Raw genomic sequence first — 41,047 nt, 5'->3', positions numbered from 1 at the left:
TGATCCCATCCCGAACTCAGTAGTGAAACGACGCATCGCCGATGGTAGTGTGGGGTCTCCCCATGTGAGAGTAGGTCATCGTCAAGCTTCTATCCCAAACCCCCGATCCGCTTGCGCGGTTCGGGGGTTTGTCTTTGTGCGGAAGAAATTACCTGCGATGCAGCACTAGGTTGACCAGGTGAACGTTGGAGGCGAACAGCTACCGAGTTGGCGCAGTCGTGGGCGGCCCTGCAAGTCCGTACGGATGGGACGTTTTGCGAGTAGTCCTAAAGATGCTTGGAATGCCAAGCAACCCACCACGGTACGCGGGGCGGCGATCCAGCTTGGCTAGCCGGCCGATAGCATTCGATTAGAATGACTTCTTTATCTGGATAGCGTGCATGTCGACCGCAGGCTGCGTAGAGTGACCACTCCATTGGCGAGTTTTCCCAGCAGATGCCGCGACGGCTCATGTTCCGTCGATATCAACACAGCTGTCGTCGAAACAGGCAGTTGGCGTATTGCCCTAATCGGATGAAACAGGATTTGGCGGCTTGCCTCGTCGCTCATGTGCCATATCCAAAAGTGTTGATAACCTTTTTCTGCATCCGACGGAAAGCGCCCAGGCGACCACTTGCTTGGATGCGATCTACTACCGCCGCCAGGTAAAGCCAGCAGCCCTGCGTCAAGATATAAGTAATTTGGCGAACCACACCTACTGGGACCTTTTAGCGTGAGCTCGCGGTTCAGTTGGTAGGAATTGCGTAGCCTGGCTGTAGGCCGAGCTTGCAGGATCCAGCTTCACGTATCAACCGACGCCCGCGGAAGCGGGCGATGCTTACGCCATCCGCCCATAGTCCGAACTACTCCGGCTGCCAGTGGGATGTTGGCCACGGCGGCATCGAATGCGATGCCCGTAGCAGCAAGAGCGCGCCGAAGGTCGAACAGACCACTTCCACCGGCTCTCGCTCACTCGATTGGGTTCCAGCACAAGGGACTCAGCTATGACCTACGAGAGGCGGATAACTGGCTTACTGAATAAAAAAGCCGCAGATCAACCAAGTTGATCTGCGGCTTTGGGGTTCAACCAGCCCTTACTTGGACAGGTTGTACTCGGCTGCAGCGCCGGTGCCAATCACGCTGGCCGAAGGTAGCAGCTGGCTGATGAAGCGGTTCCAGCGGGTGATATTCGCTGGGCCGACGAACACCACGTCCTGGGGCTGGAGCGGGAAGTGCTTCGCCAGGGCAAACGCGGTAGGCGACTTGGCATTCAGCTGAAATACCTTGGCTGGTTCTTTGGCCATGTCTTCTGCGCCGCGAATGACATACAGCGCCTCGCCGTCGGCGGTTTCCTGAGCGATGCCGCCTGCGGTGCCGATCGCATCCATCAGATTCATGCTGGTTGCCTTGAAGGAAAGAGCCTGTGGCTGCCTGACTTCGCCCAACACGTAGATTTTGCGCTGGTCGTTGTAGGGCAGGTGGAGCTGATCGCCATCCTTCAAGTAAACCTGATGCAGCCAGGAGTCCGGGCGATTGAGTGAGTCGACGTCCAGCATGTACTCGCGACCGTCACGCTTGAGCATCAGGCCGGTGAGGTCGGCGGTTTCGGTGTCGACGCCGGCCTGGCCGATTGCCTGAACGATCGTCATCGGCGCGGTGGTCACCGGAACTTCACCAGCGGTGTCGAATGCACCGGAAACGATTACGCGCTGGCTGCCAAAGCGCAGGATGGAGACGTCGACCTGCGGGCTGTCGATGTAGTTGGTCAGGCGCCGGGCGATGGTCGAGCGCAGCTCTTCGATGGTCTTGCCTGCCGCTTCGACGTTGCCGATATAGGGGTAGAACAGTGTGCCGTCCGGCCGGACGAGGCGGCCGTTGGCGTCGAGTTGCTGCTGCGGACCGGACGGGGCGGTCAGTTCAGGATGGTCCCAGACGGTGATATAGAGCAGATCGTTCGGGCCGATGCGATACGCCGATGGTTTGTAGCTCAGCAGTTCCTGCTTGCTCGACGTACCCGCGTCAGAGGCGAGGTCCCCCTTAAGCATCTCGGGAGTGATTCGGATCAGATGCACGGTGCCGTGTTCCGCTTCGGCGCCTTCGGTGAACTCATCCGGATCGAGATACTGGCCAGGCGCGAAGGCACAGCCCTGAAGCGCCAGGGCGGAAGTCAATGCAAGAGCGGTAAATGCTTTCATGGGTATGTTCATCCTTGACGGAGTGGTTTTTGTTCAAAGAGTGAGACGGCATGTTTCACTGGTCTGGGTAAGGCATCGCGTTCGTTCTGCCTGGCAAAGACGACAGCCAAAATTTCTCTCCTTCTGACCGTTCCTTCCTCGCCGGGTGCGCAGCGAAGAAAGGGTCTGTTTCTGAGTAGCCTCCGCGCTACCAGCGTCGGCGGTTGAAGGGCAGGAATCCCGGATATCTCGGGCGTTAGAAAGCGCTCAAACGACAATGTCGAAACGCCATTCCTGCCATTCGCTTCAGTACGGATAGACCGTCTCGCTTTAGTCTGGTTCAAATCACTTTCGTGTCGTTACGCCAGATTTTTCGATGTTTTCGCTACAGATCCTGATTTATCGGCGCGGCCCGTTGAGTACGATTGCTTTTCTCCCTGCGATAGGCCGGGACGATGAACAGCGCATCGTGAACGTAGCGCCGGACCAGCCGGCGAGGCTCGGAAAGCATGCGGTGCAGCCATTCCAACTTGCAGTTCTGCATCCAGCGCGGCGCCCGCTTGATACTGCCGGTGGCGAAGGAAATGGACGCGCCGATGCAGAAGCCCATGCCTGTACGCTCATGACTTTCGATGGAGCTGGCCAGAATCTCTTGGCGCGGCGCCCCGACGGCATAGAAGACCAGCTCGGAAGGATGTTGGCGGATAAACTCCAGGCAGCGCCTGACTTCATCGGGTCGGTCGATGAAGCCCATCGGCGGGTTGTGGTGATAAACCGTGATTCCCGGATAGAGGTTTCGCAGCTTGGTGCATTCCTCGTTCGACGCGCCGACCAGGACAATCCGCAGCCGCTCGCTATCGGCCCAGCGAAGCAGGTCGATGGTCAGATCGCTGCCCGGAATCACCTCTTCCACGGCCACGCCCAAGCGCTGCAGCAGTGGCATCAGCACTCGGCTATCGCACAGTCGCAGCCGGGCTTTCGAATAGGCTGCGCGCAGTGCCGCGTTGTGCTGCAGCTGAGCAAGGTGGTCCACGTTGGGCGTCACCACGAACGAGTAAGGCTGTTTCACCCCCTCGCGGACAGCGGCGAGCAGAGCCGCCTTGCTACCGGTGTAGAAGGACACGCCGAAGGCATGGTTCGTATCATTCGACACGCATCGTTACTCCCTTGAAAGCGCCCTTGATGCCCGACCATGCGAGGCCGGGATGGTTGAATTCCTTCATGACGGTTATCGCCGACAGGAAACACGCCGAGGCCAGCGCGAACGGCGCACCGTAGAAGCGTTTGTTGAAGCGCGTGGCCGCGCGATTGCGGTAGTAGTGGTAGAACGCCGAGCGCCCGCCCGAACTGAGCGAGCCGTAATGGAACAACCGGCTCTGCGGTACGACCTGGATGGAGACGCCGAACTTCTTGGCGTGGTATTGCCAGTCCACTTCCTCGGAGTACATGAAGTAGGCCTCGTCCATCATGCCGATGCGCGCGAGTAGGGCCGCGGAGAACGCCAGGCTGCACCCCATCAGGTAATCGGGCTTTTCCCGGGTTTGCTGCATGGCTTCCAGGGTCTGGTCCTTGCCGAGCAGCTTCGCCTTGCCCAGCAGTGGATAGAGCTTGCCGCCGCCGTAACACTCCAGACGGCCGCTATCGGCGCTGAGGATCACCGAGCCGACGAACTGGTTGTCGTTCTGCTTCAGCGCCTGCAGCAATGGCGCAAAGGCATCGGAGTCGACGTAGGTGTCATTGTTGACGATCCAGAAATACTCGGGCTGTAGGTTCTCCAGCGCCCAGCGCAGGCCGTAGTTGTTGCCGCCGGCGTAGCCGTTGTTCTGCGGGTTGGCGAGAACCGTGACGTTCTGCAGGCCCCGGTCTTCGCGCCACTGAGTGAAGGCCGCGAAGGAGCCGTCCTGCGAGTCATTGTCGATGACCACCACATGGTCGACCGCCGGGCAGTGCGCGAGCAGACTCTCTACGCAACTGATCGTTTCAGTAGCAGCTTTGTAGTTGAGAATAAGTGCGACGTTCATGGATTCGTTCCTGGCTGCGGAGGTGGCGAGCTTTCAAGGCGTGGATGACAAAGAGCATGGCGATGACGGGTTGCCCGTACTCCATCAGGCCATTGAGCGGCCAGATGACGAAGTACGCGAGCATGACGGGGTAGATGAAACTCATGTCCGGACTGATGTTCTTGGCGATCCGGCGATAGATCATCAGCGTCAGCGGAATCACCAGAAAAGTCAGGAAGCCGAAGCGGAATAGCGTGCCGATGATTCCGACGTCGGAAAGGAAGAAGTGTTCCCCGAAGTAGGGAATGAAACCGTCCTGCCACATCAGCGACAGCGAGCCGCTGGGCAGCCAGTTGACGATATCCAGATGGTTCATGATCGCCGCGATGGTGATCGAGCGCGCACCGTCCTCCACGCTTTCCAGCGAGCTGTCGTAGAACTCGACATTGAGGCCCAGGAGCTCGAGCAGGCTCGGGTAGAAGTAGAACGGCGACAACAGGATGGTCAGCGAAGCGGCCCAGATGATCGCCTTCGCGCGTAGGCAGAACAGCGTGAATGCCAGGCAGAGCACGATCAGCTGGCGAGTCTGGGTGGCGAATACCAGCGTGAGCAGCAGTAGGGCGGCCAGCACCAGATACAGCGTCTTGCTGCGCGCGGCACCGGAGATCGGCGAGGCGCCCTTGGACCAGATCTGGATGCAATAGAAGTAACCGAAGCAGATCAGGAAGGGGCCGATGGACGAGCGGTCCGGGCGGTCATCCGAGCGCACTTCCGGGCGCATATCTGGAATCACGCCGAACTTGAAGCACCATGAGAAGAACGCGGCGAACAAGGCGGCGTAGATGAAGGCGCGCTCGAACTGCAGCGTGCTGACCCGTTTGGAAAGAAACAGCACGGGCGCGAAGCCCAGGCAGAACAGCACGCGCCGCTCTTCGATCAGGCCGTAGACGATCGGTTGCCCATACGTGAAGTACGCGAAGACCGCCGGCAATACCCAGAACACCACCATGCTGTACAGGCAGTAGTACATCAGGACGCGGAATTCGCGCGGTGCCTCTTCTGCCGAAGCGAGCACCAGCAACAGCGCGAAGATGATGCAGATCGCCAGGTACAGCTCGTTCACCCCCTTGAGACCGTAGGGATTGTGCGGGCTGTCGCCGAACACGGAGAAATGCAGCACGATCACCAGGAACAGCAGCGGGAAATAGAAGAAGCGCGAAGTGAATGTGTTCATCAACCTGAATCCTTAGGTTTGAGGTCCCTGTCCGCAGGGCCGCTTCATGCGGACTCCAAGGTCCGCCGCTTGATCTTCTTGCGCCGTACCAGCAGGCCGGTGAACGCCTTGAAGCTCTGGTAGAGACCGATTTCTCTGATCCCCTTGCCCAGCTCGAACCCCTTGTAACTGGGCGTCTTGAGCATCAGCAGCTTCATGGCCCACAACCGCGGCAGGATCGTGGTGCGCCGGTAATACTGGAACGGCTGGATCGCGAAGATGCCGGCCGTATCGAAAGCTTCCGCTTGGACAACGCCATCGGTCTCGGCGTTGCGAAATAATTCGCGCCCCTTGTCGGTGCGGATCAGAATCAGCGAATTGCCGTCGCGCTCCTCGAACGACGGATAGCCTTTTTCGTCACCCTCCCAGCCGTCCGCGCAGACGATATCGGCGAACTCGCCGATGCCGTCCGGGCAGATCTTGCAGCGCGTCTGCAGGTGGCGGTTGAGCACCTTTCCCCAGGAGTCGTTGTAGGTCATGGTGCGCGCGTCACCGTTCTTCAGCGTCGCCTTGGTCAGCCCCGGCCAGCCGTCGCCGCGGTACCGGAAGCTGGTGACGTCCTCGCGCTCGACACCGAGCTGGTCCAGAACCTGCTCGGTACCGTGCAGGCTCGGCGTGCCGGCGCACATGAACGAGACCACGTAGGGGATGTTCTGCTTCAGGCGCGGGTCGTGCGCCTGCATCTGCCGTACCGCGGCCACATCGCAGGGTTTGCCGATGAACAGGTACTTCTCGGTGGACATCGCCACCCACTTCAACGCCTGAGCCGGCGAGGCCGGCGCGTAGCGCGAACCCGACGAGGCGATGATGTTCTGCCGCGAGCGACTGATGGTGGCGACGTTTTCCAGCGGATCGGTTTGCGACGCCTGGATCTGGATCACCCCATCGACCAGTTTCTGCTCCAGGCAGTACTGCGCCAGCGCCGAAATCACTCCGCCTGAAGAGCCGGCCTGGCGCACTTCGTTGTCCAGCGCGTGGCCCTTGAGCGTCTCGAGGATCTCGCCCCACACCGGGTGATAGTTGGCCGTTTTGTATGGACGGATATCAAGGTTGAGTGCCGGGCAGGACTTGGCGAAGGCGCTGCTGGCCTCCTCGCTGGCAATCGACTTGCCCGCATAGGCCTTGTTCAGCACCGGGCGGTGGTAGCCATCGGCGTTCAGCCGGATCTGTACGGCATCGTCCGAGGCAACCGAGCTGCACATGCCGCAGCCGCTGCACAGGTCGTTCTTCAGGACGCGATTCAACAAAGCTTTCATACCAGCCTTCCCTTGAGCTGCGGGACGCGCGCGAAGCGGTCCCGGTGTTTGACGATGCCGGTCATGCGTTGCGCTGCCTGCGGTAGATGTTCTGCACCGCATAACCGTAAATGAGGGTCAGCACCGCCATGCCCAGAGTGGACACCCAAGGTGCTGCTTGTATCCCGTGGCCGGGAATGAAAATCCAGTAACAGGCGACCGTGATCACCCCGGAGAAGATGATTCCGAAGGTGCGCAGGAAGCCGGTGCCCATCGCCATCAGCTGCACACCGAGGCCCGCGGCGACGAAACGGGCGAAGGTGAAGCAGGCGAAGGCCAGCCACAGCGTGTTGAGCTCGGCGTAGCTGGCGCCGAGGAAGTAATCGGTGAACAGCGGACCGATGAAATAGAAGGCGAGGGCGAATATCAGGCCCATCGCGACGTACTCGCCGAGGATGCGCGCGCCGTAGCGCACCAGTTCGCGGCTCTGGTTGTGCAGCCGGTAGGCGAAGCGCGGGATATGTACGCTGGCCAGCAGCACGCTGAACGGTACCGCGCCCTGCAGCAGGCGCGAGCCGGCAAAGTAGATACCTGCAGCCTCGCGTCCGGCCAGGTGGTTCACGAGGATGACGTCCAGTTGCGCGAAGATGTTGGTAGCGCCACTGTCCACGGCAAAGCTGGTCGAACTCTTGAAACGTTCGGCCAGCACCTGCCAGGAATTGCGCACGATGCCCGCCAGATGGACGATCTTCGCCAGCGCGCGCAACGCGCCGGCCGCATAGATCAGGCGCGAGACCAGGAACGCCAGGCCGATTGCGACCACATCGTTACGCAGCACGATGGCCAGCCCGATCAGCACGAAATGGATCAGTGCGGTGACGACCACAATGCGCGTCTCGCGCTGGAACTGACCGATGCTGCGAAACACCGTCAGCGCCAGATCGCCATACGACGAGGCCAGCGTGCCGAGCAGGAACAGCACCGAGGCCACGCGCTCGGCCATGCTCAGGTCCAGCACGAACAGAATCACCGGCAACAGGAGCACGCACGCCGGCAGCACCAGCAGCGTCTTCGCCGCCAGGCTGGCCGACATGATCGCTCCGGCACGCTCGCGCTCGGCGCCGATGTCGCGTAGCGCGCGCATGCCGAAGCCGTAGTCGGTCACCAGCGCGACGATGGTCGACCAGGTGATGACGATCGAGATGAACCCGAAGTCAGTGGGGCCGAGCGTCCGTGCCAGGATCAACAGCGTGCCCAGCTGCACGGCAGTTCGGGCCGCCGTGGTGACTCCCATCAGGGCGTGGTCGCGCATGCTTATCTCTGGTACGCGGGCTGGCCCTGGTTCAGCGAAACCAGGATCTGCTCGAGCCCGAGGCTGTAGGCATCGAGCTTGCGGCGGATGATCGCGCCGCTGGCGGCGACTTCCGCTTTCAGCTGCTCGCGGTTGTCCAGGTGCTCCAGCACCGCTTCCAGTGCGCTGGCGGTCGACTCGGTCTTGAGGTCCACCACGCGGTGGTAGTCGAGCGACTGGTAGAGCCCGGAGAATTTGCGGCTATAGGCCAGCGGCACCACCGGCACGCCGGCAGAGAAGGCTGCGATGGTTGCGTGCATGCGCGCGCCGACGAAGAAGTCCAGCCCGCTGATGTACGACTTTGCCTCGATCGGCCCCTTGAAGCGCGGCGCCAGTTTCAGCTCCGGATAACGCTGCTGCAGTTGCAGGGATACCGTGTAGTCGTCTTCGGCGGGAAAGCCGATGGGGATCACGTGCGGCACCAGATGCACCTCATGGCCGCGTGCCAGCAGCGCGCGGATCAGCTCATCGGTGAGCTGCTTGTAATCGGCACGCAGGCCGAACTGGTTGGCGCTGCCTTCGTAGCCGCCGTGATGCAGCAGCGCCGAAACGCTGATGCCGATGGCCAGCCGGTCCGGCTGACGCTCGCGTACCTGGCGCTCGAAGGGAAGGTGGAAGGCGACGTCGATCACCTCGTCACGGTTAACGATGCCGAGCTGCTTGAGCACATCGAACGACTGGTGATCGCGGGCGAACACCAGCGTGCTCTTCTTCATTACCCAGGCCGACGCCTTGGTGCCCCAGCCCGACTTGAACGGGCCGATGGTCTGCGGCGAGAGGATCAGCGGCACCCGTGCACCCAACGCCATGCCCTTGCTCACCAGCAGCTTGATCAGCCGCTTGGCACCGTAGATATCGGAGAAGCTGTCGCCCTCGCCGATATCGAAGATCGCGTCGCACGAGGCGATCGCCCGGTACAGGCCGTGCGGGTTCTTCAGCAGGTTCTGCTCGTTGAACTCGATGAATTCGTACTTGAAGCGCTCGGTCGACGGCGGGTAATCGCAGGGGCCCGACGAGCCGATGATGAGGAATTCAGGGGTGATGCCACATTTACGCGCCGCCTCGTCGATCAGCAGCATGTTGGAAATGCTCAGCGCGCCGACGCCGAGATTGCCGGAAGAGAACGAGTGCCAAAGCAGTCCGAATTTCATGTTGATCACTCCAGAAAAAGTCAGGGCCGGTTAGCGGGCGCGGGGCCGATGGCCGTGCAATCGTTAGCGAGGTGCTTGCGCATGAGCGCCATCTGCGGGCGGTCCTGGCCGTTGCGCGGCTCGACCGCCAGCTTGTAGCGGCCCCAGCCCGGGCCGCCGGCCCAGTAGGCACTGGGTATGCAGTGTTGGTTGAGGTAGGCGAGCAGGTTGTCCATGGCCACCGCCGCCTCGGGGTTGTCGTCGGGAATCCCGTATTCACCGAGAAAGCCCTTCTGGCCGTGCTTCTGCAGCCATTCGACGAATGGCCGGGCGCGCTCCACGCCGAGCATGGGGTCGATCTTGCGGCTCTTGCCCGGCAGGTACTTGCCGGAGAAGTCCTCGTCGAAATACAGGTGCGCTTCGTAGACGATGCGCCCGGCCGGATCGTCGATCAGCAGGTTGGCGTTCACCAGTGGCCAGTGGTAGGCGCTGGCCCAGCGCTCGCCCTCGATGAAGATCAGTGTCTGCCCGTCCACCTCGCGGATGGCATCGACCGCCGCCTGCGCCGCGCCGGGCCAGAGCCCGACGGTGCCATGCGGTTCGTTCATGATGTCGTAGCCGTACAGCGCCGGATGGTCCTTGAAGCGCTCGGCGAGCTTGCGCCAGACGTCGGCGTACGCGGCGTAGGGCACCGCTGCCGAACCGATCAGCTCGCCCTGATAGCGGCCGTAGTTGTGCATGTCGAGGATGACTTTCTGGTCATGCTGCATGGCCAGGTCGAGGGTCTTCTTCAGCAGGCGCACCTGGTCGAAGTTCAGCCCTTCGCCCTGGCGGTGCTGCACGCGCTCCCAGAGGAACGGGAAGCGAATCAGGCGGATGCCTTGCTGACGGTAGTAGGCGAAGTGCTTTTTCTCGGGATAGAAGTAGTGCGTGCCGTTCTTGCCTGGCACGACGTGCGGTGCGAAACCGGCGCCGGACAGGTTCACGCCGATCAGGTCGATACCGCGCTGCGCGTCCTCGGCCGCCTGCACGGGCAGGGCCACGAGCAGCAGCGCAGCGAGGGCGGCAGCCAGTCGTGTCGCCTGTTTCGGTCGCTGGCGGAAGTGGAGCGTCATTGCGTTGCACCTGTCGATCGGCAAAAGGAGGTCCGCCGAGGCACGCAGCCTCGCAGCGGGGAACGGGAAAATTGGGCCGGCTATGCGGCGCGGACAGGCACCGCAGCCCTCAGGCCGCGGTGCCGTTGCGTCATTTGCTGCTTACGTATTCGTACTGGTAGTAACCGTACTCGCCGTAGGTGGAGGCTTTGCGGATCACTGCGTTGAAGATCACGCCCTTGACCAGCAGGCCGTTCTGCTCGAGGCGGCGCTTGGCGGCCTCGATTTCCTTGATGCCGTTCATGCCGTAGCGGGTGACCATCAGCGTGGTACCGGCCTGGCTGCCGACCAGCGCGGCGTCGGTGACAGCGAGGATCGGCGGCGTGTCGAAAATCACCAGGTCGTACATGGTGCTGATTTCTTTGACGAACCGCGCGAAGTTCTCGTGCATCAGCAGTTCGGACGGGTTCGGCGGCAGCTGGCCGTGACTGATCACGTGCAGGTTGTTCAGCTGGGTCTTCTGGATCGCATCGAACAGGGTGATGCGGCCGGAGAGGATGTCGGACAGGCCCTTTTCGCCGTCGGCGCGCATGACCTTGTGCAGGTAACCCTTGCGCATGTCGGCGTCCACCAGCAGCACGCGCTTGCCGGACTGGGCGATGACCGCGGCCAGGTTGGTGGTGACGAACGACTTGCCGACCGCCGGGCTCGGACCGGTGATCATCAGCACGTTGTTCTTCGCCTCGATCATCGCGAAGTGCAGGCTGGTGCGCAGGCTGCGCATGGCTTCGGTGGCGAGATCGGCCGGGTCGTTGACCGTCAGGAGGTAGGAGGCCGTGCTCTTGTCGCGCTTGAAATTGGCCAGGCGCTTCTCCAGACCGGCCTGCTTCTCGCTGAACGGAATCGCCGCGTAAACCGGGGTGCCCGCGCGCTCGATGTCTTCCGGGTTCTCCACGCCACGCTTGAGTGCTTCACGCACGTAGACGAACGCCACGGCGAGCAGCCCGCCGAGCAAGGTGGCGACGATGACCACCAGCGGCTTGTTCGGCTTGACCGGGTTTTCCAGGTCGGCAGCGGCATGGTCGATGATGCGCACGTTGCCCACGGTGCCGGCGCGGATGATGTCCAGCTCCTGGGTCTTGTTCAGCAGCATCGAATAGGTTTCCGACGACACTTCGACGTCGCGGTTCAGGCGCAGCAGCTCCTGCTGGGTCGACGGCAGCGTGCCGATCTGCTTCTCCAGTTCAGCCTTCTGCGTCTGCAGCTGGTTGATCTGGTTGATCAGTGCCTGGAAGTTCGGGTGCTGCCGGGTGAAGCGGCGCTCCATCTCGGTACGCTTGAGATTCTGCTCGGAAATCTGCGCTTCCAGATCGACGATGCGGTCGAGTACCGACTGGGTTTCGGCGGTGATGTCGACGGTCTTGGAACCGGTCTGGTACTTGTTCAGGGCGGTCTGAGCAGCTTCCAGCTGCTTGCGCACAGCCGGCACCTGCTCGTTGAGGAACTCCAGGCTCTGCGTGGCTTCGGCCGCGTTGCGCGCGACGTTCTGCTCGACATAGCGCTGCGCGACTTCTTCGAGCACGCGGACCGCTTCTTCCGGGTCGGTGTCCTCCAGCGTCACGTTGACGATGCCGGACTGCTTGCCGTGCTCAGCCGCGGACAGACGCTGCTGGTAGCTTTCGGTGGTGTTGTAGGTGCGGTTCTTGATCACCGTGAAGGTGGTGCCGGGACGGGCGATCAGCTTTTCCACGTTGACGCGGAATTCCTCGGTTTCCACCGGCTCGCCGACCACGCCCTGGACCACGACTTCGTCGTCCGGGTCGCGCAGGATGAAGCCGTTGTTTTCCGCTGCCTCCAGAACCAGTTCCTCGCCGTGCAGCTGGTCCGGCACGTCCAGCTGAGTGATCTTCAGCTGTTCGCCACCCCAGGCGTACGACTCGAAGCCGTCCGGGTACCAGCCCAGCTCGCCTTCTTCCTTGGGCTCGAAGCGGCGAGCCATGAAGCCGCCGATGATCGGGAAGTGATGCGGCTCGATGATGATGTCCAGATTCAGGCTTTGTACCGCGCCACCAACCACCGAGCGCGATTTCAGCAGGGCGATTTCGGTCTGTGCCGGCGAAACCGGCGGATTGGTGTTGACCACGTCGGTCAGGCTGGGCAGGCCGTTCTTCGGTTCGATCTGGATCATCGCGCTGGCGAGATACACCGGGGTCGACAGCAGCGCGTAGGCGATGCCCAGCGCGGCGAAGAAACCGGTGATCCCCATGATCAGCGCACGGTTGTTGAGGAAGGTGTCAAAGAGGTGGGCCAGGTCGATGTCCTTGTCCTCTTTGGTTTCATAGATCGGGCGGGGCATGGTTGTCATCGAAGTTCCTTCTTCTTATTTCAGGTAAGGAAGCCAGCTTTCGACGGCTTGCGTCAGAAGCGTGTGTACGTGTTCAAAGGCGGGCCGGGACTGGCGATAGGGATCGGGGATCTCTAGCTCGTCCTGCCACTTGCCGATCAGGAATGTCTTGCCATGCACTTCCGGCGCGATCTGGCGGATATGCTGGATATGGCTGTGTTCCATCGCCAGGATGAGGTCGGCCTCGTGCAGCATGTGACTGTCGACCTGGCGGGCGCGGTGGGCGGTGAAGTCCAATCCGTGCTCCTGCAGTACGTCATGCGCGGTTTTGTCCATCGGGTTACCTACTAATGCACCGATACCTGCCGAACCGATCGTCAGGCCTTGTCCGCTGAGTCTGTGGGTCAGCAACGCCTGCGCTGTGGGGCTGCGGCAGATGTTTCCGACACAGACGATCAAGATGTTTTCAAACATGTGCGTTCCGCCTTTCCGGCTGGTTGCCGGCCACGGCGGAGCCCGCCGGTGCTGAACGCCAAAGTGAGATAGTGGTGGGATTCATTAGTTCCTTCCTGCCGCGCCCGCCGCGCCATGGGCATCGCTGCCCATGAAACGCGGCCCGGCGGGCGCATGCGGATCAGTAGACGTCTTTGTTGAAGAGCAGCGCCGGAACGGTGCGAAAGAGGATGTAAAGGTCGAACCAGACCGACCAGCGTTCGATGTAGTCCAAGTCGTACTCGACGCGTTTTTCGATCTTTTCGAGGGTGTCGGTTTCACCGCGATAGCCGTTGATCTGCGCCCAGCCGGTGATGCCCGGCTTGACCCGGTGGCGTGCCGAGTATTCGGCCACGGCATCTTCGAACAGCACGCCGGCGGCCTTGGTGGCGGTCGCGTGCGGACGCGGACCGACCATCGACATGCTGCCGAGGAACACATTGATCAGCTGCGGCAGCTCGTCGAGGCTGGTCTTGCGGATGAAGCGGCCGACGCGGGTGATGCGGTCGTCGTGGCGCGTGGTCTGGCGGTCGGCGTTGGCGTCGCTCTTCTCGTGGTACATCGAGCGGAACTTGAACACCTCGATCAGCCGGTTGTTGTAGCCGTAGCGCTTCTGCTTGAAGAACACCGGCCCGCGCGAATCGAGCTTGATCGCCAGCGCGATCAGCAGCATCACCGGCGCGGCGGCCAGCAAGGCGATGCTGGACAGCACGAGGTCTTCCAGACGCTTGAACAGCGGCGACCAGCCGCGCAGCGGCAGGTCCGAGGCGATCAGCGTGGGCAGACCAGCGACTTCGGTGATGCGCTTGTTGGCGTGGCGGAAGGCGACCATGTCCGGCACCAGCAGCACGTTGACCGGAAGCTTGCGCAGTTCATTGATGACCTGGCCGATGCGGCTGTCAGCGAACCAGGGCAGGGCAACCAATACCTGAGTGACCTTTTCCTCGCGGATCATGCGCTCCAGGTCCCGGGTGTTGCCCAGCAGCGGCAGGTTGCACAGCTCGTTCGGCAGGCGCTCCAGGCGGTCGTCGATGAAGCCGAGCACGCCGGTGCGGATGTCGCGGTTGTGCTGCAGGTATTCGGCGACGCGCTGGCCGTTCTCCGTGCCACCGAGGATCACCGCGTTCTGCAGATACATGCCGCGCGCCATCAGACGGCGGAACAGAGCGAGCATCGCCAGACGCTCGGCACCGAACAGCACCGCGCTGGTGACGAACCAGAACGCCAGATGCTCGGTGTCCAGGTAGCTGAACAGGCCCATGCCCTGGTGCATGAAAATCAGCAGGCTGAACGCAGCGGCCCAGGCCAGCAGCATGATGCGAAAGCGCAGCAGGGTGCTGAACACTTCTTCGCTGTAGATGCCGACCGATTGGAAGATAACGATGCTCAGCACCCCGAAGAACATCAGGAATGCACTGAACGCGCCGCCACCGGCCGGCAGGTCCTGTAGGAACATCAGCAGCAGCAAACCCGGCAGAATGGCCGTCAGGCCGTGGATCAGGCGGACGCTGGCGAGAAAGTAATCGACGAAACTGGGGTGAGCGTACTCAAGTGTTCCCACGGACTGTAAACGCATTACAAGGCTCCCTTCCTCAGCTACTACGGCTGGTCTTTGCTCGTTTCGAATCGCCGCGGCACGCACTGCCTGATGGCAGGCGGCTATCGCAACCTCATTTAGGACAATGGCTCCGACCGTCCTCGGTGAAATGAGTTCATTGGCTCGCGAGGCTCCGCCAGGAATCTGTAAAAAATCTGTTCTGTCCTGTAACTCGTTGATTTTCATGGGGTGTCGCTATTCCGGCGCACCCTCGAGGCTGCGCCGGAGCGGCGTGGGCTGCCGACCGGTGGCCGCACCTATCGAAGTTTTGGGTTAATCCCGAACGAGCCGCCGGCTACAACTTTCCACCGGCGCGACAGGTCTGATCTGCGTATCCGACAAGAAGGAAGCGCTTTCATGAGCCAGCCCAAAGCCTTGCTCATCCTGCATGGCAAGCAGTCGCTCAATGACGAGGTGCGCACCGCCGTGGACCGGCAGCGTGAACTCGGCTGGGACCTGGCCGTGCGCGTCACCTGGGAGGCCGGGGATGTCGAACGGCTGGTCTGCGAGGCGCTCGATGCCGGCCATCGCCTGCTGATTGCCGGCGGTGGCGACGGCACGCTGCACGAAGTGGCCGAAGCCATGCTGCGGCATCCAGCCGACGCCAGTCTGGCGTTGCTGCCGCTGGGCAGCGCCAACGATTTTGCCCGCGCCGCGGGAATTCCCTCGGAGCCCTTCGACGCGCTTGGGCTGCTGGACCAGCCGGCAGTGGCGATCGACCTCGGTGAAATGAACGGCAGTCCATTCGTCAACATGGCCACTGGCGGATTCGGCTCGAAGGTCACGGCCAACACCTCGGAAGATCTCAAGCGCGTGCTCGGCGGTGGTGCCTACCTGCTGACCGGGCTGACGCGCTTCGCCGAGATCCATTCCGCCTATGGCCGTTTTCGCGGGCCGGATTTCGAGTGGGAGGGCGACTTCCTCGCGCTCGGCATCGGCAATGGTCGTCAGGCTGGGGGCGGACAGCTGCTCTGTCCACAGGCGCTGATCGATGACGGCCTGCTGGATGTCTGCATCGTGCCGGCCCCGGAAGATGCCGTGGGCACGCTGGGTACGTTGCTCAGCGGCGGATTGCGTGGCGTCGAGGCGGTCTCGGTCAACGCGCGGCTGGCGTGGCTGGAAGTCGAGGCGCCGGAGCCGATCGACATCAATCTGGATGGCGAGCCGGTAGCCCAGGCCAACCTGCATTTCCGCGTGCGACCCGGCGCGTTACGCATGCACCTGCCGGCGGATTCGCCGCTGCTGCGGCAGGATTGAGCCGCTGCGCGGACGGGCGAGGACGGATCTGGCGGTCGATTTCACCAGCGGATCGACATCGTGCTTAAAGGGCGCGGCAATGTGGCCGATATCACGATATCCACTTCGTCCAAGGAGCCCGCAATGGCCGGCATTCTCGATTCAGTCGATCAGCGCACCCGCTTGGTGGGCCAGAACCGGCTGGAAATCCTCATGTTCCGCCTGTCCGGGCGGCAGCGGTTCGCCATCAACGTGTTCAAGGTGCAGGAAGTCGTCCAGCTGCCGAAGATGACGCTCATGCCGCATCGTCACAGCTCGGTATGCGGGGTGGTCAACCTGCGCGGCCAGACGCTGCCGGTGATCGATCTGTCGCGCGCCATCGGGCTGCGTCCGCTGGTGCCGGACGAGCGCAGCACCATCATCGTCACCGAGTACAACCGCACGGTGCAGGCCTTTCTGGTCGGCGGCGTCGACCGCATCCTCAACCTGAACTGGGAGGAAGTGCTGCCGCCGCCGGGAACCGCCGGACGCCAGCATTACCTCACGGCGATCACCAAGGTCGACGACGAACTGGTCGAGGTCATCGACGTGGAGAAGGTCCTGGCCGAGATCGTCCCTTACAGCACCAGCATTTCCGCCGATCGCCTGGCCGATCCGCTGCTCGAGCGCGCGCGCGGCCGCGAGGTGCTGTGCGTCGACGATTCCAGCGTCGCCCTGGCACAGCTGCGTGAAACACTGACCCAGCTCGGCCTGACGATCCATACCGCCAGCGATGGCCTCAAGGGCCTGAATCAGCTCAAGGCCTGGGCCGACGCCGGCGAGGTGCTGACCGACAAGCTGCTGATGGTCTTCACCGATGCCGAAATGCCGGAGATGGACGGCTACCGGCTGACCACCGAGATCCGCCAGGACCCGCGCATGCGCGATCTCTATGTGGTGCTGCACACCTCGTTGTCGGGCAGTTTCAACCAGGCGATGGTGCAGAAGGTCGGCTGCGACAACTTCCTCTCCAAGTTCCAGCCGGAGAAGCTGGTCGACGTGATCCGCGAGCGTCTGCTGCGCGACGAACCGGCCTGATCCGCTCTGCTATGCTGCTGCGCTTTCCGCTCGCTGGAGGCGCAGCATGCACCTGTCCTCGCTGTACCGTTTCCCCCTCAAATCCGCCGCCGGCGAATCCTTGCAGCGCTGCGCCAGCGACTCCCTCGGCCTGATCGGCGATCGACGCTGGATGGTGGTCGCGGCCGGTACCGGGCGCTTCCTCACCCAGCGCGCGGTGCCGCGCATGGCGTTGCTGCGTGCGCACTGGCAGGGCGATACGGCGTTGCAGCTGGCGGCGCCGGGCATGCCCGAGCTGCTGGTGAGCGTGCCGGGTGACCAGCTGATGCGCTGTGTGCAGGTCTGGAACAACCACCCGGTGGTGCCGGATGCCGGTGAAGCCGCAGCCGCCTGGCTGTCGGATTTTCTCGGCCAGGCCTGTCGTCTGGTGTACCTGCCGGAGGATTACGGCATCCAGGTCGACCTCGACTATGCGCGACTCGGCGAGAACACGGCCTTCAGCGACGGTTTCCCCTTTCTGCTGATCGGCCAGGCCTCGCTCGATGACCTCTGCGCACGCGTCGGACGGCCGCTGGAGATGCTGCGCTTTCGCCCGAATCTGGTGGTCGCCGGCGCCGCGCCCTATGCCGAGGATGACTGGAAGCGCATCCGCATTGGCGCGCTGACCTTCCGCGTGGTCAAGCCCTGTTCGCGCTGCGTGATTCCGACCATCGACCCGCACACCGCCGAGCGCAGCGCCGACAGTGAGCCGCTGGCGACACTGCTGGGCTATCGCAAGCGGGCGGGCGGGGTGTTCTTCGGCCAGAACCTGATCGCCGAAGGCCGCGGGCCGCTCGAAGTCGGCATGCCGGTGGAAGTCCTCGAATGATTCGGTCGGCGCGGCGCTTGCTGCCGCTCCGGCTTCGCCTTACTGATTCTCGAAATAGCGCTCGTGCCACTCCACCAGCGGCTGTGGCGCGTTGAGCTTCTGCCCGTAGATCACCGAATAGGTGAGCACGTTCTGCACGTACTGGCGGGTCTCGTCGAACGGGATGTTCTCCACCCAGACATCGAACGACAGGTGCCCGGCATCGCGCAGCCACTGCCGCACGCGGCCGGGGCCGGCATTGTAGGCGGCCGAGGCCAGTACGCGATTGCCGTTGAACTGCGCGTAGATCTGGCTCAGATACGCCGCGCCGAGCTGGATGTTGACGTTCGGGTTGAGCACCTGCTGCGGCGAGGACAGCGGAATGCCGAAGCGGCGCGCGGTTTCCTTGGCCGTGGCGGGCATCAGCTGCATCAGCCCGCTGGCACCAACGTGCGAACGCGCATCGGCCATGAAGGCGCTTTCCTGGCGAGTGATGGCGAACACCCAGCTCGGATGGATTTCCCGCGCCTTCGCTGCGTTGACCAGCGTGCTGCGGTGCGCCATCGGGAAGCGGATGTCGAGGTCATCCCAGTACTGTGCCTGGCTGATGCTGCGGATCGCCGGAAAATACCAGCCCATCTCGTAGGCCAGTCGCGCCTGAGCCACCAGTTCGTCACGGCTGAACAGTCGGCTGACGTGATACCACTCGCGCCGGCCATCGACGATCTGCCCACGTGCGTGGAATTCCAGCGCGCGGCGGATGCCGGCGGTGTTGCGGACCTTCTGTACCAGCTTGGGTGGCAAGGCCAGTGGCTGGTGGTTGAGCTTGTACGGCGCCTGTATGCGATCGGCCGAGAGGAAGCCGTAGAAGTCGCGTTCGGCGGCGACCGGCTGGTACAGCGAGATCGCCTGCGGGCTCTGCGGCTTGGCCAGTTCCAGGCTGCGCGCCTGCCAGTAGCGCCAGCGGTTGCTCTTGGCCAGCTCGTCGGGGAAACGCTGGGTCAGCGCATAGACATCTTCCCAGCGGCCCAGGCGCAGCAGCAGGCGCGCCCGCCATTCGCTGACGGTGTTGTCGCGCAGCTCCGGGTCGTACTCGGCCATCACCTGCAGCGCGCGGCTGTCGAAGCGCTTGGCCAGCGTCAGGCCGATCTGCCGGGCGATCGCCACCTTTTCTTCGGCGGAGAAGGCGTGGCGCCGGGCATAGCCGTCGAGCAAGGCCAGTGCCTTCTCCGGGTCCTGGCGGGCGAGGCGGCGCAGGCCGATGGCGACCACGTCGGCCATGGCCGGATGGCTGCCGGAAAAACGCGCGGTCTGGCTCAGCATCTGCGGCTTCTGCGCGACCTCGACGAGTAGCTCGCCGTGGCCGCGCAGGCTCGACAGGTTCTTGCTGAGGAAGCTGGCCAGCCCGTAGTTGCCGGCCTCCACCGCGAGCTTGGTGCGTTTCCAGCGGCGCTCCTCGGTGAGCCCGCCCTTGGCGGTCCATTGCGTGAACAGCACGTCGCAGGCTTCGGGCTGCGATTTGCCGACCAGCCAGAGGCGCTCGGTGGTGGCATCGCCTTCAGGCAGGCCGCGGCCGAGCTGATACTGGCCGAACAGGCAGTCCAGCTCGGTGAAGTTCAGCTTCGGATCGTAGTACTTGAGGAACGTGGGCCAGTCGCCGCGCGCTGCCAGAAGACGCAGCCAGCGCAGTTTCATCCAGCTGATCTGCGGCAGGTCGCCGTGTTCGGCGAGAAACTTCTCGATCTCCGCGGTGCTCGCGGTCTTGAGCCGAGCGGTCAGCTCGTCGTAGGCCAGGTACGGTTCCAGCGGATAGTCGCGCAGTGCGCTGGCGTGGCGCCGGTACGGTGCGCTGTCGCCCTTGGCCAGGGCGCGCTTGGCTTCATCGTAGAGTTGGCGCTGCTGAGTCAGGCTGGCGGCCGAGACATCCACGGCCAGCGTTGAAAAACACAGGCAGAGCAGCAGGTTGGAGAGTCGACTGCGCATGAGACTTCCGGGAAGAGGCGGGTGTATTACGGCGCTAGCTTAGCCTGCCGGGACGGCCAGTTAAATGCGCTTTGGACGAGTGCCGGGAACTATTGCGCGGCGTCTGGCCGAAGCTTGCGCGAGCTGCTCCGGATACGCCTTCGGGATGGGCGTATCCGCGGCCGGCAGGCGCGCATCTGCTAGACTGCGCGCCCTGTTTTCCGGAGGTAGTCATGACCCTGCTCAAGTTCACCGATGTATCCCTGGCCTATGGCACCACGCCGCTGCTCGACGGCGTGTCCTGGCAGATCGCGCGGGGTGAGCGGGTCTGCATCATCGGCCGCAACGGCACGGGCAAATCGAGCATGCTGCGCCTGGTCAAGGGCGATCGCAGTGCCGACGACGGCGAGATCTGGCGCGCGCCGGGGCTGAAGATCGGCGAGCTGCCGCAGGAGCTGCCGCGCGCCGATGACCGTACGGTGTTCGATGTCGTTGCCGAGGGCTTGGAAGGCGTCGGCGAACTATTGGCCGAGTACCACCACCTCAGCCTGAACATCCAGGACCAGGCCGATCTCGACAAGCTGATGCACGTGCAACAGGCGCTGGAAGCCAAGGATGGCTGGCGCCTGCAGCAGCTGGTCGAAAGCACCCTGAGCCGCCTGCAACTGCCGGCCGACCGAACCCTGGCCGAGCTTTCCGGCGGTTGGCGGCGGCGCGTGCTGCTGGCCCAGGCGCTGGTTTCCGAGCCCGACCTGCTGCTGCTCGACGAGCCGACCAACCACTTGGACATCGGCGCCATCGCCTGGCTGGAAGAGGCGCTGACCGGCTTCAACGGGGCGGTGCTGTTCATCACCCACGACCGGGCGTTCCTGCAGAATCTGGCCACGCGCATCCTCGAACTCGACCGTGGCCATCTGATCGACTGGAACGGCGACTACGCCAGTTTCCTGGTGCACAAGGAGCAGCAGCTGGCGGCAGAGGAAACCGCCAATGCGCTGTTCGACAAGAAGCTGGCCCAGGAAGAAGTCTGGATTCGCCAGGGCATCAAGGCGCGCCGTACCCGTAACGAGGGCCGCGTGCGCGAGCTGAAGGCGCTGCGCGTCGAGCGCAGTCAGCGCCGCGAGCGGCAAGGTAAGGCGACTTTCCAGCTGGAAAGCGCGGACAAATCCGGCAAGCAGGTGATCGCTGCCGAGCAGGTGAGCTTCGCCCATCCGGGTGGCGAGCCGCTGATTCGCGATTTCTCCATGGTCGTGCAGCGTGGCGACCGGATCGGTCTGCTCGGCGCCAACGGCACCGGCAAGACCACACTGCTCAAGCTGCTGCTCGGCGAGCTGCAGCCGACCGCGGGCAGCATCGAGATCGGCACCAAGCTCGAAGTGGCGTATTTCGACCAATTGCGTCACCAGCTGGAGCTGGAAAAGACGGTGATCGACAACCTCGCCGAGGGGCGCGAATTCATCACCATCGACGGACAGAACCGGCACGTGCTGAGCTACCTCGGCGACTTCCTGTTCAGCCCGCAACGTGCGCGCACGCCGGTCAAGGCGCTGTCGGGGGGCGAGCGGGCACGCCTCTTGCTCGCCAAGCTGTTCAGCAAGCCGGCCAACCTGCTGGTGCTGGACGAGCCGACCAACGACCTCGATGTCGAGACGCTCGAGCTGCTCGAAGAGGTGCTGCTGGGCTTCCCGGGTACGGTGCTGATGGTCAGCCACGACCGGGCCTTTCTCGACAACGTGGTGACCAGCACGCTGGTGTTCCAGGGCAACGGCGAGGTGCGCGAGTACGTCGGCGGTTATCAGGACTGGCTGCGTCAGGGTGGTTCGCCACGCCTGCTTGGGGTGGGTGAAGCCGCCGAAAGCAAGGCCAGCGCCCAGCCGCGGACGGAGCCTGCGCCTGTGGCACCGGCGGCTGCCGAATCGGCACCGGCGAAGAAGAAGCTCAGCTACAAGCTGCAGCGCGAGCTCGAGGCGTTGCCGGGGCAGATCGACGCAGCGGAGCAGGCTATCGCGGCGTTGCAGGCGCAGGTGTCCGATCCGGCGTTCTACCAGCAGCCAGCCGAGGTAACGGGCGCGGCACTGGCGCGCCTGGAAGCAGTGCAGCAGGAGCTCGATCGGCTGCTGGAGCGCTGGGCCGAGCTGGAGGACTGAAACGGCCTCCACGGGCGCCGGTCGTGCTTGAAGATGTCCGCAGCGCGCAGCGGGCTTCCTGAGGTGGATCAATACCTTACGGAAGCCTGCTGGTTAAGTTCGCTGCGGTTTGCAGTCATGACGATGGAGCATTGATGGCTATTGAATACCGCATCACCCTGGATGATGAGCACGATTTCAGTTACCGGATCGAACTGGATCGCGCCTACGACAAGGAAGCTGCCGCGCGGGCACCGAAGTGGACACGCCTGGAGCATCAGCGTTGCAGCAATTGTCCGTTGAGTCAGAACGAATTCAGCCATTGCCCGGCGGCGGTCGACCTGCACCGGGTCATCGAGGACTTCCAGGGCCTGCCCGCGATCCAGAAGGCGCTGGTCTGGGTACGCACACCGGAGCGCGAATACACCAAGCTGGTCGGTCTCGAAGAGGGCCTGCGGGCGTTGCTCGGGGTGATCATGGCCACCAGCGCCTGTCCGGTGCTCGGCCGGCTCAAGCCGATGGCCCAACAGCACCTGCCATTCGCCAGCAATCGCGAGTTCGTGCTGCGGGCGGTGTCGCTGTACCTGGCCCGTCAGTATTTCAACCTGCGTGAAGGGCGGCATGCCGACTGGGAACTGCGCGGGCTGGTGCGTTCGTTCCAGCAGCTGCAGCTGGTCAATCAGGCATTCTGGCAGCGGATCTTCGACACCTGCGAGGGTGACAGCAACCTCAAGGCGTTCCTCAGCTTCTTCTCGATGGCTTCGAGCCTGACCTACTCGCTGGAAACCCAGCTGCAGAAGATCCGCCCGCTGGTGATGAGCGCCGGCGAGGGAGCCGAAGCGCTCTGAGCGGGACTTGGCCCGCTCAGGCCGACTCGATCAGTCGACTTTCTTCAGGCGTACCGCGAGCACATCGCATGGCGCGCCATGCAGAATGTCGTTGGCCGTCGAGCCGAGCAGCAGCGCCAGCCCGTGGCGGCCGTGGCTGCCGACGACGATCAGGTCGCACTGCTGTTCCTTGGCCAGCCGATGTACTTCCTGACGCGGCTGACCGTAGGCCAGGTGGCGCTGCTCCGGCGTGAGGCTGGGGTAGATATCGGCGAAGCCGTCCATCCGTTCGCGGGCTTGGTCGAACTGCTGCTGTTGCAGCATCGACAGGTCCATCGGCACGTCGCCGCCGAAGGCCATCGCCATCGGTTCGATGATATGCACCAGCGTCAGCGTGGCGCCGGTAGTGGTGGCCAGGGCCTGGGCTCGCGCGACTACCGCGTGGCACTCGTCGGTCAGGTCGACGGCGACCAGAATGTGCTGGTAGGGCATGATGACTCCTCCTGAGCGGGTCGGCCTGGGCAGTGCGGTGGGCCGACGGGGTTGGCATTGAACCGATGTATTGAAGGGTTTATACGGCGTTGCCGATGGCTTCGCCAGTGCCCGTTGCGCCGCTCAGGGCGCGCCGGACTGTTATCATGCTGCGTCGCGCCAGCCGGTCGGTCCGGCAGGCTCACCGAGAGAATTCCGATGTCGATGCCATACACCGATTATTCCCTGGCCTGGGCCGTCTACGGCGTGGCCGCGCTGGGCTGTCTGCTGGTCTGGTTCCGCGCGACGCGCTGGATGTGGCGCTGGCTGCGCGAGCCATTGCGGTTGCTGGCGGCGATCCTGCTGCTGACGCCGACCATTGTCGATCCCGCCAAGGAACTCTTCGCCCCCGCCGTGGCCATTACCGCAATGGACGTGTTGCTCAAGGTCGGCAACAACGCCTGGCGCGCGGTAGCCGATCTGGCGCTGTACGGCCTGATCGCGTTCGCGCTGTACCTGTTGCTGGTGGCTATCCGCTGGCCGCTGGAGCGGCGCAAGCGCGCCGACAGGCCGACCGCCGCGCCCGATGACGATCCGCGTACCCTGCGCGAGCGCATGGCCGACGACGAGGATGACGACTATTTTCCGCAGCCGGGTCGCCGGGTGCGAACCGAACCGCGCCTGTAATACCTTCGCGTTTTCACGGGGAATCAACCTATGTGCGAATTGCTCGGCATGAGCGCCAATGTCCCCACCGATATCGTCTTCAGTTTTACCGGACTCATGCAGCGCGGCGGCCGGACCGGCCCGCACAAGGATGGTTGGGGCATCGCATTCTACGAAGGACGCGGCCTACGGCTCTTTCAGGACCCGGTGGCCAGTTGCGAGTCGGAAGTGGCGAAGATGGTCCAGCATTATCTGATCAAGAGCGAGGTGGTAATCGGCCACATCCGCCATGCCAATGTCGGCAGGGTCACGCTGGCCAACACCCATCCATTCATGCGCGAGCTGTGGGGGCAATACTGGTGCTTCGCGCATAACGGTCAACTGAGCGATTTCGTCCCCTCGGGCAGCTTCTACCGGGCGGTCGGCGAGACGGACAGCGAGGCGGCTTTCTGCGATCTGCTCAACCGCATCCGCTCCGACTTTCCCGAGCGCGTCGAGGCCGAGGCGTTGCTGCCGACGCTGCTGGCGGCCTGCCGGCATTACCGCAGCAGGGGCGTGTTCAACTGCCTGCTGAGCAACGGCGAATGGCTGTTCAGTTTTTGCAGCACCAAGCTCGCACAGATCACCCGGCGCGCGCCGTTCGGCCCGGCGCAGCTGAAGGATGCCGAGCTGACGGTGGACTTCCAGGCCGAGACCACGCCGCGCGACGTGGTGACCGTGCTCGCCACCGAGCCGTTGACCGACAACGAATGCTGGACCATCCACGAACCCGGCCAGTGGAGCCTGTGGCGGCGCGGTGAGTGCGTCGCGCAGGGGCGGGACGTCGCATGCTGAGGAGCTATCTGCGCCTGCTGCTGTTCGCCTTCGGCCTGCTGGTTGGCGTGCAGGTGCCGGGCTTCATCGACGCCTACGCGCAGCGCGTCGAGGCGCACCGGCAGGAAGCGCAGCGCGGCCTGCAAGGCTTTCGCGATACCGCGCAGCGCTTCTTCGACGGCGATCTGAATGCGCTGGTCGAGCACTACCGTGCCAGTGACGATGCGGTGATCCAGAGTGATGCGCGTAGCCTGGAGGCGCTGGTGCAACGCCTGCGCCTGCTGGATCGCGAATGGCAGGCCATGCAGCAGCCCTGGTTCGTGCGCAGCTGGCACGTGCTGCTCGGTGCCGATGCGGAACTGCGCCGGGAGACGCTCGCCGGCTACCGCTATCAGGTGCTGCTGGCGCCGGAGGCGATTGCCTGGGGGCTCGGATGCGCGCTGCTGCTGGCCTGGCTGGTGGAAAGCGTATTGTTGGCGCTGAGCTTTCCGCTGCGCCAGCGTCGGCGTCGCCATCGCCTGTATCGCTGAGCGGGCGCGTCATTTCGCGACCCGCCCGGCGTCAGCCCGGATTCACTTGGCGAGGAAGCGCATGCCGTCTTCCAGCCCGCTCAGGGTCAGCGGATACATACGGTCTTCCACCAATTCGCGGATGATGCTGGTGGACGCGGTATAGCCCCAGGTGTCCTTCGGGTAAGGGTTGATCCAGATGAGCTTCCGGTACTTCTCCATGAAGCGCTGCATCCACACGTAACCGGCTTCCTCGTTCCAGTGCTCGACGCTGCCGCCGGGCTGGGTGACCTCGTAGGGCGCCATCGCGGCGTCGCCGACGAACACCACCTTGTAGTCCGGGCCGTACTTGTGCAGCAGGTCGAGGGTGGAGGTGCGCTCCGAGGTGCGGCGGAAGTTGTTCTTCCACACCGACTCGTAGATGAAGTTGTGGAAGTAGAAGAACTCCAGGTTCTTGAACTCGGTGCGGCAGGCCGAGAACAGCTCCTCGCAGACCTTGACGTGGGCGTCCATCGAGCCGCCGATATCCATCAGCAACAGAAGCTTGACGGCATTGCGTCGCTCCGGACGCATCTGGATGTTGAGCAGGCCGGCGTCGCGCGCGGTGTGATCGATGGTGCCGTCGATGTCCAGTTCTTCCGCCGCGCCCTGGCGGGCGAACTTGCGCAGGCGGCGCAGGGCGATCTTGATGTTGCGTGTGCCCAGCTCGACCTGGTCGTCGAGGTTCTTGTACTCGCGCTGGTCCCATACCTTGACTGCCTTGCCCTGGCGCTTGCCGGCATCGCCGATGCGGATGCCTTCGGGGTTGTAGCCACCCGAGCCGAACGGGCTGGTGCCGCCGGTGCCGATCCACTTGTTGCCGCCGGCGTGCTTTTCCTTCTGCTCCTCCAGGCGCTTCTTGAACTCCTCGATCAGTTTGTCCAGCCCGCCGAGCGACTGGATCTGCGCGCGCTCCTCGTCGGTCAGGCTGCGCTCGAATTCCTTGCGCAGCCATTCCTCGGGGATTAGCGCTTCCAGATGCCGGTCGAGGCTCTGCAGGCCGTTGAAGTAGGCGCCGAAGGCCCGGTCGAACTTGTCGAAGTGGCGCTCGTCCTTGACCATCACGGTGCGCGCCAGGAAGTAGAACTCGTCCATGTCGGCGAACACCACGCGGTGTTTGAGGGCGTCGATCAGGTCGAGTAGTTCACGCACCGAGACGGGAACCTTGGCGGCACGCATTTCGTTGAACAGGCCAAGCAGCATGGCAGAACCTCAGGCGCGCACTTGGCGGTGCGCGATGGCGATGGGGTTAAAGATCACGGTCGTGCTGGGGCAGGCCGTCGCGAATCTCGTACCAGTCGGCCTTGGAACCGACGAAGATGTGCGATTGCGCAGGTACCGGCAGCGGCGAATCGAGCGTGCCGGCAGCGACGCCGACCTCGTGCTCGCGGTTGTCGACGAACAGCAGGTTGGCGCCGCAGCGGATGCAGAACGTACGCGTGACATGCTCGGAGGAGTGGTAGACGCCGAGCTGATCCTTGCCGGACATGAAGTGGAAGGCCTCCAGCGGCACGCTCGCGTAGGTGGCGAAGGCGGCGCCGTGGGCCTTGCGGCACATCTTGCAGTGGCAGTGGGTCAGCGCGTCGATGGGGGCGTCGATGCGATAGCGCACGACGCCACACAGGCAACTACCGGTATGCGTTTGCATGGTTTCTTCCTCCAGTGAGTGCGCGGCCGGCTCCACCGGAAACCGGCGTCGATCAGCGGCTGTTGGCGCGTCGGCTCATGAAGGCTAGACGCTCGAGCAGCATCACGTCCTGCTCGTTCTTGACCAGCGCGCCGGCCAGCGGCGGAATGGCTCGCGTCGGATCGCGCTCGCGCAGCACGGCTTCGCCGATGTTGTCGGCCATCAGCAGCTTCAGCCAGTCGACCAGCTCGGAGGTCGAGGGTTTCTTCTTCAGCCCCGGCACCTTGCGCACATCGAAGAACACGTCCAGCGCCTCGCTGACCAGCGACTGCTTGATGTTCGGGTAGTGCACGTCGACGATCCGCTGCAGCGTCTCGCGATCCGGAAAGGCGATGTAGTGGAAGAAGCAGCGACGCAGGAAGGCGTCCGGCAGCTCCTTCTCGTTGTTCGAGGTAATGATGATGATCGGCCGCTGGGTGGCCTTGATGGTTTCGTTGGTCTCGTAAACGTAGAACTCCATCTTGTCGAGTTCCTGCAACAGGTCGTTGGGGAACTCGATGTCGGCCTTGTCGATCTCGTCGATCAGCAGGATGACCCGCTCCTCGCTCTCGAAGGCCTCCCACAGCTTGCCCTTCTTGATGTAGTTCTTCACGTCGTGGACCTTGTCCACGCCCAGCTGCGAGTCGCGCAGGCGGCTCACCGCATCGTATTCGTAGAGGCCCTGGTGCGCCTTGGTGGTGGATTTGATGTGCCAGGTGATGAGCTTGGCACCGAAGGATTCGGCCAGCTGCTCGGCAAGCATGGTCTTGCCGGTGCCGGGCTCGCCCTTGACCAGCAGCGGACGCTGCAGGGTGATGGCGGCGTTGACGGCGAGCTTGAGGTCGTCGGTGGCGACGTACGACTGGGTACCTTCGAATTTCATCGCGGATTCCTTGGGCCGGCCTGGCACGCAGGCGCTTGGTGTGGAATGAAAGAGCCCGACTATAAGTGATGGGCCGTCGCCTGTGAACGCGAGGGGATTATTCAGTCACTGAATGATCGTTGCTGCGGATTTCGGCCAGATTCAGCGATCGTGGTTTGAGGAACGCTCGAAGCGGGCGGTGAACGCTTCGACGAAGGCGTTGCGCAGTATGGCAATGAACGCCTGGAATGGGCTGACGTCCGCATCGCGCGTGCTGCCGGACAGCTCGATACGCGTGGCGAACTGGTCCTCGCGCTGGTTCTGCAACGCTTCCTGGCCGCCGCCGACCACCGCTTCCCAGAGTCCGCGCAGCAGGCTCTTGTCTTCGTTTTCCACGTCCTGTTCGAGATCGAACACATCGACATTGCGGAACAGCGGCTTGATGTAGCCGTTCAGCCGGCCGTCGGTGGCTTGCACCTCGACGACCAGGTCGCCGCTGCCGCCGGCGAAATCGAACTTGCCGTAAGCGCGGCTGAAGTCGTTCAGCTGTTTGAGCGCGATATCGGTGGCGCGCAGGTTCAGCTCGAAATCCTCCCACTCGGTGAACGGGTCGAAACGTGCCGTGGCTTCTATGGGCGAGCGGTTGAACAGCCTGCCGGTGCCTTCGAACGTCGCCACCCGACGGCCTTGCGCGTCGGTGGTATTGGTCAGGTTGTAGAGCGTGGCGTTGATGCCGCTGGCATAGACGTGTACCGGCGGTTCGGCGGTGAAGTTGCGAAACGACAGCTGGCCCTCGATCACGCGGATTTCGTTCAACGTGATCGGCAGCAGGGCGTCCAGCTGGTCGCGCCAGTCGACGCCTTCGCCGGTCTGCGACTCGCCTTTGTCGCCACCGTCGACGAAGTTCAGTGTCGGCCGCTCGAATTCCACCTCGCCGACCACCGCATGCTCGTGCCACAGCGCGCGCCAGCTGATGGCGATATCGATGCCGGGCGCGGTGAACAGCGGTGCCTGCACCTGCTTGTCCTTCTTCTCGATCAGCAGCCCCTCGATGCGGTAGGCACCACGCCACCAGGCCAGGTCGACATCTTCCACCTGGCCGCGGTACTCGCCCATGTCGGCCAGGTTCTGGTTGAGGTAGTGGCGCACCAGCGGCGGCAGCGCCAGGTGCAGCAGCACCAGCAGCGTGGCGAGGACGAGCAGTAGCCACAGTGGCAAATAGCGTCGTTTCATGGCGATCCGGTAGCGCGGTCTGTTCAAGATGGACCGCCGGCCCGCGCGGCGAGTTCGGCTGGACGACGCGCAGGAGTGCGCATAGGCTTTCTGGCCTTGGTTTTCTTTCGCGCAGGGACAGACTGATGAGCCGCATCTACGCCGACAACGCACGCTCCATCGGCAACACGCCGCTGGTAATGATCAACCGCCTGGGTCCCAAGGGCGTGAGCATCCTGGCCAAGATCGAAGGCCGCAACCCCGGCTATTCGGTCAAGTGCCGCATCGGCGCTGGAATGATCTGGGACGCCGAGGAGACTGGCCGTCTCAAGCCGGGCATGACCATCGTCGAGCCGACCTCCGGCAACACCGGCATCGGCCTGGCCTTCGTCGCCGCCGCGCGCGGCTACAAGCTGATGCTGACCATGCCGGCATCCATGAGCCTGGAGCGGCGCAAGGTGCTCAAGGCGCTCGGCGCCGAGCTGGTGCTGACCGAGCCGGCGCTCGGTATGAAGGGCGCGATCGACAAGGCGACCGAGATTGCCGCGTCCGATCCCGAACGCTACTTCCTGCCGCAACAGTTCGAGAACCCGTCGAACCCGGGCATTCATGAGCGCACCACCGGTCCGGAAATCTGGAACGACACCGACGGCGGCGTCGATGTGCTGGTCGCCGGCGTGGGCACCGGCGGCACCATCACCGGCGTTTCACGCTACATCAAGAACACCAAGGGCAAGCAGATCGTCAGCGTGGCGGTCGAGCCGACCAGCTCGCCGGTGATTACCCAGGCCATGGCGGGTGAGGAGATCAAGCCGAGTCCGCACAAGATCCAGGGCATCGGCGCCGGTTTCGTGCCGAAGAACCTCGACCTGTCGCTGATCGACCGCGTCGAGCTGGTGGATGACGAGGAGGCCAAGAATATGGCCCTGCGTTTGATGCGCGAGGAAGGCATTCTCTGTGGCATTTCCTGCGGCGCGGCGATGGCGGCTGCCGTGCGTCTGGCCGAGCGCCCGGAAATGCAGGGCAAGAACATCGTGGTGATCCTGCCGGACTCGGGCGAGCGCTACCTGTCGACCATGCTGTTCGCCGACCTGTTCAGCGAGCAGGAGCTGGTGCAGTAACCCCTCCCCACGGCGGGCTTGGGACGCATGTGCCTGCGTCCACTGGCTCGCCCGGCGGCGTTCATGTCCGTCCATCCGTGGCGGGCACCGGTTGCGCCGGCGCCTGCTTCAGGACCAGCCACAACGCCAGCGCTATCAGCGCGCCACCATAGACGTAGGCCCAGGACAGCGGCTCGCCGAGCAGCAAAGCGCCCCAGAACACACCGAACGGCGGAATGATGAAGGTGACGGTCAGGGTCTTGACCGGGCCGATATCGGCGAGCAGGCGGAAGTACAGGATGTACGCAAACGCCGTGCAGACCACGCCGAGGCCGATCAGGCTCAGCCATACGGAACCGCCGCCCCAGCTTGCCGGCGGCGCCTGCAGGAGCGATACACCGAACAGCGGAAGCAGGCAGAGCGTGGCACCGGCCTGACTGCCGAACGCCACCAGCTCGCTACCGAGGCCGCCGTGATGGTTGATCCAGCGCCGCGTCAGAAAGCCACCGAGCCCGTAGCAGGCGGTCGCGCCGAGGCAGGCGAGGGCGCCGATCAAAAGATCGGCATCGAATGACACCGGCCCGGTGCGCGTCAGCACCATCACGCCGGCCAATCCGCAGAGCACCCCGACGACCTTGGCCAGCGTCAGCTCCTCGGCGAAGAACAGCGCGCCGATGAGCACGCCCATCAGCGGCGTCGTCGCATTGAAGATCGCCGAATAGCCGGCCGGCAGCAGCTGGGCGGCGAGCGCGTACAACGCGAAGGGAACGCCGGAATTGATCACGCCGAGCAATAGGCACAGGCCGAGCTTGCCGCGAAAATCCCAGCGAGTGCACCACGCCAGCAGGATCACCAGCAGCCCGAGGGTGGCCAGCACAACGCGGAAGAAGGCGGTGGGAAAGGTCCCGAGCACCGGGGCGATCACCCGCATGAACAGAAAGCTGGCACCCCAGATGGCGGCCAGGCTGATGAGGCGGAACAGGTCGATGGCTCGCATGTGGCGCTCCTGTTGCGGAGCGGCAAGTGTTGTCGGTGCCCGCGCAGCCGGCAAGCCGGAAGCGACTTTCAAAGCCAGTGCCTGACGGTCGGCCGACTTTCCTTGCGCGGGGGCACTGGCTAAGCTCGCCATTCCTTCCTTGCCGCAGAGACTCCCATGGAGCAGCAACCGGCTACCGAAATCGCCCGGCAGATACTGCTGGGCTTCGATGACTACCGCGAGCAGTTCCGCCTGATTACCGAGGGCGCGCGGGCGCGCTTCGAGCAGGCGCAGTGGCAGGAGGCGCAACAGGCCTCGGCGGCACGGATCGCGCTCTACGAGCAGAAGGTCAGCGAAACCCACCGCCGCCTGCTGGCGCGTTTCCCCAAGGAGCCGCTGCTGCAGGTCGAGTACTGGCCGCAGATCAAGAGCGCCTACATCGAGCAGATCAATCCGCGCTTCGACGATGAGCTGTCCGAAACCTGGTACAACTCGATCTTCTGTCGGCTGTTCAGCCACGATTGCGTCAGCGACGGCACCATGTTCATCCATACCACCCGCCCGTCGGCTCAGGCCCGCCAGCGGATGGCGCAGACGCGCAAATATTTGCCCAAGGGCGATCTGACCGGCGCGCTGGAGCAGATACTCGACGACTTCGCCTTCGCCGTGCCCTATGCCGACCGAGCGGGCGATCTGGCGCGGCTGCAGGGGCAGCTCTGCGATTCGCTGCCGGACTGGGTGTGCAAGGACCCCGAGCTAACCATCGAGCTGTTCGCTTCGGTGCTCTACCGCAACAAGGGCGCCTACCTGATCGGCCGCATCTTTACGCGTGACGAGCAATGGCCGCTGGCGATCCCGCTGCTGCACCGCGAGGGCAAAGGCATCGTCGCCGATGCGCTGATCACCGACGAGGCGGAAGTGTCGATCATCTTCTCCTTCACGCGCTCGTACTTCATGGTCGAGGTGCCGATTCCGCTGGAGTTCATCGGCTTCCTCAAACGCATCCTGCCCGGCAAGCACATCGCCGAGCTGTACACCTCGATCGGCTTCTACAAGCAGGGCAAGTCGGAGTTCTACCGCGCGCTGATCAACCACCTGGCCGGTACTGACGACCGATTCATCATGGCGCCCGGCGTGCGCGGAATGGTGATGAGCGTGTTCACCCTGCCGGGCTTCAACACAGTGTTCAAGGTCATCAAGGACCGCTTCTCGCCGATCAAGAGCGTCGACCGCGCCACCGTGATCGAGAAGTACCGCTTGGTGAAGAACGTCGACCGGGTAGGGCGCATGGCCGATACCCAGGAGTTTGCCGATTTCCGATTTTCCGTTTCCAAGTTCGACCCCGATTGCCTGGCCGAACTGCTGGAGGTTGCGCCGTCGACCGTGCAGGTACAGGGCGACACGGTACTGGTGCGCCACTGCTGGACCGAACGACGCATGACGCCGCTGAATCTCTACCTGGAAAACGCCAGCGAACAGCAGTGCATCGAGGTACTGGAGGACTACGGATTGGCGATCAAGCAGCTGGCGGCGGCGAATATCTTTCCCGGCGACATGCTGCTGAAGAACTTCGGCGTCACCCGCCACGGCCGCGTGGTGTTCTACGACTACGACGAAATCTGCTTTCTCACCGAGGTGAACTTCCGACACATCCCGCCACCACGCTACCCGGAGGACGAGATGGCCTCCGAGCCCTGGTACTCGGTCGGTCCCAACGACGTGTTTCCCGAAGAGTTTCCGCGCTTTCTCTTCACCGATCCGGCGTTGCGTCGGCTGTTCGCGCGGTTGCATGGCAACCTGTACGACGCCGATTACTGGAAGGGGCTGCAGGAGGCCATTCGCGCCGGCAAGGTGATCGACGTGTTCCCGTATCGTCGCAAGGGTGAGCGCTACTGAGGCGCGTGCCGGCGAGCGATCTTTGAACGCCTGCGCACGGGCGGCGGTCGCAACTAGCAGGAGGCGCGGATCATGCGTGGCCGAGGAGCACCGCGTGCGTTACGAGGCGGGCAATCGGCCCCGAGTTGGATTACGCTGTTGATGAAGCCGGCATGGCTCCGATGTGGCCCGTTATCAAGCAGGAGGGTTCGACCATGAAAGCAAGGCTCAGAGAAATGTGCTGGAAGCTGGCTGTTACGCTCGGGCTGGTCGAGCTGCCGCGCATGCAGCCCATCCCCATCCGCGCGGAACGCGACCCCGCCGCACGACGGCGCCGGTAAGCCGATAGCGCAATCGTCAGCCCTGCCGTTGCGGTTGCGCCGGTCCGCCTCGTTCGGTGGCACGCTGGTAAGCCGGGCGTTGGCGGATGCGCTGGAGAAAATCCATCAGACGTGGACGGCTTGCGTCCAGGCCGGCGCGGGCCTGCGCCGCCTCTAGCGGAAAACTCATCTGAATGTCGGCGGCGCTGAACGCATCGCCGGCAAACCACTTCGATTGTTCCAGCGCCGCTTCCATGTGATCCAGATGCGTTTTCAGCTGCGGCCCGATGAAGGCCGATTGCGCGCCTTTGGCGATGGCGCGCGCCACCGGCCGCACGAAGAACGGTAGCGGCCCCTCGGCGATCCGGTCGAAGACCAGCTTGAGCAGCAGCGGTGGCATCGCCGAGCCTTCGGCATAGTGCATCCAGTAGCGAAAGCGCAGGTGCTCGGCGCTGCCGCTGGGTGGCATCAGGCGGCCATTGCCGTAGCGCTCCAGCAGGTATTCGAGGATCGCCGCCGATTCGGCGAGCGTCAGCTCACCGTCCGTCACCACCGGCGATTTGCCGAGCGGATGAACGGCCTTCAGCTCCGGCGGAGCGAGCATGGTCTTCGGGTCGCGCGCGTAGCGTTCGACTTCGTAGAGCAGTTCCAGCTCTTCCAGTAGCCACAGAACGCGGTGCGAGCGGGAATGCTCCAGATGATGGACGGTGATCATGGCGTTTCCTCGTGACGGCCCGCGGCAAGCATAGACGGCCTGCGCCGATCGGCTCGCTATGGCAGACTGCGCCGCCGAGGTGAAGCCATGTCCCGACCCCGCTGCCCGCGCTGCCAGCGCCCCCTGATGCAGTGCCTGTGTGCGCTGATTCCGTCGCTCGAGAGCCGAACGCAAGTGCTGATCCTGCAGCACTCGAGCGAGGCCGGGCACGCGCTCAATACCGCGCGGCTGGCGGCGCTCGGCCTGTGTAATGCGCAGTTGCTCGTCGGCGAATACTTCGAAGAGCCGTGCGGCGATGGCCGTCCCACCTATCTGCTGTTTCCCGGCGAGGATGCGCTTGAGCTGGACAGCCTGGCCGGCCGCACGGAGCCGGTGCGCCTCGTCGTGCCGGACGGCACCTGGCGCAAGGCGCGCAAGTTGCTGCATGTGAATCCCTGGCTGGCGGCCCTGCCGCGAGTGGCGCTGCCGCCTGGACAGCCGTCGCGCTATCGCCTGCGCAAGGCGCCGGCGGCCGATGCGCTGTCGACCATCGAGGCGGTGACCTGTGCGCTGAACGGCCTGGAGGGCACGACGCGTTTCGAGGCGCTGCTGCGACCGTTCGAGGCGTTGATCGAAGGGCAGATAGCGGCGATGGGGGAGGAGGTCTATCGCCGCAATCACGAGCGCTGACAGCCTTGTGAGCACCGTTAGTGCATAGGCTGCCTCGCCCTTTCAACAACCGGTTAGCGCTCGCGTAGTGCCTCGTAACGGGCCTTGAGCACCGGCTTGAGCATGTAGTCGAGCACGCTCTTCTGCCCGGTGATGATGTCCACCGTGGCGACCATGCCGGGGATGATGACCAGCGGACGCTCGGGCGAACCCAGGAAGTTCTTCTCGGTGCGCACCTGGATCAGGTAGAAGCTGCGGCCTTCGCGGTCGGTGATGGTGTCGGCGCTGATCAGCTCCAGGTTCGCCTTCAGGCCGCCGTAGATGGTGTAGTCATAGGCGCTGAATTTCACCATCGCGCGCTGGCCCGGATGCAGGAAGGCGATGTCCTGCGGGCGTACGCGCGCTTCGATCAGCAGGTTGTCTTCCAGCGGCACGATCTCCAGCAAGTTGCTGCCCGGTTGCACCACGCCGCCGATGGTATTTACGTTCAGCTGCTTGATCACGCCGTGCACCGGCGAGACGACGGAGGTGCGGCTGACGCGATCCTGAATCGCCACGCTGGTGGCGGTGATCTTCTGCAGGTGCGTGCGGGTCTCGTTCAGTTCCTTGAAGGCGTCGGCGCGAAAGGCCAGTTCGGACTGCTCGATGCGGCTCTGGATTTCCTTCGCCGCCGCTTCGGCGCGCGGCAGGGCGAGGGTGGTTGCATCCAGCGCGCCGCGCACGTCCACCATGCTGCGGCGCAGGCGCAGGATCTCCACTTCCGATACCGCACCGGCCGAAACCAGCGGGCTGGACATGTTCAGTTCCTGCTGGATCAGTCCGAGACTGGCGCGGTATTGCTGCTGCTTGGAGCGGAACTCCGCGACTTCCTGCTGCTTCTGTGCCAGTTGCTCGCGCAGGATGCTCTGCTCGCTCTGCAGGCGCTGCTGGCGTGACTGATAGAGCGCCATCTGATCCTCGGCCAGCTGCGGCTGGGCGCGCGTGATCGCCTCCGAGAGCACCAGCGGCGTGCCTTCGGCCTCCGCGGTGAGCCGCTCGACGTGGGCTTGCAGGGCGAGGCGCTCGACTTCCGACTCCTCCTGATTGGAAAGAAAACGGGTGTCGTCCAGGCGCAGCAGCATGTCGCCCTTGTTCACCACCTGGCCCTCACGCACGAAGATTTCCGCGACGATGCCGCCTTCCAGGTTCTGGATCGTCTGCACCTTGCTCGACGGAATGGCCTTGCCTTCGCCAGTGGTGACTTCGTCGAGCACGGCGAAGTGCGCCCAGGTCAGCGCGGCGGCGATCAGCAATGCCACCAGCCATACCGTCAACCGGCTGATCCACGGCGAATCCTCGAGGATCGCGCCCTGTAGTGCCGGCATGAACTCGGCGTCCTGCCGCGTTCGCGCGGCGCCGGGGAAATAGACCCAGGGAAAGAATCTCATGCCAAAACTCCCGCAGACAGGGCACGGAGATACCGCATGGCACAGACCGTCATACCGACGCCTGACCGATATGGCCTTTGCGCAGCGCCTCGATCACCGCCGCCTTGGGGCCATCGGCGACCACGCGGCCGTGGTCCAGCACGACCAGCCGCTCGACCAGGCTCAGCATGGACATGCGGTGGGTGATCAGCAGCAGCGTCTTGCCGTTCGCCCAGGCCTGCAGGTGCTGGCGCAGGGTGTCTTCGGTGCTGTTATCCAGCGCACTGGTCGGCTCGTCGAACAGCAGGATCGGCGGATCGAGCAGCAGCGCGCGTGCCATCAGCACCATCTGCCGCTGGCCGCCGGAAAGCAGCTGTCCGCGCTCGCCCACCGGGCGGTCGAAACCCAGCGGATGCTGGCGCGCCAGTTCGTGTGCGCCGGTCAGCTGAGCGACCTCGAGCATGCGTTCGTCACTGACGTAATGCGCGCCGAGCGTGAGGTTGTCGCGCAGGCTGCCGGCCAGCAGCGGCATGTCGTGGGAGACATAACCGATCTGGCTGCGCAGGTCGGCGACGTCGATCTGCCGCAGGTCCAGCCCGTCGAGCAGGATCTGCCCCTCGGTGGGCGTGTGCAGGCCCATGATCAGGCGCGCCAGGGTGCTCTTGCCCGAACCGCTGCGCCCGATGATCGCGACCCGCTCGCCGGGGGCGATGCGCAGGTTGATGCCACGCAGCGACGGCGTATCCAGGCCGGGATAGGTGAAGTTGAGCTGCTGGATATCCAGCGCGCCCTTGAGGCGGGTGCGCTCCAGCGGTCGTTGATTCTCCCTTCGCTCCTGCGGCAGGGCCATCAGCGCATCGGTGCTCTTCATGGTCAGCCGCGCCTGCTGCAGACGGGTGATCAGGCTGGCGATCTGCCCGAGCGGCGACAGCACGCGGCTGCCGAGCATGTAGCAGGCGACCAGTGCACCGACGCTGAGCTGGCCGGCGATGATCAGGTAAACGCCGCCGACGATGGTCGCCATGCCGGCGAACTGCTGCAGAAACAGCGTGCCGTTGATGGCCACGGCCGACAGCAGGCGGGCATCGCTGTCCAGCCGGGTGAGCGCGCCGTGGGTGGTTTCCCAGCGGTGCTGGCGCTCGCTTTCGGCCCCGCAGGCTTTCAGCGTTTCCAGTCCGCCGAGGGTTTCCACCAGCAGCGCCTGGCGTTCGGCTGCCAGCGTCAGGCTGCGGCGCACGGCGTCGCGCAGGCGTGTCTGGATGATGAAGGCGAACAGCGCGGTGATTGGGAAGGCGAGCAGCGGGATCACCACCAGCCAGCCGCCGATCAGGCCGATCACCAGGATGATCAGCAGGGCGAAGGGCAGGTCGATCAGGCTCGTCAGCGTGACCGCGGTGAGGAAGTCCCGCAGCCCCTGGAAGTCATGGATGCTCTGTGCGAAGCCGCCGACGGTGGCCGGCCGGGCGCTCATGTTCATGCCGGTGATGCGCTCGAACAGCGTGGCCGAGAGCACCATGTCGGTCTTCTTGCCGGCGGTATCCAGCAGATGCGCGCGCAGCACGCGCAGCAGCAGCTCGAACGATGTGCCGATGAACAGGCCGATCGCCAGTACCCAGAGCGTGGCGGTGGCCTGGTTGGGCACTACGCGGTCGTAGGTCTGCATGACGAACAGCGGCACCATCAGGCCGAGCACGTTGATCAGCAGCGACGCCAGCATCGCATCGGCATACAGCCAGCGCGACAGCTTGAGCGTATCGCGAAACCACGCGTGCACCCGCGGTAGTAGCGGGCTGCGCGCCTCTTCGAGTTCATGTCGCGGGCGGGCGAAGAACGCGTAGCCGCCGTACTCGGCCTGCAGGGCGGCGACGTCGACCCATTCCTCGCCGCCGTCGGCCTCGCACGGCAGGATCAGCGCCTTGCCGTTGTCGCCCCACTTGCTGAGCACCGCGCTGGTGCCGTCACGCAGCAGCAACAGCACCGGCAGGTTGAGCGGATTGATTGCCGTCAGCTCGCGCTTGAGCACGCGCCCCTGCAACCCCGCGCGCGCCGCGGCGCGGGGTAGCAGGGCCGCTGACAGGCGCTGCTCGGGCATCGGCAAACCAGCGCTGAGGCTGGCGCGGCTGGCGACGCAACCGTGTTGCCGACACAGGATCAGCAGGCCGTCCAGCAACGGATCGTCATGACTGAGCCGCGGATCGGCCGAAGGTGCTACCCGCTCCATCGTGGTCAAGTTGCGTACTCCAGTCGAACAATCAGCGCAGATCGGGCAGTTGCGCCTCGCTTCTCACTTCCGTGAGCGCGGTGGCTTCGGTTGGAGCCACAACGTTCTTCATCCGCAACAGATCACCCATCGCGGCGACCACGCGGTACATCGAGTACTCCTCGGTGTAGCGCACGTCGGTGTAGCGACGGTTGGCGGTGAACAGTTCGTTTTCGCTGTCCAGCAGGTCGAGCAGCGTGCGCTGCCCGAGGCCGAATTGCTGCTGGTAGGCCTGGCGGACGTTGCTGGTGTAGTCGGCGTACTCGCGAGCCTTGGGCGTTTGCAGACGGGCGTTTTCCATCGCGTTCCATGCCAGCGAGAGGTTCTCGTTCAACTGGCGCAGGGCGTTGTTGCGAATGTCCATGGCCTGGTTGATCTGGTGTGAGGTGGCACGCAGGCGGGCCTTATCGCGATTGCCGTTGAACAGGTTGTAGTTCATCACCACGGCGGCCCGCCACTTGTTGTAGTGGCCTTCCTCGCCGCTGATATTGTCGTTGGCCATCGTCGCCAGCTCGATATCGAAGCGCGGATAGAACGGCGACTTGGCGATCTCGTACTGCTTCTCCGCGGCCTGGACGTCGGCCTGTGCGGATTTCAGGTAGGGGTTGTTCTCGACCACCCGCTGCCTGGCTTCCAGCACATTGCCCGGCATCTCGCCACGCAGCGATGGCGGTGCTTCCAGCTCATCGGGGATACGGCCGACCACGCTGATGAAATTGGCTTCGGCGTCGGCGAGATTCACCTGCTCGGTGTACAGGTTGTTCTCGGCCAGCGCGCGACGGGCCTCGGACTGGTCGGAGTCGGCGCTGCTGCCGACGCCGCGCTGGCGGCGCAGGCCGATCTGATCGTTGATTCGCTGGTGGGCTTTCAGGTTGTTCTCGGCCAGCGCAACCATCTCGCGACGCTTGAGCACATCCAGATAAACCTGAACGGTGCGCAGCGCCAGGCTTTCCGTCGTTCCCAGCACCTGGTAGGCGCGCGCGTTGACAACGGCCTCGGTGCGATCGACTTCGTTCGGCGTGTTGAAACCGTCGAACAGCATCTGCCGCAGACGCAGCTCCGCGTTACGCGCATTGAGCGTTTCGGAGTGATTCCCGCCGATGCGTGTGCTCGGGCTGTCGGTGTTCTCCCGGCCATATCCCAGCAGCATGTCGACGGTCGGCAGGTAGCCACCCTTGGCCATCTTCGCCTGTTCATCAGCCGTCAGCCGGCTGTTGATGTCCGCGCGTAGTTCGGGGTGATTGGTCAGCGTGCTCTGGATGGCTTCCGTGAGGTTCATGGCCTGCGACTCGGAACAGGCCATAGCAATCAGCATCGCGCTCCAGAGGGGGGTCAGTTTACGCATTTTTCGAGCCCTACCTGTTGAGTAAAAGAAGCAGATGGTCGATTAGTTGAGGCTATCGATCGTTGTTTCGTTTTGTGATTAATTCCACATTGTTGTTTTTAGTATATGTGGAGCTAAATAAGGTTTGGTTATGAAAAATTTTCCTATAAAAAAACTTTTGATAGCGATTTGATATGCATCGTAGGCCCCGTAAACACGGGGCTGCATTGATTCATATCATTGTCTGGATTTCTTTGGGAGATAGCGTGAAAGCATGGAAACCGATGCTACGGTATTAATTGAATTCGTTTAAAACGAGGTGGTCGTCAATCTGCGTAAATGTTTCTGAAATAGTGATTATTAATTGATTGGTTCAAATTAAAAGCAGAACGCCACTATTGCGCTATTACGGTATGGCGTTCATCGCAGAGGCGATTCGGAGGGCAACATGGCCAAGTTGATCGGTACCGTCAGGCAGGTTGTGGGTGAGGCTTTCGCGGTCGGTGAGGACGGCGTACGCCGGTTGCTTATCGAGGGCGATCGTCTGTATGCCGGCGAGCGGGTGATAACCAGCGCAGGCGGGGCGGTGGATATCGACCTGGTCGGAGCGGGCGAACTCATGCTGGGGCGCGAATCCGACCTGCTGCTCGACGAGCAACTGCTGGTCGCTGCCGAGGGCGGTACCCAGGCGGCACCACCGATCACATCGGCGACCGAGCTGGCCGACGTCGAGGCTCTGCAGCGCGCCATCGCGGCCGGTGAAGACCCGACCCTGGTCGCTCCAGCCACGGCCGCGGGTCCGGCAGCTGGTGGCGCGGGTGGCGCCGGTGGTGGTAATTCCTTCGTGCTGTTGAATGAAGTCGGTGGGGCTATCGATCCCACTATCGGTTTCCCGACCCGGGGCCTGGGCGGTATCCCGGAGTTTCCCGATCTGGAAGTGGCACCGCTCGAGGAAACGCCCGAGCCGGTGGATGGCGTTCCCCTGGCTGTCGATGACCTGACGCAGATCAGCGAGGACACACCGAGCATCGCAGGCAATGTGCTGAGCAACGACCAACCGGGCAGCGATGGCGGTATCCGCGTCGTTTCGGTCGGTACCGTCGCCGGCACCTTCGGTCAGCTGGTTCTCAATGCCGACGGTACCTACAGCTATGCGCTTAACAGCAGCCTGCCGGCCGTACAGGGCCTGGACGAGGGCGAAACCCTCACCGAAACCTTCACCTACACCATGCAGGACGCCGACGGTGATCCGTCCAGCGCGACGCTGACCATCACCATCACCGGCAGCAACGACGGCCCGACCCTGAGCCTCGTCGCCACCGACAGCCTCGTCGACGAAGCCGGCCTGAGCAGCGGCTCGGCGGCGGCCGGCGAAGGCGAGTTCGCCTCCGGCAGCTTCACCCTGGCCGACACCGATGGCCTGGACGACCTGCAGAGCGTGACCATCAACGGCAAGACCGTG

The 41,047-nt window shown here is 63.7% G+C and carries 35 protein-coding genes and 1 rRNA gene; 14 read left to right on the top strand and 22 right to left on the bottom strand.

Annotated elements, in window-relative coordinates; genetic code table 11:
- Positions 1-87, top strand: a 5S ribosomal RNA gene (gene rrf / locus U8L64_RS01040); the annotation flags it as partial.
- A 986-nt stretch (positions 88-1,073) separates the two neighbouring features.
- Here the strand turns inward: rrf and U8L64_RS01035 are convergent.
- The 11 genes from U8L64_RS01035 to U8L64_RS00985 all read right to left on the bottom strand — a co-directional run bounded on the left by U8L64_RS01035 (position 1,074) and on the right by U8L64_RS00985 (position 14,648).
- Positions 1,074-2,174 (bottom strand): polysaccharide biosynthesis/export family protein, encoded by a 1,101-nt coding sequence (locus U8L64_RS01035; RefSeq protein ID WP_008566939.1) that lies wholly within the window; start codon positions 2,172-2,174, stop codon positions 1,074-1,076.
- Between the two features lie 364 nt (positions 2,175-2,538).
- Positions 2,539-3,306 carry a WecB/TagA/CpsF family glycosyltransferase gene (locus tag U8L64_RS01030; RefSeq protein ID WP_043299536.1) on the bottom strand — a complete coding sequence of 256 codons (768 nt, stop codon included), beginning with the start codon at positions 3,304-3,306 and terminating at the stop codon, positions 2,539-2,541.
- On the bottom strand, positions 3,296-4,174 hold the full coding sequence (locus U8L64_RS01025; RefSeq protein ID WP_077682511.1) for a glycosyltransferase family 2 protein: 879 nt from the start codon (positions 4,172-4,174) through the stop codon (positions 3,296-3,298). The genes U8L64_RS01030 and U8L64_RS01025 overlap by 11 nt, the downstream gene beginning before the upstream one ends.
- A complete protein-coding gene (locus tag U8L64_RS01020; protein WP_043299538.1) occupies positions 4,134-5,387 on the bottom strand; it encodes a hypothetical protein in 1,254 nt (417 codons plus the stop codon). The genes U8L64_RS01025 and U8L64_RS01020 overlap by 41 nt, the downstream gene beginning before the upstream one ends.
- Positions 5,388-5,431: 44 nt before the next feature.
- Positions 5,432-6,682: a Coenzyme F420 hydrogenase/dehydrogenase, beta subunit C-terminal domain gene (locus U8L64_RS01015; RefSeq protein WP_333392863.1), complete on the bottom strand. Its 1,251-nt coding sequence runs from the start codon at positions 6,680-6,682 to the stop codon at positions 5,432-5,434.
- 61 nt (positions 6,683-6,743) lie between these two features.
- Positions 6,744-7,973 carry an oligosaccharide flippase family protein gene (locus U8L64_RS01010; protein ID WP_054095176.1) on the bottom strand — a complete coding sequence of 410 codons (1,230 nt, stop codon included), beginning with the start codon at positions 7,971-7,973 and terminating at the stop codon, positions 6,744-6,746.
- A gap of 2 nt (positions 7,974-7,975) precedes the next feature.
- On the bottom strand, positions 7,976-9,163 hold the full coding sequence (locus U8L64_RS01005) for a polysaccharide pyruvyl transferase family protein (protein WP_043299541.1): 1,188 nt from the start codon (positions 9,161-9,163) through the stop codon (positions 7,976-7,978).
- A 20-nt stretch (positions 9,164-9,183) separates the two neighbouring features.
- The gene (locus U8L64_RS01000) at positions 9,184-10,257 is read right to left on the bottom strand and encodes a glycoside hydrolase family 5 protein (protein ID WP_333392859.1); all 1,074 of its coding nucleotides are present in this window, start codon (positions 10,255-10,257) and stop codon (positions 9,184-9,186) included.
- Positions 10,258-10,387: 130 nt separating this feature from the next.
- Complete coding sequence (locus U8L64_RS00995; protein WP_333392857.1) at positions 10,388-12,601, bottom strand: polysaccharide biosynthesis tyrosine autokinase; 2,214 nt, start codon at positions 12,599-12,601, stop codon at positions 10,388-10,390.
- Positions 12,602-12,616: 15 nt separating this feature from the next.
- The gene (locus U8L64_RS00990; RefSeq protein ID WP_333392855.1) at positions 12,617-13,054 is read right to left on the bottom strand and encodes a low molecular weight protein-tyrosine-phosphatase; all 438 of its coding nucleotides are present in this window, start codon (positions 13,052-13,054) and stop codon (positions 12,617-12,619) included.
- A 160-nt stretch (positions 13,055-13,214) separates the two neighbouring features.
- The gene (locus U8L64_RS00985; RefSeq protein ID WP_077682517.1) at positions 13,215-14,648 is read right to left on the bottom strand and encodes an undecaprenyl-phosphate glucose phosphotransferase; all 1,434 of its coding nucleotides are present in this window, start codon (positions 14,646-14,648) and stop codon (positions 13,215-13,217) included.
- A gap of 378 nt (positions 14,649-15,026) precedes the next feature.
- On the opposite strand from U8L64_RS00985, the gene yegS reads away from it, so the two are divergent.
- The 3 genes from yegS to U8L64_RS00970 all read left to right on the top strand — a co-directional run bounded on the left by yegS (position 15,027) and on the right by U8L64_RS00970 (position 17,829).
- A complete protein-coding gene (gene yegS, locus U8L64_RS00980; protein ID WP_333392851.1) occupies positions 15,027-15,926 on the top strand; it encodes a lipid kinase YegS in 900 nt (299 codons plus the stop codon).
- A gap of 123 nt (positions 15,927-16,049) precedes the next feature.
- Complete coding sequence (locus U8L64_RS00975; protein WP_043299547.1) at positions 16,050-16,982, top strand: chemotaxis protein CheV; 933 nt, start codon at positions 16,050-16,052, stop codon at positions 16,980-16,982.
- Positions 16,983-17,028: 46 nt separating this feature from the next.
- Positions 17,029-17,829 (top strand): MOSC domain-containing protein, encoded by an 801-nt coding sequence (locus U8L64_RS00970; RefSeq protein ID WP_333392848.1) that lies wholly within the window; start codon positions 17,029-17,031, stop codon positions 17,827-17,829.
- A 39-nt stretch (positions 17,830-17,868) separates the two neighbouring features.
- Here U8L64_RS00970 and U8L64_RS00965 read toward each other — a convergent pair whose 3' ends face one another.
- A complete protein-coding gene (locus U8L64_RS00965) occupies positions 17,869-19,791 on the bottom strand; it encodes a transglycosylase SLT domain-containing protein (protein WP_333392846.1) in 1,923 nt (640 codons plus the stop codon).
- Between the two features lie 212 nt (positions 19,792-20,003).
- Between U8L64_RS00965 and U8L64_RS00960 the strand changes: the two genes are divergently transcribed.
- Entirely contained in the window at positions 20,004-21,917 is a 1,914-nt protein-coding gene (locus U8L64_RS00960; RefSeq protein ID WP_333392844.1) for an ATP-binding cassette domain-containing protein, read from the top strand.
- 134 nt (positions 21,918-22,051) lie between these two features.
- Positions 22,052-22,744, top strand: coding sequence for a DUF6901 family protein (locus U8L64_RS00955; RefSeq protein ID WP_333392842.1), 693 nt, complete (start codon positions 22,052-22,054; stop codon positions 22,742-22,744).
- A gap of 30 nt (positions 22,745-22,774) precedes the next feature.
- Here U8L64_RS00955 and U8L64_RS00950 read toward each other — a convergent pair whose 3' ends face one another.
- A complete protein-coding gene (locus U8L64_RS00950; RefSeq protein WP_008566959.1) occupies positions 22,775-23,215 on the bottom strand; it encodes a universal stress protein in 441 nt (146 codons plus the stop codon).
- A 198-nt stretch (positions 23,216-23,413) separates the two neighbouring features.
- On the opposite strand from U8L64_RS00950, the gene U8L64_RS00945 reads away from it, so the two are divergent.
- From U8L64_RS00945 to U8L64_RS00935, 3 genes are read left to right on the top strand one after another with little or no spacing between them, the layout of a single operon-like run.
- Complete coding sequence (locus U8L64_RS00945; protein ID WP_054095185.1) at positions 23,414-23,881, top strand: hypothetical protein; 468 nt, start codon at positions 23,414-23,416, stop codon at positions 23,879-23,881.
- A gap of 30 nt (positions 23,882-23,911) precedes the next feature.
- Positions 23,912-24,694 (top strand): class II glutamine amidotransferase, encoded by a 783-nt coding sequence (locus U8L64_RS00940; RefSeq protein ID WP_043299553.1) that lies wholly within the window; start codon positions 23,912-23,914, stop codon positions 24,692-24,694.
- Entirely contained in the window at positions 24,688-25,203 is a 516-nt protein-coding gene (locus U8L64_RS00935) for a DUF2937 family protein (protein ID WP_043299554.1), read from the top strand. Before U8L64_RS00940 ends, U8L64_RS00935 begins: the two co-directional genes overlap by 7 nt.
- Positions 25,204-25,245: 42 nt before the next feature.
- On the opposite strand, the gene U8L64_RS00930 is transcribed toward U8L64_RS00935, so the two are convergent.
- The 4 genes from U8L64_RS00930 to U8L64_RS00915 all read right to left on the bottom strand — a co-directional run bounded on the left by U8L64_RS00930 (position 25,246) and on the right by U8L64_RS00915 (position 28,982).
- Positions 25,246-26,424, bottom strand: coding sequence for a vWA domain-containing protein (locus U8L64_RS00930; protein ID WP_273527540.1), 1,179 nt, complete (start codon positions 26,422-26,424; stop codon positions 25,246-25,248).
- 46 nt (positions 26,425-26,470) lie between these two features.
- Positions 26,471-26,869 carry a GFA family protein gene (locus tag U8L64_RS00925; RefSeq protein ID WP_043299556.1) on the bottom strand — a complete coding sequence of 133 codons (399 nt, stop codon included), beginning with the start codon at positions 26,867-26,869 and terminating at the stop codon, positions 26,471-26,473.
- A 52-nt stretch (positions 26,870-26,921) separates the two neighbouring features.
- Positions 26,922-27,770 carry an AAA family ATPase gene (locus U8L64_RS00920; protein ID WP_043299557.1) on the bottom strand — a complete coding sequence of 283 codons (849 nt, stop codon included), beginning with the start codon at positions 27,768-27,770 and terminating at the stop codon, positions 26,922-26,924.
- A 141-nt stretch (positions 27,771-27,911) separates the two neighbouring features.
- On the bottom strand, positions 27,912-28,982 hold the full coding sequence (locus U8L64_RS00915) for a DUF748 domain-containing protein (protein ID WP_333392829.1): 1,071 nt from the start codon (positions 28,980-28,982) through the stop codon (positions 27,912-27,914).
- Positions 28,983-29,107: 125 nt separating this feature from the next.
- Between U8L64_RS00915 and cysK the strand changes: the two genes are divergently transcribed.
- On the top strand, positions 29,108-30,082 hold the full coding sequence (gene cysK, locus U8L64_RS00910; RefSeq protein ID WP_138299603.1) for a cysteine synthase A: 975 nt from the start codon (positions 29,108-29,110) through the stop codon (positions 30,080-30,082).
- A 61-nt stretch (positions 30,083-30,143) separates the two neighbouring features.
- Here cysK and U8L64_RS00905 read toward each other — a convergent pair whose 3' ends face one another.
- A complete protein-coding gene (locus U8L64_RS00905; protein ID WP_333392826.1) occupies positions 30,144-31,058 on the bottom strand; it encodes a DMT family transporter in 915 nt (304 codons plus the stop codon).
- A gap of 156 nt (positions 31,059-31,214) precedes the next feature.
- Here U8L64_RS00905 and aceK point away from each other — a divergent pair, with 156 nt between their 5' ends.
- Both aceK and U8L64_RS00895 read left to right on the top strand, forming a co-directional pair.
- Positions 31,215-32,933 (top strand): bifunctional isocitrate dehydrogenase kinase/phosphatase, encoded by a 1,719-nt coding sequence (gene aceK, locus U8L64_RS00900; RefSeq protein WP_333392824.1) that lies wholly within the window; start codon positions 31,215-31,217, stop codon positions 32,931-32,933.
- A gap of 194 nt (positions 32,934-33,127) precedes the next feature.
- On the top strand, positions 33,128-33,253 hold the full coding sequence (locus U8L64_RS00895; protein WP_333392822.1) for a PA1414 family protein: 126 nt from the start codon (positions 33,128-33,130) through the stop codon (positions 33,251-33,253).
- Between the two features lie 16 nt (positions 33,254-33,269).
- Here U8L64_RS00895 and U8L64_RS00890 read toward each other — a convergent pair whose 3' ends face one another.
- Positions 33,270-33,947, bottom strand: coding sequence for a glutathione S-transferase (locus U8L64_RS00890; protein WP_043299561.1), 678 nt, complete (start codon positions 33,945-33,947; stop codon positions 33,270-33,272).
- Positions 33,948-34,034: 87 nt separating this feature from the next.
- On the opposite strand from U8L64_RS00890, the gene U8L64_RS00885 reads away from it, so the two are divergent.
- Positions 34,035-34,616 carry a tRNA-uridine aminocarboxypropyltransferase gene (locus tag U8L64_RS00885; protein WP_333392820.1) on the top strand — a complete coding sequence of 194 codons (582 nt, stop codon included), beginning with the start codon at positions 34,035-34,037 and terminating at the stop codon, positions 34,614-34,616.
- Between the two features lie 53 nt (positions 34,617-34,669).
- On the opposite strand, the gene U8L64_RS00880 is transcribed toward U8L64_RS00885, so the two are convergent.
- The 3 genes from U8L64_RS00880 to U8L64_RS00870 are packed head-to-tail and all read right to left on the bottom strand — an operon-like array spanning position 34,670 to position 39,606.
- On the bottom strand, positions 34,670-36,022 hold the full coding sequence (locus U8L64_RS00880; RefSeq protein WP_043299565.1) for an HlyD family type I secretion periplasmic adaptor subunit: 1,353 nt from the start codon (positions 36,020-36,022) through the stop codon (positions 34,670-34,672).
- Between the two features lie 49 nt (positions 36,023-36,071).
- Complete coding sequence (locus tag U8L64_RS00875; RefSeq protein ID WP_333392866.1) at positions 36,072-38,222, bottom strand: type I secretion system permease/ATPase; 2,151 nt, start codon at positions 38,220-38,222, stop codon at positions 36,072-36,074.
- Positions 38,223-38,253: 31 nt separating this feature from the next.
- Positions 38,254-39,606, bottom strand: coding sequence for a TolC family outer membrane protein (locus U8L64_RS00870; RefSeq protein ID WP_043299569.1), 1,353 nt, complete (start codon positions 39,604-39,606; stop codon positions 38,254-38,256).
- Between the two features lie 427 nt (positions 39,607-40,033).
- Here U8L64_RS00870 and U8L64_RS00865 point away from each other — a divergent pair.
- Positions 40,034-41,047 (top strand): retention module-containing protein (locus tag U8L64_RS00865; protein ID WP_333392815.1); only part of this gene is annotated, 1,014 nt, incomplete at its 3' end.

It is taken from the genome of Pseudomonas sp. FIP_A4 (genome assembly GCF_036701605.1).
Taxonomy (GTDB): Bacteria; Pseudomonadota; Gammaproteobacteria; order Pseudomonadales; family Pseudomonadaceae; genus Stutzerimonas; species Stutzerimonas phenolilytica.
Note: the sequence above shows the minus strand (reverse complement) of the source record. Positions and strands in the feature narration are given on the sequence as shown.

Bases quoted from the DNA above. Each gene is read 5' to 3' on its own strand.
- U8L64_RS01035 (WP_008566939.1), bottom strand. From the start codon at position 2,174: ATGAAAGCATTTACCGCTCTTGCATTGACTTCCGCCCTGGCGCTTCAG.
- U8L64_RS01025 (WP_077682511.1), bottom strand. From the start codon at position 4,174: ATGAACGTCGCACTTATTCTCAACTACAAAGCTGCTACTGAAACGATC.
- U8L64_RS01020 (WP_043299538.1), bottom strand. From the start codon at position 5,387: ATGAACACATTCACTTCGCGCTTCTTCTATTTCCCGCTGCTGTTCCTG.
- U8L64_RS01015 (WP_333392863.1), bottom strand. From the start codon at position 6,682: ATGAAAGCTTTGTTGAATCGCGTCCTGAAGAACGACCTGTGCAGCGGC.
- U8L64_RS01010 (WP_054095176.1), bottom strand. From the start codon at position 7,973: ATGCGCGACCACGCCCTGATGGGAGTCACCACGGCGGCCCGAACTGCC.
- U8L64_RS01005 (WP_043299541.1), bottom strand. From the start codon at position 9,163: ATGAAATTCGGACTGCTTTGGCACTCGTTCTCTTCCGGCAATCTCGGC.
- U8L64_RS01000 (WP_333392859.1), bottom strand. From the start codon at position 10,257: ATGACGCTCCACTTCCGCCAGCGACCGAAACAGGCGACACGACTGGCT.
- U8L64_RS00995 (WP_333392857.1), bottom strand. From the start codon at position 12,601: ATGACAACCATGCCCCGCCCGATCTATGAAACCAAAGAGGACAAGGAC.
- U8L64_RS00990 (WP_333392855.1), bottom strand. From the start codon at position 13,054: ATGTTTGAAAACATCTTGATCGTCTGTGTCGGAAACATCTGCCGCAGC.
- U8L64_RS00985 (WP_077682517.1), bottom strand. From the start codon at position 14,648: ATGCGTTTACAGTCCGTGGGAACACTTGAGTACGCTCACCCCAGTTTC.
- yegS (WP_333392851.1), top strand. From the start codon at position 15,027: ATGAGCCAGCCCAAAGCCTTGCTCATCCTGCATGGCAAGCAGTCGCTC.
- U8L64_RS00975 (WP_043299547.1), top strand. From the start codon at position 16,050: ATGGCCGGCATTCTCGATTCAGTCGATCAGCGCACCCGCTTGGTGGGC.
- U8L64_RS00970 (WP_333392848.1), top strand. From the start codon at position 17,029: ATGCACCTGTCCTCGCTGTACCGTTTCCCCCTCAAATCCGCCGCCGGC.
- U8L64_RS00965 (WP_333392846.1), bottom strand. From the start codon at position 19,791: ATGCGCAGTCGACTCTCCAACCTGCTGCTCTGCCTGTGTTTTTCAACG.
- U8L64_RS00960 (WP_333392844.1), top strand. From the start codon at position 20,004: ATGACCCTGCTCAAGTTCACCGATGTATCCCTGGCCTATGGCACCACG.
- U8L64_RS00955 (WP_333392842.1), top strand. From the start codon at position 22,052: ATGGCTATTGAATACCGCATCACCCTGGATGATGAGCACGATTTCAGT.
- U8L64_RS00950 (WP_008566959.1), bottom strand. From the start codon at position 23,215: ATGCCCTACCAGCACATTCTGGTCGCCGTCGACCTGACCGACGAGTGC.
- U8L64_RS00945 (WP_054095185.1), top strand. From the start codon at position 23,414: ATGTCGATGCCATACACCGATTATTCCCTGGCCTGGGCCGTCTACGGC.
- U8L64_RS00940 (WP_043299553.1), top strand. From the start codon at position 23,912: ATGTGCGAATTGCTCGGCATGAGCGCCAATGTCCCCACCGATATCGTC.
- U8L64_RS00935 (WP_043299554.1), top strand. From the start codon at position 24,688: ATGCTGAGGAGCTATCTGCGCCTGCTGCTGTTCGCCTTCGGCCTGCTG.
- U8L64_RS00930 (WP_273527540.1), bottom strand. From the start codon at position 26,424: ATGCTGCTTGGCCTGTTCAACGAAATGCGTGCCGCCAAGGTTCCCGTC.
- U8L64_RS00925 (WP_043299556.1), bottom strand. From the start codon at position 26,869: ATGCAAACGCATACCGGTAGTTGCCTGTGTGGCGTCGTGCGCTATCGC.
- U8L64_RS00920 (WP_043299557.1), bottom strand. From the start codon at position 27,770: ATGAAATTCGAAGGTACCCAGTCGTACGTCGCCACCGACGACCTCAAG.
- U8L64_RS00915 (WP_333392829.1), bottom strand. From the start codon at position 28,982: ATGAAACGACGCTATTTGCCACTGTGGCTACTGCTCGTCCTCGCCACG.
- cysK (WP_138299603.1), top strand. From the start codon at position 29,108: ATGAGCCGCATCTACGCCGACAACGCACGCTCCATCGGCAACACGCCG.
- U8L64_RS00905 (WP_333392826.1), bottom strand. From the start codon at position 31,058: ATGCGAGCCATCGACCTGTTCCGCCTCATCAGCCTGGCCGCCATCTGG.
- aceK (WP_333392824.1), top strand. From the start codon at position 31,215: ATGGAGCAGCAACCGGCTACCGAAATCGCCCGGCAGATACTGCTGGGC.
- U8L64_RS00895 (WP_333392822.1), top strand. From the start codon at position 33,128: ATGAAAGCAAGGCTCAGAGAAATGTGCTGGAAGCTGGCTGTTACGCTC.
- U8L64_RS00890 (WP_043299561.1), bottom strand. From the start codon at position 33,947: ATGATCACCGTCCATCATCTGGAGCATTCCCGCTCGCACCGCGTTCTG.
- U8L64_RS00885 (WP_333392820.1), top strand. From the start codon at position 34,035: ATGTCCCGACCCCGCTGCCCGCGCTGCCAGCGCCCCCTGATGCAGTGC.
- U8L64_RS00880 (WP_043299565.1), bottom strand. From the start codon at position 36,022: ATGAGATTCTTTCCCTGGGTCTATTTCCCCGGCGCCGCGCGAACGCGG.
- U8L64_RS00875 (WP_333392866.1), bottom strand. From the start codon at position 38,222: ATGGAGCGGGTAGCACCTTCGGCCGATCCGCGGCTCAGTCATGACGAT.
- U8L64_RS00870 (WP_043299569.1), bottom strand. From the start codon at position 39,606: ATGCGTAAACTGACCCCCCTCTGGAGCGCGATGCTGATTGCTATGGCC.